We start from the raw sequence: 57,671 nt of genomic DNA, 5'->3' as shown, positions 1-57,671 counted from the left end.
TTCTGCGCAAATAATCATTATCATTGATAATGACCTTGGCTCCCTTGCACTGTGGACAAGAAACGCCATCATATTCGTTACCACATTTTGGACATTTCATCCCAATCTACTCCAATTCTATATTACTCTGGTAAATTTAAAGAAATGCTTGACTTATATCTATAATATATACGCCAAACATCTCTTATGCACATTAATTCAAGCTAAAATTCAAATTTATGATCAAAATAAGTTTTCAAATCTTGTATCTTAATTCTTTCCTGTTCCATAGTATCACGGTCACGTATCGTAACTGCGCCATCTACCTCAGAATCAAAATCATAAGTGATACAAAATGGTGTACCGATTTCATCCTGTCTTCTATATCTCTTTCCAATATTACCTCTATCATCAAATTCACAATTATATTTTTTAGATAATTCAGTAAATATCTTTTCAGCGCCTTCATTTAACTTCTTAGAAAGTGGAAATATACCGATTTTAACAGGTGCAATAGCAGGGTGGAAATGAAGCACTGTACGTACATCGCCTTCACCAATTACCTCTTCGTCATAGGCTGAGCAAAGAAATGCAAGTGTTACTCTGTCTGCACCAAGTGATGGTTCAATTACATAAGGAATATATTTTTCTTTGGCTTCATCATCAAAATATGTCATATCTTGACCAGATACAGTCTGATGCTGATTCAAGTCATAATCTGTTCTGTTAGCGATGCCCCAAAGTTCACCCCAACCAAATGGGAATAAGAATTCAATATCTGTCGTACCATTGCTGTAAAAACTAAGTTCTTCTGCTGAATGATCTCTTGCTCTCATCTCATCTTCTTTAATTCCGAGAGTTTGAAGCCAGTTAATACAGTAACTTCTCCAAAAATCAAACCATTCCATATCTGTTCCTGGCTTACAGAAGAATTCAAGTTCCATTTGTTCGAATTCTCTTGTTCTAAATGTAAAGTTACCAGGTGTAATCTCATTTCTAAATGACTTACCAATCTGTCCAATACCAAATGGTATTTTCTTTCTTGAAGTTCTTTGAACATTCTTAAAGTTAACAAAAATACCCTGTGCTGTTTCAGGTCTTAAGTAAACTGTATTCTTCGCATCTTCCGTTACTCCCTGAAATGTCTTAAACATAAGATTAAATTGTCTAATATCAGTAAAGTTATGCTTTCCACAGGTAGGACATGCGATTTGTTTTTCTTCTACAAAATTCTTCATCTCATCCTGTGACCAAGAGTCCACTGAACCTGAAAGCTCGTAATTGTTTTCTGCACACCAATCTTCTATGATTTTGTCTGCTCTAAATCTTTCATGACATTCTCTGCAATCCATAAGGGGATCTGCAAATCCACCAATATGACCTGACGCAACCCAAGTTTGTGGGTTCATAAGAATTGCACAATCAACACCAACATTGTATGGGCTTTCCATTATAAATTTCTGCCACCAAGCTTTTTTTACATTATTCTTAAGTTCAACACCAAGATTACCATAATCCCAAGTGTTGGCAAGACCTCCGTAAATCTCTGAACCTGGATATACGAATCCTCTTGATTTGGCTAATGCCACTATTTTTTCCATTGTTTTTTCCATTGTATATAACCTCACTTATTTAAACTTCTCATTTTATTGATACTATAACTTCGTATAAATTTTAACAATTATATTATATTGTACCTTATATTTATTATCATTACAATAAAATATTATAATATAAGCAATTATTTTCTACATGATTTTATATCAATTATATTAATATTCATTTTGCTAATGATTTCTTATTTTGCTACCAATAAAAGCATTTCAAGGGACTTCATCGGGCGGTCAAATACAATGCTTCTCAATCGTCCCAAAACCATCCTTAATTCAGCCAATACATCTTCACTAACCGTAAATGTAAATAGCTTATCGATTTTTGATGATATTATATATTGCAACGTATACAGGCTTGACTGAGAAATAGCAATCCCATCCTTCGGCGTATTTTTACAGTTTTTACAGTACATACCAAAAGTACTAATTGAAAAAATCATTAAATCTTCCTTGCTTCCACAATTTGCACATTGAAAAACCTTGGGATATTCACCATTTAACACCATTGCCTTTAATTCGTATACATATCGAATCAATTCATTCGGTATATTATCATTACTAAGTGCCTTCAGTGCTGCATACAGCAGGTTAATCATGCCACTTGCATCTAAGTTCTCTTTTGAAAAGTAATCCGCTATTTCAGCAAAATAGCATCCATAGTATACCGCCTCCAGATTGCTTGTAACCTCGCTGAAGTAATTCGAAATACTTGCCTGCTTAATATTATATGTAGCCCTGCCTTCATATAGTTCAAATGTCCCAAAGGAAAATGGTTGCGTAACACCCATCAGATGACTGTTCATCCGTCTAGATCCTTTTGCAAATGCAGCAATTTTCCCACGTTCCTTCGTAATCAGAACTACCCTCTTGTCATAATCGCTAATTGGCATGGACGATAGCACCATACCCGTAACAGTAGCAACATCCCCCAAGCCAACCACCTCCTAGTCTCTTTTGGTTTTATTCATCCTTCTTATTATAACCAAAGTTCTTGATCAAGAAATCGCTATCTCTCCACTCTTTCTTAACTTTTACCCATAAATTAAGGTTAATCTGATGTCCAAGCATTTTTTCTATTTCATAACGAGCATTTGTGCCGATTTTCTTAAGCATAGCGCCATTTTTACCTATGACAATTCCCTTATGAGAATCTCTTTCGCAAATAATCGTTGCTTCAATATCTGTCATCTTTCCATTTGGTCTGTCTTTCATGCTCTCAATTACAACAGCAATTCCATGAGGAATTTCTTCATCAAGTACTTGAAGTGCCTTTTCTCTAATAAGTTCTGCTACAATCTGTCTCATTGGCTGATCTGTAATCGTATCTTCGTCATAAAACATTGGACCATAAGGAAGATATTTGAAAACAAGTTCAACTAACAAGTCGACATTATCACCCTTTTCTGCAGAGATAGGAACGATTTCCACAAAATCCACAACGCTCTTATATTTCTCAATTACTGGTAACAAATCTTCTCTTTTAACCGTATCAATTTTGTTGATTACAAGTATTACCGGTGACTTTGTTCTGACAAGTTTTTCAATAATATGCTTCTCACCTGCTCCTATAAATGTAGCAGGCTCAACAAGCCAAAGCACAACATCAACTTCGTTAATTGTTTTTTCAGCTGCATTTACCATATAATCACCTAACTTATTTTTAGCCTTATGAATACCCGGTGTATCCACAAATATAATTTGGCCTCTTTCATCCGTCAAAACAGTCTGAATTCTATTACGAGTAGTCTGTGGCTTATTCGAAGTAATCGCAATCTTTTGTCCAATTATTCTATTCATAAGTGTTGATTTCCCAACATTAGGTCTACCAATCAAGGTCGCAAATCCTGTTTTATTCTTCTTATCCCCATCACCCTGAGAAATCCCACTACTTTTTAACATTTCACTTAAATCCATTCACTCACCATATCCTTATCATTTTTTTACTTTTTTCTTTTGTTATAATTTTATCTTTAGTTTTTTGTAATCTTTTTAATTCTTTGCATTTTGGCTTTTCGCTTTGGCTTTTCTCTCTGGCTTTTCAAAACCAGGCAAATCATTATGCATTTTGCCGTAATCCGGCTGAACGCAGTGCTAATGTTTTGTCAAGACTCAGATGAAAAATGAGCGCAAGCGAGTCTTTTCATCATCCCTGAGGCTTGTAAAAAACATACTGCGAGAAGGAAAGGTAGGCAAAATGCATAATGATTTGCCCCTTAAAATAGGTTTTGAATCATATCAAACATCTTTTTCTCATCATTAATCTGCTTTGCATTACCAACGACGCAGAAATAATTTTGTTTAATGACACTTTCAATTAAATCTGCTAATTTTCGAATATCTTCTTGTTTTGCATTGATAACTTCGTCACGTTCTTTTTGCATATCCTCATAAGAAACATTTGAAACATATGCTCCAAATGAACGCATACCTTTTGCTGATGGATTCATAGGTGTATCCATCTCACCAATTGTTCCAATAATATATTTTACCATATCACGGTCGCTGACAGTGAATTTTCTGATATAATTTGGCGCTTCTTCATATATCTTGTTTGTCTTAGCAAGATTAGGGTCACGGTATGATGCGAAATAACTATCGCCATTATGGTTAAAGCCACTCATACATCCATAGGCACCACCTTTAACACGTACATTTATCCAAAGATAATCATATGAGAATATGACCTTTAAAACCTTTAATGCACCCGAATAATGAAACCCTTCACTTACATAGTTACCACATCTTGCAACATATTGGACTTGTGAAGATGAAGTATAAGCGGTCTTTACATTCACTTGTTTGTACTGCCTAATGGCAACTTCAAGTATGTCCTTTTCAAGCTGTGAAACAAATTGTGTCATAGGTTGCGTTAATTTCTCATAGCCTTCTTCATTTGCCGTATAACTTACAAGCATATTATCTGCCCTAAATATCAATTTCACAAGTGATGATAGTTTATGAGATATATCCTCTTTTAAATTATCAAAATCAGATTCTAACATTTCCATCAGTTTATAGAATTTATAGCCGCGCATCAGATTAGAATAGTATCCCGTTTCCGAAAACTGCGCCATGGCTTCTAGCATAGCAACTGAATGTCCAGAATTTGTCATAGAACTTTCCAACCTTGATTTAACTGTGGATACAATTTCCTTTAGACGTTTATATTCTGTGAATTTAGAATCAAATAAAATTTCTTTTATTATATTAAACGCAAAATCAACCTTTTCATACATCGTTCTAGTTCTAACTTCATATTTAATTGCATATTTACTAAGATCATTACTATCCGTATATATCGATGCACTTGTTGAAATTCCACCACTATTTATATTAATCTCATTTGCTAATTCAGCATACGAGAAATTTTTAGTATCAATAAAACCTAGTACTGAACTTAATAATCCAACATAAGGGATAAGAACTTCAGGTACATTTTTACAATCAAATGAAAGTAACGTGTATGCTATCTTATTCGTAAACATATTGTGATGAATTACATCAATATCAGCAATTCGTTTTTTATCAATATATAGTGGCGCTGCTTCTTTCTTAATATCATCAATCGCTAGCATAGGAATTGTCTCAAGTGCTTCCTGGCTAGAAGCCTCATCTTGATATATTTCAAGATCTTTTGTATCTTTAATAATAGTCGAGATTTTCTCTTCCGTAAGAAGTGCTTTATATTTTTGCAATTCTTCTTCAACAGCCGTTTCCATCTTTTCAGTAAGGTTCTTCTTAGGCAATAGCACAATAAGAGAAGCATGATTATTTCCAAGTAACTGCTCTTTGATAATATTTTCAAATAAGCCATGTTTCGATTCTTCTTTAATCATATCAAATGTCTTACCTGCTTCTATATGAATAAATGGCTTTGACTCGTCATATAACCAGCTATCCATCATCTGAAGTCCATACATAAGACCTTTCGGATATGCGCCAAAATCAGCCTCACGATACTTAAATTCATAATAGTTTATTCCCGCTAAAATAGCTCTCTCTTCTATTCCATTTGTTGCAATATCTGAAAGAACCTCCTTGATTGTTTCAATAAATTCCTGCTGTTGAGCTTCATTTGCATTCTTCGCAATGATTGAATACACAGGTTGATAAACAGAGCTTTCATATGAACTATAAATATCCGTTCCAATCCCTTTATCAATCAGTGCCTGTTTTAACTTTGCTCCTGGTGCCATAACCAATGCATAATCAAGAATCTGCATTGCCAGATATAACTTCGGATTGAGCGACGTACCAACTACAACATTATAAGAAAGATATGAATTATTATCTAATGATTCATCTTCTGTAATCGCATATTCGGAAACCTTCGTCACCATCTTGTTAAATGGCTTTTGCAATCCAATCTGTGTATCCATACCGATTCTATCAAATTCCTTTAAATACTCCTCATCCAAGTAATCAAGGCGTTCTTGTATATCTATATTTCCATAGAGATAGATATAACTATTTTCAGGATGATAATAGTTCTTATGATAATTCAAAAATTCCTCATAAGTTAGCTGTGGAATCTTCTTAGGATCTCCGCCCGATTCTTTACTGTAGCAAGTATCAGGAAACAATGATATAAATGTATAATTAGATAGTACCTCATCCGGCGAAGAATACGCACCTTTCATCTCATTATATACGACGCCATTATATTCAAGCAATGAATCTGCATCCTCTAATTCATAATGCCATCCTTCCTGCTTAAATATTTCGGGCTTCGTATATATATTAGGATAAAAAACTGCATCCATATAGACATCCATAATGTTTTTAAAATCAACCTCATTACAGCTAGCTACAGGATAAACGGTTTTATCCGGATAAGTCATAGCATTTAAAAATGTATTCAAAGATCCCTTACATAGTTCAACAAATGGATCTTTTACAGGGTATTTTCTTGACCCACAAAGAACTGAATGTTCAATTATATGCTGTAATCCTGTATCATTATAAGGTGGTGTCTTAAAGCCAATTGAAAATACTTTGTTCTCATCATCATTTGATAATACAACTACTCTTGCTCCACTCTTTATATGTTTTAAAAGTAACCCAGTTGAATTCAAGTCCTCTAACTTTCTCTCTTCAAGTAACTCGTATTTGTCTAATCTCAAACTCATATATTATCTCTCTTTCTTTATAGATATTTTAGGGTTTTTGAGGTCGCGTTGCTCCTCACTAAGAATTAATTAAGAAACCAATTAAATGAAAGCACTTAATTGGTCTCTTAATTAATTCTTCGTTCGTTCTGCTTATCTCGTATATAGTATGCACTAAAATGGGTGTAATATCAACTATTAGTGATGATTTTAATGTTCCTATTAATTTTGAAAAATTTAAATAGTAAGTAAGTATCTTTTGAAGTATAATATTATTATGGAAATAATTAGTAGACAATACTTTCATTAGTCACTCACAAAGGAGAATTCAACATGTCTCAAACAACAAAAAAAGCGCTTGCAGCCTCTCTTAAAAATTTACTCGCTCACAAAACACTTGATAATATTACAGTAAAAGATATAGCGAACGACTGTGAAGTACAACGCCAGACTTTTTATTATCATTTTCAGGATATTTATGCCCTCATTGAGTGGATCTATTTAAGTGAAATTAAAAAAGCAATAAATGATAAGAAAACATATGCCACCTGGAACCAAGGTTTTTATCAACTATTTCAATATATTCTAGAAAACAAATCCTTTGTTATTAACACATATCGTTCTATTAAGCATGAGGATCTTGAGAAATATATATATGAAGGCTCCTATGCACTGCTTTTTGGTGTTGTTGAAGAACAATCTTTGGGATTACCAGTAAATGAACACGATAAGAAATTCATCGCTAATTTTTACAAATATTCTTTTGCCGGGATTTTACTTGAATGGATATGTAACGGAATGAAAGATGACCCCCAAAGAATTATCAATAATATTGATATCATGATTTGTGGTAACATAAAAAATGCCTTAATAAAATTTAGTGAGTAGTTTTCATACATATGATGCTATATGTCAAAAATTTTAACAATACATCCCATATGTCAAAAGTTTTGACTAGATATTTTTATTGTCTATGTCAGATTTTTATTAATTTATGTATAATTTATATATTGGATAATAAATTTATTCAATACATTTCAAATAAAATATTATATATAGAGGAGGGTTATTATGTTCTTTTTCGAGGCACAACCATTAAGCAACTGGCTTATGTGGCTAGTAGTATTTATTGCGCTAATTGCAATAAATGAAATAGGAAGGCGATATAAAATTGGAGGAATTATACTTTTCATGGTCTTACCAGTAATTCTTACTTTTTTTGTATGGCCACATACGACGAAAGGCACAAGTGTAAGTGACTGGTTCCATTTCGCCAAAGTATATTCATCGCTAGCAGGATGTATCGGTTTCTGGCTTCTTAGACATGTGAAAGGCGCAAGCAAAAAAAAGTGGGTTTTATGTTTCCCAGCATTAATCTTAGCCATCAATATCTGCGAAGCAGTAGCACGTGATTTTCAAATTGGTGGATTACATCTTAACAAAGAATTATTTGAAGGAATGGTAACTGTAAGTGGTTCTTGGAATTACATGAATGGTATTGCTGGAATCTTAAATATCATTACGATTACAGGCTTCCTAGGAATCTGCGTAGGCAAGTCAAAAAGCAAAGATATGTTATGGCCTGATATGGCTTGGTTCTGGATTATAGCATATGATCTTTGGAACTTTGCATATACTTACAATTGTATTCCTGATCATTCATGGTATGCAGGCGTTGCATTGCTTCTTGCACCTACACTCGCAGCTTTCTTCATCCAGAAAGGGGCATGGTTACAACATCGTGCACAGACACTTGCAATCTGGTGCATGTTTGCACAGACTTTCCCATGGTTCATCGATCAATCGCAATTTGCAGTTAAGTCAACACATAATACGACTTCACTTTTTGTCGCAAGCTTAGTAGCCTTAATCGCAAATATTGCAGTATTTATTTACATGATTTACAAAGTTGTAAAGACAAAACGTAATCCATATACTAGCGAACTCTACACAGATCTTAAATGTTATCAAGAAGTTAAAGAACTTGCAGAATAATACATAGCTATACACAAAAAAAACAGGCATTGATATGCCTGTTTTTTTGTATATAAAACTTTTTTGTACCTTTGAATCATATATAATGCTAAATAGTAATTAGATGAAAATTCCCCTATAGATATTCCAACAAACAGTACTATTTCCATTACATATCAAAACATTTAACGATCTATTCTATAACTATACACATATTCCCTCTATCGTTGTAGTTATCTATTACTTGGTCTCTTTGGCTGATATAAAAAGCCCATACAATATGGTGGCCATTGTTTATCATTAACGCCTGCCTTAGCTTCTACAACTTTACCTACTACCTTCAACAAATTACTCTTTACATATTCCTTCATCTTGTCTTACCTCCTGTTTTGCTATTTTTGCCACACTCAGTAACATTGCGCACATTATAATTGCTAACGATTCATATATAATGCATACTTTATTCATACTTAATGCAAACTCCGACATAATACATAACAATTCAACAATGACAATGATTCTTGCAGATTTTTTACAATCTCTAACTTCATCTGAATCTAAATTCAAATTAGGATGATTTACATTTCCAATAAACATTATTATTACTGCTGAAATACTCAATACCACGTACGTAGAGTACTCATGTGATAATAGGAATGTAATCAATACCGCATTCATAAAAATGTATATTATGATTGTGCTTATTAAACATTTTAAAAATGAATTGAAATGAAAACCTCCTGTCCTTTCTCTTAAGCTGAAAAAAAATAGCATAAAGAAAAGTGTTGGAATTGTAACATGCATAATTATTGATATCATAATTAGAATTGAATATGTAATAATCTTTTCTATCATTCCTTCTAAAATATATGCATAGTATTCTTTTTTTTCTGAAGTTAATATTTTTCTCTTGATCATTGCAGCTGTCATATTACTAGCAGTGTTATGTATCACAACTTCCCTCCTTCCAATTTTCTACTTAAGCTAATAATAATATATTATTATAAAAATTCAATACGCAAAGCAGAAAACGACTGTAAAAAGCAGAAATCGACTGTAGATTTTATAAACCAAGAATTTATCCACTAAAAAAAACCCTATAAAAACAGTTGTTTTTCAACTGTCCCTACTATAGGGTCTATTTTAACTTGAGCAACTTTCATATACTTATGCGATTATAGGTATAATAATACCGAAAAAGAAATATCCACCTTGCCCTTGCAATGTATAAGAGCCTTTATATTTTTCAACGCTTTCCTTTATATTCTTAACTCCTAATCCATGTTCCGTTTTGTTCTCTTTCGTTGTGATTAATGCACCGTCTATAATTTCAACGTCTTCTTCCGCTGTATTCTTAACCGAGATTATTGTCATATTTTCTTCAATTACAAACTTTAACCATATAATTCGTTTTTCTATGATTTTCTCACATGCTTCTATCGCATTATTTAGAAGATTAGAAAGAATGATAACTATATCTTCATCAACAATCACACACTCTGATAAATCATTCACCTTAATTACCATTACAATATTTTTATCTATTGCCTCTTTATATTTAGAATTAATAATCGCATTAATAATGACATTATTAGTATCAATCGCGTTTATCTCTTTTTTTAATCCACCTGTAATTTTCACTACATAATCCAACGCCTGTTCCACATTTTTATTTAAAAGCATACCTTCTATGCATCCAATTTGATTATTGTATTCATGAATACGTTTTCTTTGTATTTCGAAATCATCAGACATAGAGCGATACATATTTGTTTGATTCTTCATTCTTTCCTTGAAAATCTTATCACTCTGAATTAATTTTTCACGTCCAATAATATCTCTCATTAAATAAAACACCATTAAATTCATAATAACTAATCCAAATGCAATTATCAATAGCGTATTAGAAGCCGTTTCACTAATTTCCTTGTCAAAATTTATTAACATCGCACATAAAGCGATTATCGACATGATAGGGAAATATATAAATCTTAACCATTGGCTATCCGAAAGTAAACTCAAACTATTATTTATATCCCAATTTTTCTTAATAACCATAATTGCCACAAAGACTAATGTTTTACACAATAAAACGAATATTGTTCCATATATCGGATTATCCAAGTAGGTTATGGTCGCAGCGGGTATTATATATTTAATTGTAGTTAATGCTAAATAATCTATACCTAATAATATTCCGAAATATATAGATATTAAAAATAACATTTTCATTATTCTACTTTTATATATACCTAGCATTGTTGATGAAACAAATAATATCGTTATCAATTCTTTTAATGCAATATTTCCATTCAATTCAATTGATATAATAACCACTGCTAACGTCATAAAAATCAGACCGTATTGCTTTATGAACTTATATTTATTTATTCTTCTTTCCAAAAATATTTCCAAAAATAATGTACAATATAATATTTCTAAAAATACTATAAATATTGCTTGTATAATAGCCATTATTATAAATCTCCTTTGTACTCAATGAAAGCTTCTTTAATTGCCTTGAATTTAAGTTTTGGAATTGATAAATATTTGCTTGTTGTTAATAGTGCTCTATAATTGTTTACTTGAATAATATACTTAATATTCACTAGAAAGCTTTGATGAAGTCTTAAAAATCCATATGGTTCAAGTAAAATTTCTATTTCATCTAATTTTCCATAAAGGGTATATTTTTTTATCGTTTTTCCACTCATTTCAAATACTAATTTATGTAATCTACTTTCAATTAAGATAATATCATCTAACAGAATTTCCTTTTCTCCTTCAATGAAATCAAACTTCATCTTAATCCTATTAATCGCCATTTTTCCAAAGATTGTATCCAAACATTCTGTAATCGCAGCTTCAAAATTTTGACTGTCCTTTAAAATATATCTGATTGCATCAACTTTATAACCCTCCGGAGAAAAAGAAACAAACGCGGTGATAAATACGATAAATGCATTAGAATTTATCTTTCTAATTTGTTTTGCAGTTTCAATTCCATCCATTTCTTTCATATTAATATCAAGAAATACAATATCATATTCTGCTTTTTCCAATCCAACCATGCACAAATCCTTACCGGATTCAAATATCTCCAAATGATAATCTAATTGTAAAGCATCAAAGTATTTAATAACTAATTCCTTAATATAATCTCTATAATACTTTTCATCATCGCAAATCGCTATATTAAACATACCTATTCTCCTAGTCTTTATCTTATTAGGTAACATAAAAGAGTTTATTATCTAATATTTTAAAACGCAATCATAATAACAATAGAATTTTACCATATATTTTGTATATTTTAAACATAATTATGGAAATAATGTCATTTATTGTCATAATATTGCATTTTATGTATTTACCATTACACAAATCAACCCAATTATTATATCAAGGCACCTTTTTTGTCTTTTTTCCAGCCCCTATTTCAATACAACTTGTCCACGCACAGCAAAAACTCCTATAGTTCCTCAATTGTACGCATTTGCCGTTACTGACTTGCGGTATAGTATACAGGCGGTTGACACATTTTTTTGTGTCAAACCGAATGCATACTATACCACAAGTCTGTAGAGGCAATAGCGAACAAGAGGAACAATAGGAGTTTTTGCGTCCGTCCGTCCATCAAGTTCTATTTAAATATCCCTTTTTTCTTTTTTGTTTCTGGATGTTCCGGTGTCACTGGAGTTTCAGGATGTACTTCACCAATCATACTCTTATCGTATGTACGAAGTGCTTCCTTCTGTCCTTCTGTAAGCTTCTCAGGAACTTGAACAACCAATGTAATATAATGATCACCACGTACTGTTTTACTACGAAGTGAAGGGATTCCTTTTCCTTTGAGTCTTACTTTTGTATCAGTTTGAGTACCTGGTTTTACTTCATATAACACATCTCCGTCAACCGTCTTTACTTTGATTTCTCCACCAAGTACAGCTATTGGGAAGCTAATTGGAACAGTTGAGAATACATTATAATCCTGTCTTTGGAAAATCGGATGTCTAGACACTGTTACCTCAACGAGTAGATCGCCTCTAGGTCCACCATTTTTACCTGGCTCACCTTTTTCTCTAATTCTAATACTCTGGCCAGAATCAATTCCAGCTGGAACTGATACCTGAATTTTCTTTTTACTGCTGATGTATCCTGAACCGTAGCAATCAGGACATTTTTCTTTAATAATTTTACCTGTACCATTACAATCTGGACAAGTTGCCACATTACGTACCACGCCAAATAATGATTGTTGTGTATACATTACTTGACCTTTTCCACCACATTTTGGACAAGTCTGTGGGTCTGTCCCTGGTTTTGCACCAGTTCCATGACACTTCGCACAATCATCTTTTAACGTAAGTTCTATTTCTTTATCAACACCTGTTACAGACTCTTCAAATGTAATTCTTATACTAGTTCTAAGATTAGCGCCTTGTATAGGACCATTTCCACCGCCTCTTCTGCCTCTGCTACCGCCGCCTCCGAATAGATCGCCGAAAATATCGCCAAAGATGTCACCCATATTACCCATATCAAAATCAAATCCACCTGCTCCAGCTCCGCCACCTTGTTCAAATGCCGCATGACCAAGTTGATCATATTGTTGACGTTTCTGAGCATCACTTAGAACAGCATATGCCTCTGAAGCCTCTTTAAATTTTGCTTCTGACGCTGCATCTCCTGGATTCGTATCAGGATGATATTTCTTTGCTGATTTTCTATATGCACTCTTAAGTTCAGCATCATTAGCGGTTTTAGGAACGCCTAACACCTCATAATAATCTCTTTTATCTGCCATGATTTTTACCTTTCTAATATATACCATATGTCTAAATATTTTAATTTTAATATCTAAAAGATTAAATATTTAAATGTCTAAAATTTGAATAAGAATAATTTTCTCTATCCATATTCCCTATTATATACAAGAATAACAGTAAATCGAAAGTCTATTTCGATTTACTGTTCTCTTGTTTCATGAGTTTTTAAATGTTAGTAAACTTATACTTCTTTATATTCGCCATCAACAACATCATCATTTGGAGCTGCTCCTGCTTCTGGACCTGCATTCATATCTGGGCCAGCGCCTGTTGCTCCTGCTCCTGCTGCTCCTGCTTGTTCATAGAGTTTTTCAAAAAGTTTTTGAGCACTTTCCATTAATTTTTCTTTTGATGCTTTCATTTCATCGATCTGTACATCTGACATTTCTTCTGGATTCGCTTTTTCAATTAATGCCTTTAGTTCACTCAAGTTGGCTTCAACGATTGCTTTATCGCTAGGATCTAGCTTATCGCCTGCATCTGTAAGTGCTTTCTCTGTCTGAAATACCATTGAATCAGCATCATTACGAGTATCAATGCCATCTTTACGTTTTTTATCTTGAGATTCAAATTCAGCTGCTTCTTTCACTGCTTTCTCAATATCTGAATCTGACATATTAGAACCAGAAGTAATTGTAATACGTTGTTCTTTTCCTGTTCCCATATCTTTCGCTGAAACATTTACGATACCATTGGCATCAATATCAAATGTAACTTCAATCTGTGGAATTCCTCTTCTTGCTGTTGGAATACCATCAAGTCTAAATTGTCCAAGTGATTTGTTATCTTTTGCAAATTGTCTTTCACCTTGAACTACATTAATATCAACTGCTGTCTGATTATCTGCTGCTGTTGAGAATACCTGGCTTTTCTTTGTAGGAATAGTTGTATTTCTCTCTATTAATCTTGTTGCAACACCGCCCATTGTTTCAATTGAAAGTGAAAGTGGAGTAACATCAAGAAGTAAGATTTCGCCTGCACCGGCGTCTCCTGCTAATTTACCACCCTGAATTGAAGCACCAATTGCTACACATTCATCTGGGTTAAGTGTTTTACTAGCTTCTTTACCTGTTAATTGTTTTACTTTATCTTGTACAGCGGGAATTCGTGTTGAACCACCAACTAATAATACTTTTGTAAGTTCTGCATTCGTTAAACCAGCATCTTTCATTGCATTTAAAACTGGTGCAGCTGTTCTTTCAACTAAATCATGTGTTAACTCATCAAATTTTGCTCTTGTAAGGTTCATGTCAAAATGCTTTGGACCCTCAGCGGTAGCTGTAATGAAAGGTAAGTTGATGTTAGTTGTTGTAGCAGTTGATAATTCTTTCTTTGCTTTTTCAGCTGCTTCTTTTAATCTTTGAAGAGCCATCTTATCTTTTGATAAGTCAACGCCTTCCGCTTTTTTAAATTCAGCTAACATATAATCTGTAATCTTCTTATCAAAATCATCACCACCAAGAACTTTATCACCAGATGTTGCTAATACTTCAATAACACCATCACCGATTTCAATGATTGATACATCAAATGTACCACCACCTAAATCATAAACCATAATCTTTTGTTCATGTTCGTTATCAAGACCATATGCTAATGCTGCTGCTGTTGGCTCGTTGATAATTCTCTTAACATCAAGACCTGCAATTTTACCAGCATCTTTTGTCGCTTGTCTTTCAGCATCATTGAAGTAAGCAGGTACTGTAATAACAGCTTCTGTTACAGTTTCTCCCAAATAGCTTTCAGCATCTGCTTTTAACTTCTGAAGAATCATAGCTGAAATTTCCTGTGGTGAATATTTTCTATCATCAATAGCCACTTTATAGTCTGTACCTATATGTCTTTTAATTGAAGAAATTGTTTTTTCTGCATTTGTTACAGCTTGACGTTTTGCAGCCTCACCAACAAGTCTTTCTCCTGTCTTTGTAAATGCTACAATAGATGGTGTAGTTCTAATACCCTCTGTATTAGCGATAACAACTGGTTTACCACCTTCCATAACTGCAACACATGAATTTGTCGTTCCTAAATCAATTCCGATTATTTTACTCATAATTAAATCCTCCTATAGAATTTACAATCTATTTTTTTGTTTTTATCTACTACTTTATTGCTTTACTAACATTGTATGGAACCTTTATTTTTATTGCTTTCTTCCATATAATTAATTTGCTACCTTGACCATACTATGGCGTACTACAGATTCTCTGTAAATATAGCCCTTCTGGAACTCATCAGCTACAACATTTTCACCAAGCTCCTCATCTTCAATATGCATTACTGCATTATGAAAATTAGGATCAAAAGGCTGACCTACTGCCTCTATTGTCTTGACTCCTGCATCCTCTAAAGCCTTCGTTAGTTGTTTGAATACTTTCTCGATTCCTTCTGTAAATGGTGATGATTTTTCTTCATCTGAAATGGCATCAAATCCTCTTTCGAAATTATCCACGATTGGTAATATCTTTTCGATTATATCCTTCGCTCCAATTTCATACATTACTGACTTCTCTTTTTCAGTTCTTTTTCTGAAATTATCAAATTCTGCCATCTGACGTCTGTTCTTATCAATCAGTTCGTCTATAAGAATATCCTTAGGATCTTTCTTTTTTTCTTTTTTTCCAAACTTTTTAGCTTTCTCTGTAGATTCCTTGCCTTTTTCTGCTTTTTCATCCGCATCTACTTCTACTTCTGATTCCGCTTCTGCCTCTGTGAATTCATCTACAATATCTTGTTCGCCATCATTTATATTAGCAGTTTCAACTTCTTCTGGTTGAATTGCTTCATTGTTTTCATTTTCTGGCACTTTCACACCAACCTTTCTCAATTTTTCTTAAATACTGTATCCAACTGTGATTTTACAGTTTTTAATGCCTCAACCACTTTATCATAATCCATTCGTTTTGGTCCGATTATTCCTATTGTGCCTCTCAAGCCGTCTTCGAATTGATAAGTTGCTGTAACCACACTACAATCTTTCATTGTCTGTACCGGTGTTTCATTTCCTATATATACTTGAATACCTTGGTTCTGCGAACTATCTAAGGAATCCGAAATCAGATTTGTAAGAAGTTCTTTTTCTTCCAAAGTACATATAAGCTCACTTGCTTTGATTCTGTCACTTAATTCTGGATACTTAAATATGTTAGTTGCACCACTTGTATAAATATGCATCTGTTCAGCATTCCCTATTATATCTGTGATTGTATCCAAAACCATTTTGATTAAATCAACATATTCGCCTGCCTGATTCTGCATTCTAGAAATAATACTGAGATTAATTTCATCTAATGTCAAACCATTAAGACTGCTGTTTAACAAAATATTCAACTTTAGCAACATCTCTTGTGAAATATCTTCGCTAATATTAATCACCTTGTTCTTTACAAGATTACCATCCAATACGATAACTGTTAGAATCTTGTTTGGCTCAAGTTGTGACAATTGAATAAACTTCAACTTTACCTTATGACTTTGCGGCAAACTAATCATTGTTGCATAGTTCGTGTCATTCGCTAATGTCTTTGCTACGTTTTGTAGAAGTTCTTCCACTCTTTCTACTTTATCAGTTAAAAAGATTTTCAGTTCTGTAACTTCTTTTTCCCTTTTTAAAAGATGAGCTTCTTTTTCTAACATCATATTATCAACATATAATCGATATCCCTTATCAGAAGGAATACGTCCTGCAGAAGTATGTGGCTGAATTATATATCCCAACTCCTCCAAATCTGCCATCTCATTACGAATCGTAGCCGAGCTTAAATTCAAATCAGCGTCTTTTGAAATGGTTCTTGAACCGACCGGTTCTCCAGTTTCAAGATAATTCTGAATGACTGCTTTAAGAATCTTTATCTTTCTATCGTCAAGTTCCATAACAGCTGCTCCTTTGCAATGGATTATATTTAATATAAGTTTTTTTGTTAGCACTCTAATTGATAGAGTGCTAATACTGATATATTAAAAATATCACTAACGCATTTATTTGTCAACACCTGTTTTGTTTTTTTTTTATTATAATGTGATATTTTTTGCACAACAATCTAAAAACACCGTAGAACGTGTAATGTATATACTGTTCAAAAAACCATATATATATAGAAGAAAATAAATCAAGATCGGGTATTCAATATATGAATGATGACGATAGAAAAAGGATTATAAGCAATGACTACGCTGATTTAATAGTGGAATACAGTAAAAATCTATTGGAGTTATTTGATTTGCAAAACGAAACAATTAATTATATCGACTCTAAGTATGCTGTTGTATATATTCCAGAAAATAAAGTAACGCAGCAGTTTATTCATGAAAAAGATTACTCCGTCATCCCTAAATTGTTAGGATTACTTGATACTACAAATTTAGAAGCAATGGGCGTTAAAAAGATTCAGAATGTATCTTCCTTAGCTTTAAAAGGCCAAGGAGTTCTCTTGGGATTCGTTGACACAGGAATAGAGTATACCAATCCAATATTTAAAAATACTGATAATTCAACAAGAATCTTATCTATATGGGATCAATCAATAGAAAATAAGCAGGCTTCTGCAGATATATTTTACTATGGAACAGAATATAATGAGGACAACATTAATCTTGCTCTTAAAAACGATGTACCATTATCCATTGTCCCAAGTACAGATGAAATAGGACATGGCACAATGTTAGCAGGCCTTGCAGGAGGTTCTAATATCGTAGAAAGTGATTTTGTAGGTGTAGTACCATTATCGGAATATGTTGTTGTTAAACTCAAACCAGCCAAATCTAATATAAAACTACTGACTATGGTACCAGAAAATACAATATGCTATCAGGAAAATGACATTATGTTTGGCATTCAATATTTAACAAATGTAGCAAGACGACTTGGAAGACCTATTGCCATCTGCATTGGACTTGGTACCAATCAAGGCTCGCATGACGGCAGTTCTCCAATATCAGATATGATTTTAACTCATGCAAATAGAACGGGGATTGCAATCATAGTCGCAGCCGGTAATGAAGGCAATGCTGGTCACCATTACTATGGAACAGTTGATCCCAAACTCGGTTTTGATAAGGTTGAAATTGAAGTTGCAGAAGGTGAAAGCGGTTTTGCTATGGAATTATGGGGAAGTTTACCTGGCACCTATTCAATCGATATCACATCTCCAAACGGAGAATACATTCCACGTATACTACCTAAGTTACAAGCACGTAGAAAAATTAATTTTATATTTCAAAATACTATTATTTTAGTTGATTATTTTATAGTAGAAACACAAACGGGCGATCAGCTGATTTTAATTCGATTTATGAACCCTTCACCTGGCACCTGGATAATTAACGTATATGCGGGGAAAATCAGTTCGGGTTTTCATATTTGGTTGCCAATGCGAGGTTTTATTCTAGAAAACACTTTTTTTAAAAAGCCTAACCCATATACGACGGTTACCACTCCTGGAAATGCATTAATTATTATTACCGCCACTGCATACAACCATAGGGATCAAAGTATATATCTCAATGCCAGCAAAGGCTTTACTAGAACTGATTTTGTCAAACCCGATTTAGCAGCTCCTGGAGTAAATGTCTATAGTCCGTTACTTGCAAATGAATTTGGAGATAAATCGGGAACTAGTATTGCAGCTGCACTAACTACTGGTATTGCAGCAATGCTGCTTGAGTGGGGAATTGTAAAGGATAACTATCCCTCCATGGATTGTTTGCAGATTAAAAAGTTCTTATTCCGAGGTGTTAACAGAAATGAAAACATAATATATCCAAATAGAGAGTGGGGATATGGCACAATAGATATCAATGGAACGTATGAAAGTTTACAAGTTCAGTCTTAATTTTTTTTCAAAACATATATATATACAAGAAAAGTAAATTAGGCAGCGTATTCCGTATATATGAATGACTTGGATAGAAAAAAAATAATAAGCAATGAGTATGCCGATTTAATTGTGGAATATAATGAAAACCAAAAAAAATTATCTAACTTTCCAAATGATACAATTAATATTATCGATGAAAAGTATGCCGTTATTTATATACCAGTAGATAGCGTAAAGCAAGATTTCTTGCAAAGACAAGACTATTCCACTATCCCTAAATTATTCGGTTTGGTTGATACTACAAGTTTAGATGAAATGGGTGTTAAAAGAGTCCAAAATGTACCAAACTTAGCTTTAAATGGCCAAGGAGTCCTATTAGGGTTCGTTGATACCGGAATTGAATATACCAATCCCTTATTTAAAAATACCGATAATACAACAAGAATATTGTCTATATGGGATCAATCAATTGAAAATCTACAAGCCTCCTCCGAAATATTTTATTATGGAACTGAATATAATGAGAATCAGATTAATGAAGCACTTAAAAGTGAAGCACCTTTAGCGCTCGTTCCAAGCACTGATCAGATAGGGCATGGAACAATGTTGGCTGGACTTGCTGGCGGCTCTAATATCGAAGACAGTGACTTCATAGGCGTAGTGCCGCTATCACAATTTGTGGTTGTCAAACTCAAACCTGCCAAATCAAATCTAAAGCAATTGATTTTGGTTCCAGAGGATACAATATGCTATCAGGAAAATGATATTATGTTTGGAATTACCTATCTGATTAACATTGCTAATCGACTTGGGAAACCTATTGCAATCTGTATTGGACTTGGAACCAATCAAGGCTCACATGATGGTCGTACGCCCTTAGCCGACCTGATTTATACTAATTCTAACCGAATTGGTATAGCAACAGTTGTTGCAGCTGGAAATGAAGGCGACACCGGCCATCATTATTATGGAGAGGTTGATCCTAAACTTGGATATGATCTGGTCGAAATTAAAGTTGGAGAAGGTGAAAGTGGTTTTCTTATGGAATTATGGGGAAGTTTGCCTGGTACGTATTCCATTGATATTACGACTCCCGGTGGAGAATACGTTCCTCGTATACTTTCCAAATTACATGAAAGTAGAAAAATCAATTTTACCTTTGAAAAAACAACTATCTTAGTTGATTATTTTATTGTGGAAAATCAAACAGGAGATCAACTGATACTAATTCGATTTCAAAATCCTTCACCTGGTATATGGAAGCTCAAAGTATATGCTGGAAAAATCAGTTCAGGCTTTCACATCTGGCTACCAATGCGAGGATTCATTAATGAAAATACGACATTTGCAAACCCTAACCCGTATACAACAATAACTTGTCCCGGTTATTCACTAACAGCAATTACAGCCACGGCCTATAACCATAAAGTTCAAAGTATATATCTGAATGCAGGTAGAGGATTTTCAAGAATAAATTTAGTAAAACCTGATTTAGCGGCTCCTGGAGTTAATGTCTATAGCCCTTTACTTGGCAATGCATTTAGTGAGAAATCAGGAACAAGCATATCAGCCGCACTAACTACGGGTGTATCCGCTATGCTACTTGAATGGGGAATTGTAAAAAAGAACTACCCTACGATGAATAGTCAGCAAGTCAAAAAGTTCCTATTTCGCGGTGTTGAACGAAATCCGAATTTGATTTATCCAAATAGAGAGTGGGGCTATGGCACTTTAGATATATACAGAACTTTCGAAAGTTTACGAGGTGAACCATAATTCTATCAACTAGATATATTTCCAAATGCAAACAGAGAGGTCTGATTTCATGACTGAAATTAGTCTCTCTGTTTTTGTGTTATAATTTGTTTATGTTTTTTCTTTACATTTTTTATTTATATCTTTTTTCTACATCTTAAAATTTAAATAAATAAATTAACATTAGATTCTTCTGCATCACCCAAATAAGATGCCACTCCTGCTAATTCTACGCCTTCTATTAATTCATCTTTTGTAATTCCCATTACATCCATAGACATTGTACATGCAACTAATTTTATACCACTAGCCATCGCTTTTTTCATTAATTCTTCTATTGAATCTACATTTTTATCTTTCATAACTTTTCTCATCATTAAAGTGCCCATTCCACCCATATTCAAGTTGGAAAGTTTTAATTTTTTTGCTCCTCGTGGCATCATAGCCCCAAACATTCTATCTATAATTGGTTTTTTTACTGATACTTTTTCTTGCTTGCGCAATGCATTCAGTCCCCAAAATGTAAAGAACATCGTAACTGGCCTTCCCATAGAAGCAGCACCATTTGCTATAATAAATGCAGCAAGTACTTTATCTAAATCTCCACTAAATACAACCAAAGTCTTTCCTTGTGGCAATTGTGTTTTGACTGTTGAAGTTGAAGCAGCAGAAACATCACACACATCTACTCCTTTTTTAATATATACAATATTTTCTTTGTCTTTTCGTTCTGTTTTAATTAATGTATTTCCTGTTCTTTTACACCATGAATCGATATCTTTCGCGAATCCCATATCAGTGGCTGAAACTTTTAAAATCTGATTTTCTTCCATAGCGCAGATTGCTTCATACACTTTCATAATAGGCCCTGGGCATTGCAATCCACAACAATCTAAAACCTTTATTTCTTGATTGGTTTTTATGATATCTGTTTTCTCTTCTTCACTCATTTTTTCTCCATTCCCCGACTGTGGTTTTAAAACTGGTCTTGTTTCAATCTCATCCATGTGGTGCATTGACTTGTAAAATGCCGTTCCTCCCGATAATACTTTCACCTTTTGAAATCCATTTTGCATCAATACTCTGGCCGCATTATATGAGCGAACACCAATTGCACAATAAATTATAATGAGCTTTTCTCTATCTAGTTCATTTAATCTTTCATGGATTTGTCCAAGTGGAATATGATAGGAGTCGGGAATAGAAAACACCATTCGTTCCATTTCTTCAGTGACATCAAGAACAATATAATCCTCATTAGCACTTTGTAACTGTTTATCTAGCTCATCTGATTCAATAAATGATACCAAGCCATCTATTACATTTTCTGCAACAAAGCCTAACATATTAACTGGATCTTTTGCAGATGAAAATGGCGGTGCATATGCTAATTCTAGTTCTGCCAAGTCATAAATTGTACCATTTAGTCTCATAGTCGTTGCTATTGTATCAATTCTTTTATCTACGCCATCTTGGCCAATGATTTGACCTCCATATATTTTCCCAACTTTATCAAAAATCAATTTCAGAGTAATCGGCGTAGCTCCAGGATAATAACCAGCATGAGATTTTTGATTAATCACGACTGTATCGTAATCTCTTCCCTTTTCTTTCCCAAGTACCTTCAATGCTTTCTCATTCATTCCGACTGAAGCAACATTTAAATCAAATACCTTTGCAACTGCTGTTCCAAGTGTTCCCTTGTACTTTTTACTTCCGCCTACAATATTGTCTGCACATATTCTAGCTTGCTTATTGGCTGGTCCTGCTAGTGGTACCATCGTTTTATCCTTTAGGACAAAATTTTCCACTTCAATCACATCTCCAACCGCATAAATATTTGGTTCAGAGGTTTGTAAACAGTCATGAACGATTATTCCACCTTTTTCATTTAATGCAATTCCAGCATTTTTAGCCAATGTACTATTCGGCCTTACTCCAATTGACAAAATAACCATATCCGCTTCTATTATTTTACCACTAGAAAGATTAATAATTGTCTTTCCATTATTTAGATCAAATGATCGTACTCCATCCTCTAAAACCAGATTAATATGATTCATTCTCATATTTTCATGTAGAAGCTGTGCCATCTCATAATCTACGGGCGCCATTACTTGATTCTGCATTTCAATCAAGCTCACTTCTAATCCTGCTGTATGAAGATTTTCTGCCATCTCAAGTCCAATAAACCCTCCACCAATAACGGCCGCTGTTTTAGGCTTTTTTTCATTTATATAGGCTTTTATAACATCCGTATCTGGTACTGTCCATAATGTAAATATATTATCCCCGTCAATTCCTGGGATTGGTGGTTTTATAGGAGAAGAACCTGTTGCTATCACTAAAAAATCATAAGTTTCCTCGTATTCTTCACCGGTTTTCAAGTTCTTTACGCTAACTTTTTTATCATTTACATGAATCGCTGTAACTTCACTAGCGATTCGTACGTCAATGTTAAATTTATTCTTCATGGCCATTGGTGTCTGTAATAATAATGCATCTCTACTTTTAATTACATCTCCAATATAATAAGGTAGCCCACAATTTGCATAGGAAATATATTCGCCTTTTTCAAACATAATAATTTCCATAGATTCATCTCTTCTTCTCAAACGAGCTGCTGTTGTGGCGCCCCCGGCCACTCCACCTATAATAACTGTTTTACTTCGCATACACATTCTCTCCTTTTATAAACTATGTTATTTTTTTAACATTCCATTATTTATTTATAATTATAATAATCAAACAATATTGTAACCCCTATATGTTTTTTTATATGTAACTTAGTCACCAAACGCTATCTCAACTTTATTACAAACGAAAAAATTAATTAACATTTTACTGTAGTTTTGCATATGATAGTAACAGGTAGTACCTTAGAAACGGAGGAAAATATGCAAATTTATACAAATAATAAAGCCATTCTACTTCGTAAAGAATATCAAAAAGTATTTAATTTTATGTCAAGTGATTTATTAAAGCTGCACGTTTCTTATCTTCAAATAAATTTAAATTATAATCATCCAGCGCAAAATAAAATAAATGAATTTTATAAACGAGATGCTTGCCAATTTGTACAATACGCCGCCACTGAACTTAGAAAGACAGCAATTGAAACCTATCTATATGCGAAAAAAAACAGTTACCCTTTTTTCTCTTATGAAGCCTTTATGAATTATGCTGTCACATTAAATGCAGCTTGTAAACTTAGTACATATATAGATCGATATCAGTATACTGGAGGAGCACATGGCAACACGATTCGCTCTTCTAGCAACTGGAACCTAAACACGGGTGCAAATATAAATATGGAAGATATTTTCTATCAAAGTGAAGATTTTGTTCCACTTATAATTGACCAGATCATTAAACTTGCTGATGAACAGATGATTGAAAATCCTAATATCTATTTTCATAATTACAAGGAACTAATTGTTAAGCATTTCAACGTCAATAACTTTTATCTCACACCTATTGGTATAACAATATTTTATCAGCAGTATGAAGTTGCCCCATATTCAAGTGGAATTATAGAATTTCATATTCCATATGATAATTTGGGCTTATCTTATCCACGATGTTTGCCTATCTTATAAGATATTAAGACTTCAATGAAAGAATACATTATAATCACAAAGAAAAAAAAGAAGAGCCTACGCTCCTCTTATGCATTTTCATTATTCACTTTAGTTTTTGGATATACAATCTTATCAATAAATTTCTGTAAAATACAAAGAATAATTAACACTGCAAGAAGCAAAATATAATTGATATGAAATACTACTTGATTCAGAAATAACTTACCAATTACAAATAATATAATTGCCATGATGACAGATGCCAGCAATATAAACGTAGCAATCCCTTTTGTTTTAATGTTATCCCTTAGTTTCTTATAAGGCTTTGGAAATCCGTTAATTAAAAAATAAATAGCCATTACAGTTATAACTGTATCAATAATCATTGACTGCGTCACCCAAAGTATCCAAGTTACTTTACCATTAAAGATTTCTCCCAACAAGTTTCCCATACATATCTGATAAACTCCTACAACAATAAGCAAAGTGACTGGAATTATCGATAACTTTTTATATAATTTTATCATAAAATTTCCCACTATTTTTATCCCCCTCTATATTTATAACTCTAATTATGATTCTATTTTATTAAGAGCTATAAGTCAAGTTTATTTAACAATAAAAGGAATAAAAGATGGAATTAAATTACTATTTTAATATTAAAAAATAGGTGCCGATTTCTAATTTAAAATCAACACCTTTAAAAACAATTTCTATTTTATTTTCTGTATTATATCATTTGATTTTGAGAATTTCCTTAATTGTACTACACATTTCATTAACCTCACATACTGTGTTATGAAGTACAGGTGCAATCCGAATCTCTTCAATCGCATCAGGTACAATCACACCAGAAATCTTGCTTAATTCATCTACAAGCTCGAAATCACTCATAGATTCGTATTTTGAATTGATTGCAACCATAACACTTCTTGTAAACTTAAATGGGCTAGCTGTTGAAGCAATCACTGATTTCGTTGTATCACCAGTTTCTGCCTTATATTTCTTATAAACACAAGCTGCAACTGCTGTATGTGTATCAATAATATAATTCGTGTCTTCATAAAGTTGTTTGATAGTAGAAGCAGTTTCTTCTTCCTTTGCATAATTGCCATAGAAATCAGTAAGATGTTGCTTCATATCATCTGTAATATCATATTTTCCAGCGGTCTTAAGCGCATTCATCATTTCATTATTCTTATCAGCACTACTGCCCGCTATACGATATATAAGTCTTTCTAAGTTGCTTGAAATCAAAATATCCATAGATGGTGATGATGTAAGCATAAATTCTCTATTTCTATCATATGTTCCCGTTATAAAGAAATCATATAAAACTTTGTTATCATTAGAAGCACATATGAGCTTATCAATTGGAAGTCCCATGTTTTTAGCGTAAAATGCTGCAAGAATGTTACCAAAGTTACCCGTTGGCACTACTGCGTTAATCTTCTCTCCTGATTTGAGCTCTTCATGAGCTAGCAGTCTTGAATATGCATATACATAATATACGATTTGTGGAACAAGACGTCCTATATTGATTGAGTTTGCTGATGAAAACTGGTAGCCAGCTTGATCCATAACTATCTCAAGTTCTTTGTCTCCAAATATTTTCTTTACACCAGTCTGCGCGTCATCAAAATTGCCGTTAATTGCAACAACATATGTGTTGTCACCTTTTTGCGTAATCATCTGCTTCTCTTGGATTGGGCTAACACCATTCTTTGGATAGAATACAATAATCTTAGTGCCCTTTACATCTGCGAATCCAGCAAGTGCTGCTTTCCCTGTATCTCCTGATGTGGCTGTAAGAATTACGATATCATTCTTGACATTGTTCTTCTTCGCTGATGTTGTTAACAAATGTGGAAGTATCGATAATGCCATATCCTTAAATGCAATAGTTGAACCATGAAATAATTCTAAATAATAAGCGCCATCTGCTTTAACAAGTGTAGTAATTTCATCCGTGTCAAACTTTGAATCATACGCTTTCGTTATACAATCCTTTAATTCTTGTTCTGTAAAATCAGTAAGGAATAATTTCATAACTTCATAAGCGACTTCTGTATATGACATCTTTGAAAGCGCTTCTAAACTAATCTCTAATGTTGGAATAGATTCTGGAACAAATAAGCCTCCGTCTGCAGACAAACCCTTTAAGATTGCTTGTGAAGCTGTAACACTAACACTATCATCTCTTGTACTTCTATATAACAAATCCATTAAAATTTACCACCTAATCTTTCTTAATCTTAGATTGATTTCTCTAAGTTGGGTTAATTGTATTTAGTCTTCTTTGATCTTAACAACTACTTTTTTAACATGACATGGTTGCCCATTCATAGCCTTAGGTTTATGTCCATCCTGTGGTTGGAAAATTAAGTATTCACCAGCTCTTACTACTATGTCAATTCCTCTTATATCATTATTAAACTTTATTACGTCTTTTTCTTCATTATATTCTTCCGTTGGTTTCAAATTTACTGTTGGTTCAAAGCTCATCAATTCTTCGCCTACAAGGATACACTGAATATCTGTGTAATGCTTATGAGCTTCATATTTTGCATCGTCCCAAGAAATTGTATCATATTCCATTACATTCGCATATACATTTTTGCCATCAATTTCATATTTCCCGATTTCAAGTCCAGCAAGATTTTCTTTTGAAAGAAATTCAACTGCTTTTGCATAGCGATCATTTAAACCTTTGTAAAATCCAATATTCTTCAATGAATCAAAAATCATAATATTTCTCCTTTTATTAAAAAAAATTTATCCACCTATTATACAACAATATAGCTACCAAAAACAATAGCTAATTCTTTGAATGATTTATTTTGTTATGCTTCATTATTTGCTTTATTTTAATTTCTCTATGGTTCTTTTTCTTCATATTATACATATATCTATCTGCATTTTGAATCAACTCTACAATACTAGAACCATCTTCTGGGAAAATAGAATAACCGATGCTTAATGTATTCTGCAAAACAATATTTTTATATTCAAAGGGAATTTCCATTGCATCCAAAACTCTCTTCAAGATTAATTCTCCAATAAATTCATCATTGATATCATTCATATATATTACAAATTCATCTCCGCCAAGTCTTGCAACAAAATCATTTTTCCTAATGCATACCTGTAGTCGTTTGCCTATTTCAAGCAGAAGTTTATCACCAATTTCGTGACCATATTGATCATTTACTTGTTTAAAGTTGTCAACATCAATATAACATATTCCAAATCGCCTATTTCTTCCAATCTCTGCTTCTACGTAATCGAAAAAATATCTCCTTGAAAACACACCCGTTAGGGTATCAATATTAACAAATCTAGTAAGTGCTTTTCCAGTATCTTTCAATCTAAAATAATCTAAAATAATAATTGAACTTAAAATACTAATAATTAACATAACGATGGATTCTAAAATATATCGTTCTTTATTATACCATCCACTTTCAGGTTCAATCAAAATATTCCACGTCTGATTAAATACTTCTCTGTGTATAATAATTCCTTGTTTAATATTCTTTTGTTGAAAAGATAACATGATTCTCTCTATATTATTTATATCATTTCGATATAATTTGTAATTATATTTTTGCTCTATTAGGGAGTTAAATCCAGCGTTCATTAACGATTTCGGAAAATCGATGAATGCACATGCGTATCCCCACAACTGAGTTGTTGAATCCACATTTTCTAATAATACTGGTACCTTGACTATAAGATATGTTTTTCCATTTAGAAATAAATGTGGTCCACATATAGTTGTTATAATCTGATTATTATCATTTGCGAACGCTTCTATGTTATTCGTATCAATCGAACTGTCCTGAAAATCAAATCCTATCAAAGATTCATTTCCAGCATATGGATACGCATATTGAATGATACCATTTGGTGCTAGTGCAACACAACTTACATTATCATTTCCTATTATAGATGTAGCTGCTCTTTCAAAATCAGTAATATTGCCTTTTATATCAATTGAGAAACCAATTATTGTTTTAATTTTTGTCTCAATCATTTGCATATTAACTGAAATCTTGTCAAAGCTGATTGCTGCAATATATCCAGCTGTATCCTTTTTACTATTAATTTGGTTTTGCGATATCATATATATTGTTAAATCCAAGATTCCAAATATAATAATAAAGCACACAAATGATCGAACTATCATTCTTTTTGTGATTCGAGTCTTAGATATACTTTTATCTTTAATCTTAATCGACTTTTCTTTCATAGACTTACCCATATATTTCAGACCTAACTTTATTTTCTAGTTTCATTCCACCATTATAAAATAATATGATAAATATGGCTATTGAAATGATAACCTTATACTATCTAACCATATCATAGACAATAATAAAAGTCACTATGCATCTTCTAAATTAATATGTTATAATTTTATAAATGACATTATTTATTTTGAAGAGGATACTATATGGATATGCCAGAAGGTGTTTACAGAACGTTTAAAAAAGACAAAACTGAATACTTTAGAGTTTCAATTACATTCAAGAATAAGCATATTAGCCTTGGAAGTTTTTATGATGTTAGTTCTGCCTCTCTTGCATATAAATTTGCAAATGAAGTTCTACATAACACAAACGATAATAATATTGATACTGCGAAATACACTACTTCTTATAATTCTGACAAATGCGTACTTTCTTTTGAAAAATGGATTGTTTTGGTTAATTTCAGAGACACTGGCATCTATTTCAAAACTCCAATTTATCTTTGCCATAAATATTTCATATATTTCCTTGAGCCACACAGTTACTTGATTTTTGATGTTGATGATCTCTTTTATTATTCTAACCATAAAATCATGACTCGTAATGGCTACTTATTTGTAAATGATTATGGTATGCAGACTACTATTTTGTCTAGATACGGTATAAAAAATCACTCTGTATGTAATAGAGATTATACGTTTGCAAATGGTGATAATAAAGATTATCGTTATGGCAATATTAATGTTATTAATAAATATTTTGGTGTTCAACGTTTTACAAAGAACGGACGTATCTTGTACAAAGTGAAAATTCACATCAATGGCGATTATGTTATTGGCAACTATTTAACGGAAAAAGAAGCCGCGATTGCTTATAACAAAACCGCCGACCTCTTAAAAACCAAGGGCATTCTAATAAATTTCCCTTCCAATTATATTGAAGACATAAGTTCAATCGAATACGCCGCCATTTACAACTCCATAAAAATTTCAAAACGCCTCCGAAACCTGCAGCTCAAGTCCCCTACAGAAAACTAGTCTTATAGAAATAAGGCTTTTCAACCCAAATTATTGCATTGGCTTTGCTGTATATTTGACGAGTATGATAAGTTACTTATGCCTTCATTTTATGCGTTAAGAGCAAAAGTTCTACTGTCTGACGAACGCAGTGAGGAGTTTAGAACTTTTGCTCTTGCTTTTAGCATAAAATGAAGGCATTAGTAACTTACATACGAGGAAATAGGAAGCAAAGCCAATGCAATAATTCCCTGTCTGACGAACGAAGTGAGGAGTTTAGAACTTTTTATCTATGCTTTTAGCATAAAATGAAGACATTAGTAACTTACATACGAAGAAATAGGAAGCAAAGCCAATGCAATAATTTACATATTGATGTAATTTATCAGGCCTTCAGCCTTAATAATCTTCTGCATGAATTCTGGGAATGCCTGACCTTGGTATTGTATTCCCTTTGTCTTATTCGTAATTAACCCACTATCAAAATCAACTTCCAACTCATCATTCGCTTCTATTGACTTTGCAGCCTCAGGACATTCAATAATTGGAAGACCAATATTAATTGAATTACGATAGAATATCCTTGCAAATGTTTCTGCAATTACACAGCTTATGCCTGATTCCTTGATTGCGATTGGTGCATGCTCTCTTGATGAACCACATCCAAAATTCTTATTCGCAACAATGATGTCACCTTTTTTTACATTTTTAATAAAATCCTTATCTATATCTTCCATGCAATGTGATGCTAGCTCAGCTGGATCAGATGAATTTAAGTATCTTGCTGGTATTATTACGTCTGTATCTACATTATCTCCATATTTAAATACTTTTCCGAATGCTTTCATAATTAGTTATCTCCTTTTCAATCTTCTATCTATAGAAACACGTTTTATTTTCTCACTGTTGAAACGATTTTACATTCCTAATTCAGCTGGACCTGATATTTTGCCTGTAATTGCACTAGCTGCTGCTATTGCTGGACTTGCAAGATATACTTCAGATTTTGGATCTCCCATACGTCCTACAAAGTTACGGTTGGTTGTTGATATACAGCGTTCACCAGCTGCTAATACTCCCATATATCCTCCAAGGCAAGGTCCACAGGTTGGCGTACTTACAATTGCACCAGAATTAATAAATATCTGAATTAGTCCTTCTTCAATTGCTTGAAGATATATTTTTTGTGTTGCTGGAATTATGATTACTCGAAGTCTCTTATCTACCTGTCTTCCTTCAAATACTTTAGCAGTAATTCTTAAATCATCAATTCTACCATTTGTACAAGAACCGATTACAACTTGATCTATTATTACTTCGCCGACTTCATCAATCGTTCTAGTATTTTCTGGCAAATGTGGAAATGCAATTGTTGATTTCAATTCTGCAAGATCAATTGTGATGGTCTCATCATACTGTGCATCTTCATCTGCTTCATATATAACATAAGGTTTCTTCGAATGTTCTTTTATATATGTTTCGGCAAGCGCATCCACTGGAAAAATTCCGTTCTTTGCTCCCGCTTCAATTGCCATATTAGCAACTGTAAATCTGTCATCCATTGTCAGATTTGCAATGCCATCACCTACAAATTCCATTGATTTGTAAAGCGCGCCATCAACACCAATCATTCCGATGATATGAAGAATTAAATCCTTACCACTAACCCATTTTGATAATTTCCCTGTCAAAACAAATTTGATTGCTGAAGGTACTTTAAACCAAGCTTTTCCTGTTGCCATTCCGGCAGCCATATCAGTTGAACCAACACCAGTTGAAAATGCTCCAAGGGCACCATAGGTACAGGTATGAGAATCAGCACCGATAATAACATCACCAGCTACGGTTAATCCCTTTTCTGGGAGTAATGCATGTTCAATACCCATCTGTCCTACTTCGAAGTAGTTCGTAATATCATGTTTGCTAGCAAATTCACGAACGCATTTACAATGCTCTGCTGACTTAATATCTTTGTTAGGTACAAAATGATCTGGAACAAGAGCAATTTTATCCTTGTCAAATACAGTATTTATTTTCATTTTATCCATTTCATGAATAGCTACAGGTGCTGTAATATCATTTCCAAGTACAAGATCTAAATCAGCTTCAATCAGTTGACCAGCCTTAACTTCACTAAGACCTGCATGTGCTGCTAAGATTTTTTGCGTCATTGTCATTCCCATGTTATAATCCTCCTAATATATTGTTCTTCTATATATTGTTTTTCTAAATATGATAATTGTATTTTATAACAGTTATTGGTATAATGCAAATACATATTAGCTATATAAGTTATAACTTAAAGTTATAGATTAATTTTAATAATTATATATGCTTATTGTAATTATTATATGAATAACGATCCAAATGCGTCGTTAATGATTATTATTGATATATATATTTGATTTCTACACATTAATACAAAAAAAATGTGTTCTAAGCAGATTTTTCCACTTAGAACACATTTTTTTAATTATTTTATAAATCTTATTATTTGTACTACTTAACTACTAATCTTTTTCTTCTTACAGTTAAAACAACTCCTGCTGATAAAATAAACAAGCAGAATAGTCCCACAATTGGTGTACTATCTCCAGTTGCTACTTTTACGCTTGGGTCAGAAGTGTTTGAAACATTTGTATCAATAATTACTGGATTTGCTACAACTATTAATGTCTGTGGAAGTTCCTCTATTGTAAATACATAATCAGAACAATGTGTTAATGTCACTACAACATTTCCATCTGCATCAACAGTGCATGTCTGCAAACTTTCAAACAAACCTGTTTCAGCATTAAAGTAGTAGAAATGTAATGTAGTACCAACGTCATACTTCCCTTTTACATTCAATGTAACCTTAGCTTCTCCAGGTAATGCACCACTATGCTCAAAGCTTAGTTGTACAACTTTACTTGTATCAAATCCTGCTGCTGTAGCTAACTTATCTGTTACTGCTGCAATTTTTGCATCGATAGTAACAACAGGTGATTTCAAAGATACTGTTGTGTCTGCAGAAAGATTTGAAAATTCCCATGTGCAATCTTTTACCTTGATTACTACTGTCGAATTCATTTGCGCTGCTGCCTTAAATACATCACTGCTTATTTCATTAACTGATCCTTTCGTAACATCAATCAAAAGATCTTGGTCTTTCGTTAATGTTTTTATAACATCCAATATTTGACTAGATGTAATTATCTGATTGTTAGACGCTACGATTTCAGCCGGTAACACGACTACTTTATTTACCAAACCTGCAACTGCATCTGTGATAGCTTTTGCCATAGCATCGACTTTGGCCTGATCTGCTGTAAGCAAGCCTGTCTGAACTGCATTAACTGCAGTTGTTACTGCTGAAAAATCTTTGTAATCAGCTGCTATAAGCGCTTTTGCTGCTTCAAGCGCTGCTGTAACTGCTGAATAATCTGCAGCTACCTCTGTTCCAGGATTTGTTCCTGGATCTGTTGTTGCTACTACTTCGACTCCATCAACGATAAGTTTGATATCACTGAATGTAATGTCTGCATTTCTTGCAACGAACATACCAACATATACATAATTTGAATCAATACTTGTTAACTTGAAATCAAATCCTCCTGCTATTGTTGTCTCATTTCCAAGTGTGCAAGCATATCCATCAGAATTGCCTTCAATCTTAAGATTTAATGTGTCTCCAACCGCAATCGCGTTTGCACAAGTACCGCCCTGTGTAAGAACTCCGCTCTTTCTTGCAAAGCAATTCCATATACTGCCTGGTACAGTAGGCGTTGCAACCTTCGTTAATTTCAAAGGTCCTGCCACAACATAATCACCTATTGCTGTGGTTATTAATGAATCAATATACATCTCATCTCTAGCCATCAATCCAAATGAAACTTGATCATTTGATGCATAAGCGTTAATTTTAGCTTTTGCTGAAAGTGTAAATGTACTATTTGCTGGAACTTTATAGTAGTACATTGCAAAACCGTCAACTGCGCTAGCTATCTTTCCTTTATCGCCTGTAACTGCAATATGCATATTGCCATTGCTATCCGCTTCAAGTTTCTGATTTGTTGCTGACGGAAGACCGCCAACATTTCCAAATACAGTACCTTTCCAGATTCCAAGGTTAGGCCATAACAAACTGTCTGTAAGTTGACCTGTATAACCTGACTCAACAAATAAAGGATTTGAAACTAAATTACCTACTTTTGTAGGTGCAACTGCATCAATTACATGTGATGAAAGGCCACTAACATTCAAGCCTTTTAAAGCCTTTGTAATAAGGTATGCATTATACTTTGCACCCCAGATATTTGTATGTGTATTATCTACACTTGCTTCTTTTGAAGATGTCCATGCATGTAGATATAGTGTTTCGGCTGCACCAAGTGTGTCATATAATGACTTAGTGAGTGATGTCATATCAACAACTGGAATACTAAGTGCTGTTCCTAAATCTTTAATTGATTTTGAATAATCTCCACCTGGAAAAGTTCCAATTGTAGTTGTAATGTGAAGATTTGAGTCAGACCATATACCTGTTGCAGTTCTTCTTACGATTGGTGTACATAATACAACCGTAACGCCTGCCGCTTTTGCCTGTTTAATATAATTTTCATATAATGAATTAGCAAATGATCCGGCCTCTGTATATGATCCATTTGGATTCGTATATCTAGCTGCCTCTGCTTTTTCATCATTATGTCCAAATCCTATAAATAGGAAATCTCCACTCTTCATCCCAGTAAGCAATGTCTGATACTGTGGATCTAATGTGTAGCTTGTAGAGCTTCTTCCTGAAAGTGCAAGGTTTTGAATTGTAAATGAACCGTCAAGATAATTGCCTAATTGAGTACCCCATCCATATCTTGGATAATAATAATTATCAGTAAAACCACATACTGTTGAATCGCCAACCATCCAAATAGTTGAAGGTGCTGCTGGTACCACTTTTACTAATGCTGCAATTGCATCATTGATTGCTTTTGCCATTGCATCTACTTTAGTCTGGTCTGTAACCTTTAAACCAGTTTGTACTGCTGCAACTGCTGCTGTTACTGCTGAGAAATCTTTGTAATCAGCTGCTGTAAGAATATTCACTGCTGTTTTTGCTGCTGTCACTGCAGTATAGTCTGCATCGGCAATAACTGGAGCTGTATAATTTCCAATTGCAGTTATTAAGGTCTGGCCTAATGTCTGCCAGTACGTTGCTGAAACTGTAAAGTTGCCACTATCATCTGAGGCAAAAGCAGTTAACTGATTATTTCCATTGATTGAAAACACTTGCTTGCCATCTCCTGTTTCTCCTGCAATCTGACTTGGCTTCTGAATTGCTGATGAAATATTTAAATTCATTGACTGAATTGTAGTTGCCATATATGCAGCACTGATCAAACCACCAAGTTTATTACTATGTGTGCTGTCTCCTGGAGCCATAACTTGTTTGCCATATGTAGAAACGCCATTTGCTGCTGTAGAATCTGCTGTATAGGCTGCCTGGTACATATTCTTAGTAAGCTGGAATGCATCAATCAATAATACATTTTGCTCTACTGCAAGTTGTTTCATTGCTGTTACGTATGCATCATTAGAACTTACATAAGTGCCGGTTGTTGTATCTGTCGAATCATGATGAGGCTTAATTGTACCATCGGCGTTATAGTACTGTCTTGACACTGGTGTCACTAAAACAGGTGTTGCGCCTGCAGCTTTTACTGCATTGATGTACTGTAACAAATACCACTTATATGTTGCACCGCAATCATATGTATAAATATTATCAACTTTAGCTCCTGCTGTCACAGGAAAAATTCCATTTGCATCTGGTGTGCCAAGTGGAACATACCTGTCCGCTAAATATCCTGAACTATTTGCGCAATCATTATGTCCAAATTGAATCAGTAAATAATCGCCTGTTGTTATTTTAGCTGAAATTTTATCAAGAGAGCCTTCATTAATGAAGTTTCTTGTACTTCTTCCACCATTTGCATAATTTTGAATCTTTACTACCTTTGAGTCAAAGAATGACTGGAGATATTCGCCCCAAGATCCTTCTGACTGCGCTTTTCCTGACATATACATTCCTGCTGTTGAATAATCCTTAACTGTTGAATCCCCTGCAAGAAAAATATTCACACCATCCCCTAATACGATATCTCCTCCAGTTGCTGTAGGATCTTCATATCCAGTTCTAACAAATGCATCTGCCTGATATGATTTTGATGCTCCTACTGTTCCACTAATTGATTCAGGAATTACAACTACTTTAATCAAGAATCCTTGATCAGCAGTTGTAATTGTATATGAATTTCCAGCTGATGCTGAAGAAACTTTTGCAAGTGTTTCTACTCCTGTTGTTGCATTAACTCTATACCAACGAATTGTTGAAGCATCGCTCAAGTCATTTTTAGCACCTAGCGAATAATGTACGGTTAATGTATGTCCTGGATATGGAGCATTAATATCTCCATTATCAGTAAGTGATGGTGTTGCTGAAAGCGCAACAGCTGCATCCTCTGCTGTATAATGAGATGGTACCCATGTTCCAAAATAATTTGTTACATTTATTGCACTTGCAGCTGTTGCATCCATAACACCAGTTACTCGTTTTGAAGTGTCTTCTGTAGTTCCATCAAGTACAGTTGTATTGTATTCACCAAACTTTGCTCCAGTTGCAAGCGCTCCACTCATGTCAGCCCATCCTACATCTGAAATCAAGTCAGCACTTTCAAGCTTTGTATTGATAAATTTTACTTTTGCATTTGCACCCCAAGGTCTACCAAATGCACCACCAGCTACTTTCAATTTATCATTACCAGTTACTGTACAGTTTCTGAATAAATAACCATAAGTTGCAACATCTTTTGCAGCGGTAAGATATCCTGCATTCGCTGTGTCACTATAACCTTTCCACGAAATATTACATGCATCAAATACTGCATTGCCATCACCAAAGATAAAGTCTGTATTACCTTCGATAAAACAATCTTTATAATAGCTACTTGTATTCGTTCCACTGGTGTATAAAGTATCCTGTCCACCAAGGAATGAGCAGTTATAAAATTCTACTTTGTCGGCATCAACTGCCATTGCTGTGGCTCTTTCTGTTGCTGTTTTTGCAGTAACATCTGCTCCATATTTTCTGGCAAAATTAATTGATTCTCCTGATGCAGTTACACCATCAACGATTTCTTCATCTGTGATGTATCTATTAAATGATGCCTCAAATGTAATGTTTTCTGCTTTGAAACCGGTTGCAGTATTCTGTATATAAGTTGAACATCCCCATTTTGCAACAGTTTTTTCGTTATATTGATCATATGCACTTTCTGCATTGTAATATCCTGTAGAATCAGCGCTAAAATAAGTATATCCAATTCCATAATACCATGTTAATAAAACCTGTCCTTGTTCATCATTCACCAATGATATATAAGGCGTGGAAATAATAACCTGTTCTCTGTATGTTCCGGGAGCAATATGTACTGTAATTCTATCTGCTTCGATAGTAGGATTCATTGCCTTACAAGCTGCGATTGCTGCATTTACAGTTGCATAATTGTTCGCTTTGTTCGAATATCCAACATAAACATCAGATACACGTGTAATTGGAACTACCGTTTTATCAACAGCTACAAATAACAAGTCTTTGCTTACAGCTGCACCACTTACAACAATATGTGTATTCGTTGTATATCCATCCACTGTAGCTTTCACCGAATATGAGCCATCTCTTAAGTTCACTGAATATCCGGTTGCTGTCGTTGTTCCTGTGTATACATAGGAATCATCAACATTGGTAAAAGTTACTGCTGTAACTGACTTGCCAGATGGCAAATCTTTAAATCCTCCTGTTACTGCATATAATGCTTTTGTAGAAACATTAATATCAGCAGCAACATCTACATTGCTATTAACCGTTCCACCAGATACAACTTCATAATCATTCACACTGCCTAATTTTACTGTGTATGGAACATCAGGACTAAGTTGTGCCGTAAATGTTAAATCAGCATTTATTTTTAATGCAACATCTTCAAATAATGAATCTGTAGGAGTTTCTAATGTCACTACTAATTTTGATATATCATAGGAAGAATTAAAACCAGTGATTTTTCCTGTAAAATTATATATGGACTTTGATTCAACTTTTAAAGATACTCCATTCTTTCCTGAAATCACCTCTGACACATCTGGTGTAACTACTTTAGATGCATTCGTAAAGCCGAATCCAGTTGCACCGTTAAGTGATGCTGTGTATGTATCTCCAGGTGCTAATATTGCTGAAAAATTAGTTCCATTCAATGTTGCTTCAGTTTCAGCTCCTGTTTTATCATTTGTAAATTTAACAGTGTATCCCGAAATACTGCTTGAGCCTAAATTAATTGAACCAGACACTGCAACACCCGGTATTCTAACCACTCTGTTATAAATTGGTTTAACTGAATTTGTGTCAGTATAAATTTTATAAGTACCACTGTATTTTGCTACGAATTCATATTTCGTACCCGTATTTGTATATGATGTTGTATCATCTTGCATTAAAGCATCCGTATACGAAAAATGCATTACACAGTCTGCAGCCAATGACTGCGCAGCCATGTAAACAACTACTTTATCGCCTGCTACTACGTTAGCGATCGTGATTGTTCTCTTGTCAATACTTCCTTTACCATTGCAATAATACTGGCCATTTGCTGTATATCCATCTGCATAAGCTGTCGTGCACGATGACGTACGTGAAGCATTTGCATTCTTTATTCCTATTGCATATACTCGGTCATCTTTTTCATACTTCACTGCAAGATCGCCAAATGCTTTTGTACCTATTACCGTAAACTTCCCTGCGACTAAATCAGTGCAGCTCTCCCAAGCAGCAAGAGTAATGTTATTGGTATACAGATCTGTATTAGTTTCTTGGACCCCACCAAAATCCCATACATCAATCTTTCTATTATCTGCTGCCGAAACAAACGACAATGCCGAGTTTCCTAGGCAAAACACTGTCGTCATGACAATAACTAATAGAGAGCTCACGTACCTTCTTCCTTTTCTTCCCATTTTTTCATTAAACCTCCATAATAAAATTTGCGCTTATCCGCTACTTTTATTATAAAGTGTGACACTGTGTCATAGTCAATATTAGTTTTACATTTAAAGCCTAAAATGAAAAAGTAACGTTTAGCTTTAACGTTTACATTTCTGCAATTGGAATACTTATTAATAGATATTGCATCTCTTCATCATCTTCTATTACGATTGTAATCACAATTCCTATGATATCTCCATCTATTTTTAAGTTATGTTCATTCATATACTTCAATGGTTCTTTTAATAACATATCTTTTAATTGTTCATTATTACACTTATTGATTTTATCAGTATTTACAGGTAGTTTCGCTAATGTCAATAATGATTTTCGTTTATCATATCTTTCAGTATATTCATTTTCTTTAATGTTATATCTGTCCAAATCTACTATTTTGATTGCCCATCCCATATTTAATACTATATTATCATTTTCCGCATCTTCTTTTCTAATTAAATAAATTCGCTGCACCTCTGGTGATAAATACAAATAATCTTGTACAGTCATTATTCTTTTAGATTCCTTTAGTAGTTTCTCACCACTTTGATACAAAACATATGATAACGGCACGCAATCTTTTATGTAACCAGGCTGCTTAAATACATCAACCTTCTTCATTAATACTATATCGTCTTTTAGCCTATGTCTTAAATTGGAAAGATAGGCAATTTGCTCGTCCATTTTTTCCATTCTATTTTCATTTGAAGCGATTAATTCTGGCATATCATAGCTCTTCATTTTTGAGATCTCAGTATGTGTAAATCCGTACTTTCGAAGTAGCCTTGCGTTCATAAATTTAGTTATATCATCTTCACTGTAATAGCGATAGTTGCTATCTTGTGTTCTAGAAGATGTAATATAGCCCATTTGTTCATATCTTCTTACTGTATTTGTAGAAACATTTAAAAGGTTAGATAATTCGCTAATTTTATACTTCATAAGACACCCCGCTTATATATAATATTAGGTTTATTATATAACGAAATGAGGGGGGAATGATATAGGGAATATTTTAGGGTTTGTTAGTTTTTTTGGGGGGAATGGACCTGTGATTTCCAATTTTGGGGAAAGGGTATATGGGCGGCGCTTATTGCTTATAGGCGGAGATAGGTGGACCTAGCGGACGGGTTTGTGATATGGGATTTATGAGGGGAAAGGGAAAAGATTGTGAGGGGACGGGGACAACTAGTGCGAGCACTACAAGAAGGATAGTCGCTAGGCGGAGCCTAGCGACATGCGGCTGGCGCCGCATGCTGATATAAAGAGAAGTCCCCGAAAATGAGCGAGCTCATTTTCGGGGACTTCTTTTTATATCACTATTCTTCTTGTAGTGTTCGCACTAGTTGTTGATGAATTGGCTTTCTTCGTTGTTCCAGCTGTAGAGTTTACGTAGCTCTTTTCCTACTTTTTCTGATGGATGTTCGGCTGCTCTTTTTCTCATTGCGTTGAAGTTTGGAGCGTTTACTGAATTCTCTAATAACCAATTCTTTGCAAATGTTCCGTCTTGGATATCTGTTAGGATTTCTTTCATAACTTTCTTTGTATCTGCTGTTATGATCTTTGATCCGGTTATATAATCGCCGTATTCTGCTGTGTTTGAGATTGAATATCTCATTCCTGCGAAACCGCTTTGGTAGATTAGATCTACGATTAATTTCATTTCATGGATACATTCGAAGTAAGCACTTTCTGGTTCATATCCTGCTTCTACTAATGTTTCGAATCCTGCTTGCATAAGTGCTGAAACACCGCCGCAAAGTACTGCTTGTTCTCCGAAAAGATCTGTTTCTGTTTCTTGTCTGAATGTTGTTTCAAGAACGCCGGCTCTTGCTCCACCGATTGCGAGCGCATAAGCGAGTGCCAATTCATGTGCTTTGCCTGTAGCATCTTGATGTACTGCAACTAGGCAAGGAACGCCTTTACCTGCCTTGTATTCGCTTCTTACTGTATGTCCTGGTCCTTTAGGTGCGATCATTGTAACATCAACGCCTGCAGGAGCTACGATCTGTCCGAAATGTATTGCAAAACCGTGAGCGAACATAAGCATGTTTCCAGCTTCAATGTTTGGCTCGATTGAATCTTTGTACATTTTAGCTTGTTTCTCATCGTTGATAAGTATCATGATAATATCAGCTTTCTTTGCTGCTTCTGCTGCAGTATATACTTCAAATCCTTGCGCTTCTGCTTTCGCCCATGATTTGCTTCCTTCATATAAACCAACAATTACATTAGCACCTGACTCTTTTGCGTTAAGCGCATGTGCATGTCCTTGGCTGCCGTATCCGATAACGGCGATTGTCTTGCCTTCAAGTAATGATAAATTGCAATCCTGTTGATAATAAATCTTTGCCATTTTGTAATACCTCCATTTTATTATTATTTATTTTAAATTTGCAGCTCCTCTTGCTAAGCCAGTCAAGCCGGTTCTTGCAATCTCTGTAATTTTAAAACCATCAAGTAATTCTGTAAATGCATTCAATTTTATTTGATTACCAGTAAGTTCCATAATCATTGATTCTTTTGAAACATCCACAATCTTTGCTCTAAAAATATCTGCAATTGCTATAATTGTCTGTCTGTCTTTTTCAGATGCAAACACTTTTACTAAAATTAATTCTCTACAAACTGATGCATCACCCGGTAATTCAAATACCTCCCTAACATCCGTAAGTTTTAAAAGTTGTTTTTGAATTTGATCTAAAACATCGTCGTCACCAGACACTGCAACTGTCATTCGCGAATATTTAGGATCCTGTGTTATACCAACTGTAAGACTGTCTATATTATACCCTCTTCTACTAAACAATCCAGCAACGCGGCTTAAAACACCAGATGAATTATCCACAAGAATAGATAAAACTGCTTGTCTCATAAACACTTCCTGCCTTTCCAGTAATCACTAAAATAGCGACAACCTATAATTAATTTTTCACGAACTATTTATATAATATCTATAAAATCGCCACTTTTTTAATTGTAGCAATTAGTCACTGCTTTGTCAATATACAAATGGGTGCCTCAAGCATCGTAGCATCATCAATATTGTGCGTAACAACTAGCACCGTTCGGTCTCTCTGGTTTGCTTTAATATAGTCAATTACTACCTTCTTCGTATCTACATCCAACCCTTTAAATGGTTCATCCATCAATACAATATCAGAGCTCACAATCATCGCTCTAACGATAGCAACTCGTTGACGCATACCCCCACTTAGTAGTGAAACTTTCTTTAAAGCAACATTTTCTGGCAGTACCATTGATAGCTGTTTTTTAATCGTATCTTTTGATATTGTTTTATCGCATACCATTAAAATATTGCCTAAAGTAGTCAAATTATCGCAAAGTCTCTCTTCTTGAAATATCGCTGAAATATTTGTATCTTCATCAATTCCTCTAACAAAACCACTATCTTTTTTTTCAAGTCCCATCAGAACTTTCAGCAATGTTGTCTTTCCAATTCCCGACTCGCCCATTAAACAGCTTATTTTTCCTGCTTCAAATTCAAAACTAATTGAATTAAGCACATGATTATTACCATAACTTTTACATAATTTTTCAATTTCAATTTTATTTTTCAGCTTGTCTACCATCTTAATTTTCCAACCCCTTTCTAATACCATTTAATATTATTAAAAAGAGTTTTTCAAATATCACACTGACAATTATGATTGCAATACTCCATGCCAGCAAATCATCCGTCATTAAGTACAATTTCGACAGATACATCTGCTCACCAATCGATTTCGAGGGCAGTCCAATGACCTCTGCCGATATTCCCGCTTTCCAGCACATTCCCAAAGCTATTTTGCAATTTGAGATAATATATGGAAATATCTCAGGCGCATAGATATACCTAGCCTTTTTAAGCCATCCCATTCGAAATACTTTTGACATTTCTAGTAATTTAATGTCCAAATTATTGAAGCCTTCCAGCGTTCCTATATAGATCATCGGAAATACAACTATAAATGAAATTAAGACTGATAGATTTTTAGATCCAGCCCATATTAAAAGTAATATAATAAATGACACCACCGGCAATGCTTTCGTAAGATAAATAAGTGGAGACAGAAATTCTTTTATAAATTGGAACTGATGAGCTGCCGTAGCAAAAATAATACCTGTTACAAATGCAATCATAAATCCTAAAATTATCTTAACGAAACTATTTATCATACATTTATAAAACAGCTGTGTCTTTAATAATGAAAAGAAGCTTATAAATACTTTAACAGGACTTGCGATAATTAATTCAAGTCCTGTTAAATAACTTATAAACTGCCATATAGAAAGCCATATAAATACAACAAATATAATTTTCATTACTTTCTTAGTCATTCGTTCATTTCTCCATAAACACCTAGTAATTTTCGCATTTTACCTGGTAGAATCCCTGTGGGTATGCACATACCGGGCAAACTAGTGGTGCTTCTTTTCCAACGTAGACAAACCCACAATTTATACATTGCCATTTTACGCCACCCTCTTTTGTAAACACAGTTCCATCTTCAATATTATCAAGTAATTTTTGAAAACGCGCTTCGTGAATCGCTTCAATAGTGCCTACTTCATCAAATAATTTAGCAACTGAATCAAATCCATCTTTCTTAGCCTCGTCAGCAAATTTCTTGTACATATTCGTCCATTCGTACCGTTCTGCAGCAATTGCTAGTTTAAGATTATCCTCAGTATCACCAATTCTACCATTATTCAGTAATTTATACCAAATCCTACCGTGCTCTTGTTCGTTATGAGCTGTATCATCAAAAATATTACCCATCTGTTCATACCCATCAATTCTTGCACTTTCAGCGAAAAACGTATATTTAATAGCTGCCTGTGATTCAGCTGAAAATGCCTCACGTAAATTCTCTTCTGTTTTTGTTCCCTCAAATCGATTCATTAACATTAACTCCATTTATAATATAACTATAATTATATTATAGTAAACGAGCATAAAAATTATTACTATTTCAATATCTATATGTCACAAATAATTACTTTACCTAATGTTTTTGCAATCATATACAGAATTGAGATATCAACCTCACTCCATTTTCTTCTTATTTTACCTAAGATATCAAATGAAATCATCCCCTCATATCATTTTTGTCTTTTATTAAAATTTGCAAAGAAGAGCAAATCTCACTATTTTTCCATAACTTATAAGAATAAGTATAATCAACCGCTAATTTTTCAACATTATTAATCGTATTGATTCCATATTAATCGAATAATTCCAGATAATTTTGTTCATATATGTAACTTGAATTTGATATAATCTTACTGTTCGTTAACTACTAAATTTCTATTAACTGCAAAAGCGACACACCATCGATACACCCCATCCGATCTTTTGAAACGTATAATTATAGAATCCTTATTATCACGATTTTGAGACAAATTCAAAAAGGACACTCTATCCTCCTCATAAACAAGTTTATCAACAGGATAAAGTGATCCATTTCCGAAAAATTGGTATACGGCTTCGTCTGCAATTACAATGATATTATCTTTTCCAATCGTTAGTCTTCCACAGACTAAACCATTCGTGTCATATTCTAGATCAATTATTGCCATATGTTTCCCCTTTACATAATAGCTAAAACTTACGTGAATAGTACTTTTTATATTGCTTTTAATGCTTGTTCAATGTCTGCAATAATATCATTAACATTTTCAATCCCAACTGAAAATCTGATAAGATCAGGTTGAACCCCTGCTTCAATTAGTTGTTCATCTGTCATTTGTCTATGTGTATGACTTGCTGGATGAAGTACTGAAGTTCTAGCATCCGCAACATGCGTAACGATTGCTGCAAGTTTCAGCCCATCCATAAACTTAGTAGCTATATTTCTACCACCCTTAAGGCCAAATGAAATGACACCGCAGGTACCATTCGGCATATATTTCTTAGCTAATTCATGGTATTTATTTCCCTCTAGTCCAGCATAATTAACCCATGCAACTTTATCATTGGATTCGAGATATTTTGCAACCTCTTGAGCATTAAAACAATGTTGTTTTACTCTAAGATGTAGTGTTTCAAGTCCAAGATTTAATAAAAAAGCGTTATTAGGTGACTGCATTGAACCTAGATCTCTCATAAGTTGAACTGTCGCTTTTGTAATATATGCACCTTTTCCAAATTTTTCGGCATAGACAATTCCATGATAAGAATCATCTGGAGTAGTAAGTCCATGATATTTGTCACCGTATTTTGCCCAATCAAAATTACCACTGTCAACAATGCAGCCTCCAAGTGAAACTGCATGTCCATCCATATATTTTGTTGTAGAATGTGTGATAATATCAGCACCCCATTCAAATGGTCTGCAATTAATTGGAGTTGCAAATGTATTATCAACAATCAATGGAACGTTGTTTTTATGTGCAATATTAGCAAACTTCTCAATGTCAAGCACAACAAGTGCTGGATTTGCGACTGTCTCGCCAAAAAGGACTCTTGTATTTGGTCTAAAAGCTTTCTGGATTTCTTCTTCCGATGCATCCGGATCAACAAATGTACACTCAATTCCAAGCTTCTTCATTGTCACACTGAAAAGATTAAAAGTTCCGCCATAAATTGTTGAAGCGCTTACAATATGTTCTCCAGCTTCACAAATATTAAATACAGCATAAAAGGTTGCAGCCTGACCTGATGACAAAAGCATAGCTGCTACGCCACCTTCCAAGTCACAGATTTTACTGGCAACAATATCATTTGTTGGATTCTGCAATCTAGAATAAAAATATCCTGATTCCTCTAAATCAAATAATGCTCCCATCTGTTCACTTGTGTCATATTTAAATGTTGTACTTTGGTATATTGGAAGGACTCTAGGCTCGCCATTCTTTGGTTGCCAACCACTTTGTATACACTTTGTTTCAATACTATAGTTATTCATGTTTTTTTCTCCATTTCCGTAATATGTTTTTTCATTAATTTACAATTCTAATTTCTGTATAGATTTTCGCTAATTTTTGATCTGTATAATAGCTGTCAAAAAAATGTTCTACTGCATTAGCAGCCGGAATTCCATTTCTTCTATCTTTTTGTCTCACTGTTGCTCCAAGCGAGAAGATGCAATCAAATAACATAAAAACAACAATTGCGATTGCCAATATTTTTCCTATATCGCCTGAAATCTTTTCTATATATCTACTTAAAAAAGGATATGTATTCCTAATAAATATCATTCCTAATATACCCCAAATTATCATAAATTTGACACTAGTTCTTCCATTGAAATTAAAAGGCATATTACTATAATCCCACGATTTTGTACCTAGTATGTTCTCTTGAAGAATTGAACAAATATATTCAAAAACTCCTCCACTAATTCCGATCAAAAAAACAATATACAATGCATTAATATGTCTAATTCTATAAAATATCAAAGTCAATCCAACTACTGCTACTCCGTATATAGGGCTAAATGGACCAAGTACAAGGCCTTGTCTATTAACAAAATGGCCTCTAATCATATAGTACCATCCGGTTTCTATCAAGTAACCTGCAAATGATCCTATCGCAAATAACCATATAAGCTTGTAGGCACTTAGCGCATATGCATATGACTTAGGATTGTCGTTATATTTTTGTCTTTTAAAAAATCCAATAACTTTATTACCAATTTTATTCACCATATTTTATTTATTCCTATACAATATCGTTTTCTATTTTTTTCACATTAACCTTCTTAATCATTTTGCTTTCGACATTAATTATTGTAAACACATAACCACAGTACTCAATTTCAAAAGATTCTCCTTCTTCTGGAATTTTCCCAAGGTAAAATATCATAAATCCATTCAGTGTATCATAATCTTTATCTTCAAATTCAATGTCTAGAATATCTTCAATATCGTCAAGCATTGTTGAACCGTCCATTATATATGAACCATCCGCTTCATGTGTAATAAACTGTTCTTCTTCATCATGCTCATCCATAATGTTTCCAACGATTTCCTCTAATATGTCTTCCATTGTAACGATTCCAGACGTCTGTCCGTACTCATCTATTACAATCGCCATATGAATTTTTTTAGACTGCATCGCCTTAAACAAAGCATTAATATTACGAGTTTCGGGAATAAAGTGCGCGTCGTAAAGAAGCTCCTCTTTCAAATCAATCAGTGATTTTTCTCTCTTCGAACAATCCGCATAGATTTTCATTAAATCTCTAAAATGTAGAACTCCAACTATATTGTCAATATCTCTATCATACACAGGAAATCTAGAATTACTCTCATATATAATTATGCTGAATGTTTCATCTATAGTATTATTACCATCAATCGCAATAATATTTTTTCGAGTCATAATATCTTGGGCTTCCTTTTCTCCAAACTCAAAAATATTAGTTATCATCTCTGCTTCACTTGCAAGAATAACTCCTTGCTCATGACCTTCATTTACCATAGTAATAATCTCTTCTTCTGTAACATTATCGTCACCATCAAAGGGAGCAATACCATATAACTTTATTGTTGCATTACTAATCTTGGTTATAACATATGTAATTGGAAATACAATTGTAAGTATTAATATTACGATACCATAAAATGTATACACAAATCTTTCGGGATTTCTAGTAGCTGTCTTCTTGGGCACAAATATACCAAATACTGCAAGTGTAATAATTAATAATATTATGATAACCCAGTAAATCCATATGTAATTACCAATATCAAAAACATTCTCTACACCTTCTACAATCATTTGAATAAGATAAGCACCTGCTACCATATTCATAATAATTGTCGCAATGTGAATTGAATTAATTAATTTCATAGGGTTATCAATCCACTTGAGAAGTATTTGAGATTTTTTATCTCCTTCTCTCGCTCTTTCTTCTATTACATTTTCATTTACCGTTTGAATAGCTGCACCAAAGCCATATAAAATCGCATTAATAAGTATAAATACTAAAAAAATGCCTATCCCGAGAGTGGGATCCCCTTTATACATATTGTTCACCTTTCATAACTTTAAATTTAGTTAAAATATACCATATATCGCCTTACACAGTCAATATGTATTGAAGTTTCAAATCTCACTTAACATTCTACAAATTCATTTCCAGACTGATTTTCAAAGCTTTATTTACTTGACCAATTATTTCGTTGTCAAGATGGCATACTTTATCTTTTAACCTTTTTTTATCTATTGTACGTAATTGCTCAAGTAAAATAACGGAATCTTTTACTATATCATATTTCAAAGAATCTATTTCTACGTGAGTAGGTAATTTTGCCTTATTCATTTTGGACGTTATCGCTGCACAAATCACAGTTGGGCTGTGCTTATTTCCAGTATCATTTTGAATTATAAGTACCGGCCGGATGCCGCCTTGTTCTGAGCCAACTACGGGTCTTAAGTCAGCATAAAATATGTCCCCTCTTTTTATAACCAATTCAATCACACTCCATTAAATAGCTTTTGAAGTCTATTCACTTCAATATTATTATTTCCAGCTTACGGGTGTGTATTCAGTTATTTAATATAAATGTTTATTAAATTTTATTTACTCTAATTTTAAAGTCCATTGTTCATGGAAATAATCCCTGCTTCCAATAAACTTACCATTGTAATAATAATTTCTTGGAATTCTCTTCCCTAAATCACAGACAAACTCATAATTGAACGTTCCAGCTAAATCAGCTATTTCCTCAACCGAAATATAATTATCTCCATCTCTTCCAATCAATGTAACTGTATCATTTCTATGGACTTCACCAATATTTGTTACATCTAACATCATCTGATCCATGCAAACTCTACCTACGATCGGCGCTTTTTGCCCATTGATTAACGCATAACCTTTTGAAGAAAGAGCTCTTGGATATCCGTCACCATATCCTATTGAAACCGTAGCAAGTGTTGTAGGCCTTGTAGTTACAAATGTTCCTCCATAACTCACTTTTTGATTTTCCTCAACTACTTTTACCATTGTAACATGGCTTTTAAGTTCTAACGCTGGCAATAAATCTACATTATTCTTATTTACGAAATCGGATGGATACATTCCATACATTGAAATTCCGAGTCGAACCAAATCCATATTCGCTTCTGGCATATCAATGATACCTGCACTGTTAGAACAATGTTTCATTTCAAATGTAATCCCTTCCTTCTCAAGACAGTCAACAAATGTGTTAAACTTTTGTAACTGAATATGAGCAGATGTTTTATCCAATTCATCAGCAGCCGCAAAATGAGTGAAAATACCTCTGGCATCTAGCATTGGTAGTGATTTTATCTTTCTAAGAATCTCAATACCGGTTTGATCAGGCTCTAATCCAATCCTTCTCATTCCTGTATCTACTTTTATATGACATAATGATTTCTTTCCTGTTTTTACTGCAGCATCTGATAGCATCGTCGCTGTTTCTACATCAAATATTGTTGCATCTACATCATGCTCTATTAGCTTTGGATAGTCATCTGGATTTACAAATCCCAAAATAAGAATTGGTTTATCAATACCATTTTCTCTAAGATTAATAGCCTCGTCAATTGTTGCAACAGCGTAACCAAATACTTTATTATATACTGTCTTTGAAACAGCTACATCTCCATGACCATAGCCGTCAGCTTTAACAACTGCAATAGCCCTAGTTCCAGGTTTTGTAGTGCTCAATAGTGCTTCCACATTTTTTTCAATCGCATCTAGATTAATATCTGCATATACTCTATAATACTTTCCCATTTTTATCCTTTCGCAAATAAACTAATATTTATTTCATAGCAGCACAGATATTATCAATAATATCCCCTGCTTTCATTCCATATTGACCTTTTTTTATAGCACTTTCATCACCTGCAAGACCATGAACATATACGCCCATACAAGCAGCATCAAAACATGACATCTTATTTGAAATCAATCCTGCAATTACTCCTGTAAGGACATCGCCAGAACCACCTTTCGCCATGCCGCTGTTTCCTGATGTGTTAATATAGGCACATCCATTTGAATCAGTAACAATCGTTCTTGCATCCTTCATAACACAGATAATATTGAGATTTTCTGAATAAGTCTTTGAAAAATATTTTACAAACTCACTTGCATATTTAATTGGATCTGATTTAATTGTTCGCTTATCGAAACCAGATATTCGTTCCATTTCACCAATATGTGGAGTTAATATAAACGATACTCCATCCTCATTTGTAAATATATTTTTATTTATCTTAGTTTCTATCTTAGTTTCTGTCTTAGTCTCTGCATTAGCCTCTGTATTAGCCTCTGTATTAGCCTCTATATTAGCCTCTGTATTAGCCTCTATCTTCGCCGCTGTATTAGTCTCTATCTTTGCCTCTGTATTATCCTCTATCTTAGCTTCTATCTTAGCCTCTATATTAGCCTCTATATTAGTCTCTATCTTAGATTCTATCTTAGATTCTATCTTCGCCTCTGTATTAGTCTCTATCTTAGCCTCTGTATTAGCCCCTGTCTTAGCATCTGCAATTATATTTGCCATTATATTCAACGCATCCGCATCTATAATTGTAGGGACTTTGGTATTACCGATTACATATTTTGTCAACGTTACAGCAATCTCACTTTTTGAAATTCCCGGTCCAATAATGATACAGCTAGCCCATTCTAGTTCATTTGAAATAATACTCTCAATCTGCTCAACACCATAATTCGAATTATAAGTTGAAATCAACGCTTCCGGAACCGCTTTAAGGATCGCATCTCTATTATTTTGATGGGTTAAAACCTTAACAAGTCCTACGCCGCTTCTATATGCACTCATTCCGGCTAGACAAGCAGCACCACCAATATATTCTGATCCTGCAATTACAAGAACTTTACCGTACATACCTTTATTAGAATTTTTCATCCTCTTCGGTATTAAATTGATATCATCACCCGTAAAAGTAAATGCTTTTTTCGCTATTTTTCGAATTACAGTTTTCGGAAATCCAATGTCTACTACCTTGACTTTACCAGAGTAATCTGCACCTGGATATAACAACAAACCGATTTTTTTATATCCAAAAGTCACTGTGTAATCCGCTTTCACCGCAGTTCCCATAATCTGTCCAGTTGTAGAATTAATACCGGATGGAATATCCACCGATACCACTTTCGCTTTTGAATCATTCACGGCTGATACCAAATCAGCATAGTTACCTTCAATATTTCTTAAAAGTCCAATTCCAAATATAGCATCTATTATTAAATTATATTCATTAAGCTTTATTTTGTTTCGTGTATATTTTTTAATTTTAATGCCAGATTTTTTGGCTATTGATAACTGCGTCTCCCCTTCAGATGTTCCAACCACACCTGCTAAAATAGTAACATCATAACCCTTTTCAAATAAAATCCTAGCCACTGCAATCCCATCTGCCCCATTATTTCCACTACCGCAAACACAAACAATCTTACTTTTTTCAGAAAATTTGCTCTCTATCAAACCCGCCACACCCAAAGCAGCTCTTTCCATCAACACCAACGAGGGCATCCCAATCCTTTTAATAGAGAAATTATCCACTTGTTTCATCTGCTTAGAATCAAGAACATACTTCATACCCACTAGCCTCCATCTTCCATCCCTTACCCACATCAACCAACTATAATTTCACCAATGCCTCATGCCTTTATTATTGCCTTTATTATTGCCTATATTTTTATCTTTATTTAATCTTTGTCTTTGTCTTTGTGTTGTCTCTGTTTTTATCTTTGTTTTTATCTTTGTTTTTATCTTTGTCTTTATCTTTGTCTTTATCTTTGTTTTTATCTTTGTCTTTATCTGTGTCTTTGTCTTTGTCTTTGTCTTTGTCTTTGTTTTTATCTTCTAGCGCCACTCCGAGTGTAAATCGTGATATCAATTTATAATGATTGGTTTTGCCAAAGACCGGCTGAAAGCAGCGTTAATGTTATGTCAAGACTCAGATAAAAAATGAGCGTAAGCGAGTCTTTTTATCATCTCTGAGGCTTGTAAAGAACATGCTGCTTGAAGGAAAGGCTGGCAAAATTAATCATTATAAATTGATATCACCCGTTCGCCAGCCTTTTTATCATCTCTGAGGCTTGTAAAGAACATGCTGCTTGAAGGAAAGGCTGGCAAAATTAATCATTATAAATTGATATCACCCGTTCGCCAGCCTTTTTATCATCTCTGAGGCTTGTAAAGAACATGCTGCTTGAAGGAAAGGCTGGCAAAATTAATCATTATAAATTGATATCACCCGTTCGCCAGCCTTTTTATCATCTCTGAGGCTTGTAAAGAACATGCTGCTTGAAGGAAAGGCTGGCAAAATCAATCATTATAAATTGATATCACCCGTTCACACTACCCCTCAATCACCACCACCGCCGATGCCAACTCCTTCAAATTAGATATAGACACATGTATCTTTTTAATGCCAAGGCTAACAGCAACTTCTTCAGCCTTACCATACAGATTAACATATGGTTTGCCAAGTTCATCTCTAAGTACTTCAATATCAATCAATGAAAACTCTCTAAATCCCGTACCAAATGCCTTAGCAACAGATTCCTTTACACAAAAGTTTCCAGCTAAAGATACCGGTTTCTTCCCGAATGAATTTATCTCTTTTGTAGTAAAATAACGAGTCAGAAATGTAGCCTTACAACAGGCTTTTCTAACTCGTTCTATTTCAATCATATCATTGCCTATTCCAATAATCATAAAGCTCACCTTTATTGTTCGTTAATCTTATCCAAAAGTCCCATCATATCAGGGCCTAATGAATCATGCATAAATGAATATACCTGCTGATTCTTAATCTCTTTGTCTTGCTTAATTAGTAGATTTTTCTTCAGTTTAATTCTTGTCTCACTAATCCACTTTTCTAAAAGCAAAATATCATCTTTGTTAACATTTAGCTTCTTATAACAATAATTAACTGTAGCCACCATTAATTGCTGATTCGCTTCTTGTAAAAATATTGGTACATCAAGCGACTCATCTTCAAGTGAACCTATTTTTTCTTTTGCTTCTTGAATCAGTCGCTGGTTTTGACTCATCTTCTTTTGATGATTTGAATCTGGCACATTTTCGTCTTCCATATTATCAACAACATCTTGAATCAGTCTTGATTTTATTTTCTTAACTTCTTTAAGATCAGTATTTACTTGTCCTTGCTTCTTTAGTAAATCGTTTAAATTTTTCTCTAGACTTTTGATTTCATCTGACTTATCTTTATCCGGTATTAACTGATACCATCTTTCATCTAAAGTCAAAATTGGAATCTTTTTAAAGGCCACATTATCTTTAAGCCTATCTATCGTAATTTCAGCCATAAAAACCTCCAACTCTCTATATTATTTGGACTTATTTGCAATTGTGTATGATAATCTCATAAGACTTTCTGACAAATGAACATTTTCTACTATTACATCATCTGGCAAATTCAAATCGGTATGTGCAAAATTCCAAATAGCCTTTACTCCTGCATCTGCGACTATTTTGCCGATTTCTCTGGCACATTTTTTAGGAATTGTAAGTGCTACTATTTCTATATTATTCTCCATGATAAACTCTGTCATTTTATCCGTCATTCTAACCAATACTCCACTGATTGTTTTTCCTTCTAGTTTCATATCGTTATCAAAAACACCTTTTATGATAAAGCCTCTTTTTTCGAAGTCTTTGTAATTAATGATGGCTTGTCCCAAATTACCAGCGCCTATAATAATCATATTATGTGTGTGGTCAATTCCAAGAATTTTTCCGATTTCATCGTATAATGATTTTACATTATAACCATATCCTTGTTGTCCAAAACCGCCAAAATTATTAAGATCCTGTCTTATCTGTGATGCAGTAACTTTCATCTTAGTGCTCAATTCGTTTGATGAAATTCGTTGAATTCCACCCTCCATCAGTTCACCTAGATATCTATAATATCTAGGAAGTCTTCTAATTACAGCTGAAGATATTATTTTATTGTTGTCCATTTCATGTTCCTCCCTAAATATATATATATATATATTCTATTCGTTATATTTTTCTCAATTAAATATATTATAGCTTTTTAAAAAATAAATGTCAAAATTTTTAGTTATCCAAGTATTTTTTTTGCAATATCAACAGATTCTTTTGCGTCTTTTGCATAATAATCAGCTCCAATTGTCTTTGCATACTCACTTGTAAGAACAGCGCCTCCAACCATGATCTTACAATCAAGATTATGGCTATGAATAAGAGCAATTGTCTTTTCCATTGAAACAAGTGTAGTTGTCATAAGTGCTGATAATCCAACCAACTTTGCATTATGTTCTATTACTGCATCAACTACTGCCTGATATTCAACATCTTTACCCAAATCTATTACGTCATATCCATAATTTTGAAGAAGTACCTTAACGATATTTTTCCCAATATCATGAATATCACCTTTTACTGTTGCAATCACTATTTTTCCTTTGCTAATTGGTGCTAAATCATTTTTAATTATCTTTTTTCTAATCACTTCAAATGCCGCTTGCGCTACACCCGCTGACATTATAAGCTGAGGAAGAAAAATTGTTCCATTTTCAAATTGCATTCCGATTTTATCTAAAGCTGGAATTAATATTCCATTTACGATTTCCATTGAATCCTTTGTTTTTAGAAGTTCCTCAGTAATTTGAGCCCCTTCATTTTTCAAGCCATTTTCTACTGCATAGAATAAATCTCCATATTCTCGTATCTCTTCATGATTTTTTACATCATTTCCTATGTTGTCGTTTCTTATTTCTGCCTTTCCCGCTCTTATAGATAGCGGCTGCATTTTAGGAACTCTAGACATATCTGAATAAGCTCTAATAAATCCCATTGAGTTTTCATCAATATTTGCTAGCAACTTATACGCTCTTATCGCGCCTGTCATTGCCTCTATATTGGGATTAATAATTGCAAGATCTAAGCCATTTGTAAGCGCCATTGTAAGGAAAATGTGATTAATAAGCTCTCTATTGGGAAGTCCAAAGGAAATATTAGACACGCCCAGTACCGTTTTTAGCCCAAGTTGTGTCTTAACCATATTTACGGCTTTTAGCGTCTCCATCACGGCCGCTTGCTCAGCTGAGGCTGTAAGAGTAAGGCAATCTATATAAACATCTTCCTTAGGGATACCAATTGATACTGCTCTATCTAAAATCTTTTTAGCAATTGCTAATCGTTCTTCTGCTTTTGGCGGAATACCATTCTTATCCAATGTGAGTCCAACAACTGCTGCACCATATTTTTTTACAAGAGGCAGAACGTTATTTAATGACTCTTCCTCACCATTAACCGAATTAACAATCGGTTTACCATTATAAACTCTAAGTGCAGCTTCAAGAACTTCTGGAATTGTGGAATCTATCTGAAGTGGAACATCAACGACAGCCTGCAACGACTTAATTGTTCGAACCATTACTTCCTTTTCATCAATTCCTGGTAATCCAACATTGACGTCAAGAATATCTGCGCCCGCTTGAATCTGATCCAATGCTTGATTTAAAATGTAATCTATATCATTTCTTAACAATGCCTCTTTAAATAATTTCTTACCTGTTGGGTTGATTCTTTCACCAATAATCCTTGGCTCACTTATTGTAACTGTATTTGTAGCTGAACAAACCGCCGCTGGAATTTTAGCCAAATGTACTATATCTGCTTGTTTTACATTATTCATTCCAGTATTTTGAATTAGAGTGAGCATTTTAACAACTTCACTGATATATTCAGGATTCGTTCCACAACATCCACCTAGTACTTTGATTCCATAAGGAAGTAATTCTTTCATATATTCTGCAAATTGATATGCACTTACATTATAAGAGTTGGTTACTGGATCAGGGAGTCCTGCATTTGCCTTGACAACGATAGGTAGCTTCGTCCATTTTGATAATTCTGCCACAACCGGAACCAATTCTTTTGGTCCGAGTGAACAGTTAACGCCAAGTGCATCAACCCCAAGTCCAGAAAGTGTAAGTGCCATACTTGAGACACTGCATCCTGTAAATGTTCTCATATTCATCTCAAATGTCATTGTACATACAACTGGCAGCTCACTATTTTCCTTCGCTGCAAGAACCCCAGCCTTCGCTTCAAGTAAATCAGTCATTGTCTCAAACACAATTAAATCCGCATCCCTACCAGCAACTACTATCTCTTTAAATATTTCATACGCTTCCTCAAAACTAAGTGTCCCTGTAGGTTCAAGCATTTGCCCAATTGGACCAATATCAAGTGCAACCAGCGCTTTTTTTCCTGTTATATTTTCTACATTTTTACAAGCTTTCTTTGCATTTGCAATTGAAGCTTTTACTATTTCATCAACGCAATAACCACTATCTTCTAATTTATAGCTGTTTGCACCAAACGTATTCGCATATATAACCTGTGCACCCGCATTAATATATTGTGTATGAATATCGATTAGTAATTCTGGTTGCGTAATACTAAGAACTTCAGGTGTCTCACCCATTTTCATCCCTGCTGCTTGTAGCATTGTACCCATAGCACCATCAAATATCACATATTCATTTTTTAATAATTCTCTAAACATTGCAATGCCCACCCTTTTTCCTATATGTGCAACTGTCCTTCATATTACATGTCTGACAGCCTCTTTTTATTTTTACTATTTCTTTTTTTGAAAGTCCTATTATTGCCGTTACTGACTTAGTCGGAATCAGCATGTTAGTTTTGCTAGCAGATAATCCTATTTGCTTCGGAGCATTTATAACATCTAAAAAGTCACCTTGAATATTGAGTGGTAAATCGCCATATCCAACACCAAACCTCCAAGTTTGATTGTACTCAGCCAAATCTTTTTTTATAAATTCTTCTATTTTGTTGCAAACTTGCTCAACTGCAACGCTTGCAAGACTGTCAATAATTACAGCTCTTGTCATATCATTAACCTGAGTTTTCCTTAGCAGCCTGTCCACATCCATTGATATTGTAACTCCCATAAGCACTGCTTTTTCACAGCCGTTTAGATGTTCTTTAATTGAGTTACCTGGCATAACTAGGTTCGTGTTTAATACTGCCACGCCCTCTTGTACTAAATCTATATCAAATACCTTATATACAAATCTTGGCTTTGCAATACTGTGTAATAATTCTTCACACTCATCTAAAAGGTCCTGAACCTTTGTATCTGGCGCATTTCCACCATATCCCAAATATCTTAAAGCTTCATTTTGGTCTAATTTTTCCAATACAATCTCATTTGTCATCATTTATTTCCTTATTCTAGTATTAGAATATAAAATGTTATGTTTATATCATGTTATATTTGTAACATACTACATTTATTTCATATTTTATTCTATATAACTATTTTTGTCTATAAAATCATCAAAAATTCTCTATTACCACGTTTTAAATACACATATCGAATAGTTCTAACATATTCTAACATGTATATTAATAACTTCTCGGAGTTAGCATCTACTGGTGCAAATGTAAATTGACAATTGAATATTGGTTGTTTTGAAAAAAAAGAAGAGATTTTGTGTACGAGAAATAGACATAACGAAAGTTATGCCTTAAAATAGGAATTGTCCTTATGGATATTAAGCGCTCAGCTTAAATGTTTTTTGAAATGCCTCGACAGATGGCATTTCCCATGCATCAAGATGTTGGAGCATCATGATTGCGTAGAGGCGGCAGTACCACATCTTAGATGAACGGTGTCTGCCGCCTTC

At 33.9% G+C, this 57,671-nt stretch carries 46 protein-coding genes (1 of these 46 running past the window's edge); 6 read left to right on the top strand and 40 right to left on the bottom strand.

The genetic code is table 11. The features are described 5' to 3' along the window. From BMY18_RS17425 to BMY18_RS17405, 5 genes are all read right to left on the bottom strand, one after another. Window positions 1-100, bottom strand: the start of a protein-coding gene (locus BMY18_RS17425) for a hypothetical protein (RefSeq protein ID WP_092456697.1). 1,568 nt of this gene lie to the left of the window's left edge; 100 of the gene's 1,668 nt are visible here — the first part of the coding sequence; the start codon lies at window positions 98-100; its stop codon lies beyond the left edge, outside the window. 103 nt (window positions 101-203) lie between these two features. Next, window positions 204-1,592: a glycine--tRNA ligase gene (locus tag BMY18_RS17420; RefSeq protein WP_092456693.1), complete on the bottom strand. Its 1,389-nt coding sequence runs from the start codon at window positions 1,590-1,592 to the stop codon at window positions 204-206. Window positions 1,593-1,777: 185 nt separating this feature from the next. After that, window positions 1,778-2,524 carry a DNA repair protein RecO gene (recO, locus tag BMY18_RS17415; protein WP_330386009.1) on the bottom strand — a complete coding sequence of 249 codons (747 nt, stop codon included), beginning with the start codon at window positions 2,522-2,524 and terminating at the stop codon, window positions 1,778-1,780. A 28-nt stretch (window positions 2,525-2,552) separates the two neighbouring features. Next, window positions 2,553-3,491, bottom strand: coding sequence for a GTPase Era (gene era, locus BMY18_RS17410; RefSeq protein WP_334292372.1), 939 nt, complete (start codon window positions 3,489-3,491; stop codon window positions 2,553-2,555). A gap of 314 nt (window positions 3,492-3,805) precedes the next feature. Further along, window positions 3,806-6,721 (bottom strand): insulinase family protein, encoded by a 2,916-nt coding sequence (locus BMY18_RS17405; protein ID WP_092456687.1) that lies wholly within the window; start codon window positions 6,719-6,721, stop codon window positions 3,806-3,808. Window positions 6,722-7,033: 312 nt separating this feature from the next. Between BMY18_RS17405 and BMY18_RS17400 the strand changes: the two genes are divergently transcribed. Further along, window positions 7,034-7,588 (top strand): TetR/AcrR family transcriptional regulator, encoded by a 555-nt coding sequence (locus tag BMY18_RS17400; protein ID WP_092456685.1) that lies wholly within the window; start codon window positions 7,034-7,036, stop codon window positions 7,586-7,588. A 183-nt stretch (window positions 7,589-7,771) separates the two neighbouring features. Next, window positions 7,772-8,695 carry a DUF5692 family protein gene (locus BMY18_RS17395; protein WP_092456682.1) on the top strand — a complete coding sequence of 308 codons (924 nt, stop codon included), beginning with the start codon at window positions 7,772-7,774 and terminating at the stop codon, window positions 8,693-8,695. Window positions 8,696-8,907: 212 nt separating this feature from the next. On the opposite strand, the gene BMY18_RS17390 is transcribed toward BMY18_RS17395, so the two are convergent. The 8 genes from BMY18_RS17390 to hrcA all read right to left on the bottom strand — a co-directional run bounded on the left by BMY18_RS17390 (window position 8,908) and on the right by hrcA (window position 17,376). Next, window positions 8,908-9,045 carry an AgrD family cyclic lactone autoinducer peptide gene (locus tag BMY18_RS17390; protein WP_092456680.1) on the bottom strand — a complete coding sequence of 46 codons (138 nt, stop codon included), beginning with the start codon at window positions 9,043-9,045 and terminating at the stop codon, window positions 8,908-8,910. Next, entirely contained in the window at window positions 9,023-9,628 is a 606-nt protein-coding gene (locus tag BMY18_RS17385) for an accessory gene regulator B family protein (protein ID WP_092456677.1), read from the bottom strand. Before BMY18_RS17385 ends, BMY18_RS17390 begins: the two co-directional genes overlap by 23 nt. 213 nt (window positions 9,629-9,841) lie before the next feature. Next, a complete protein-coding gene (locus BMY18_RS17380; RefSeq protein ID WP_092456674.1) occupies window positions 9,842-11,149 on the bottom strand; it encodes a sensor histidine kinase in 1,308 nt (435 codons plus the stop codon). A gap of 2 nt (window positions 11,150-11,151) precedes the next feature. Then, a complete protein-coding gene (locus BMY18_RS17375) occupies window positions 11,152-11,877 on the bottom strand; it encodes a LytR/AlgR family response regulator transcription factor (protein ID WP_092456671.1) in 726 nt (241 codons plus the stop codon). Window positions 11,878-12,317: 440 nt separating this feature from the next. Further along, complete coding sequence (gene dnaJ, locus BMY18_RS17370; RefSeq protein WP_092456668.1) at window positions 12,318-13,481, bottom strand: molecular chaperone DnaJ; 1,164 nt, start codon at window positions 13,479-13,481, stop codon at window positions 12,318-12,320. 203 nt (window positions 13,482-13,684) lie between these two features. Continuing rightward, the gene (dnaK, locus tag BMY18_RS17365; protein WP_092456665.1) at window positions 13,685-15,556 is read right to left on the bottom strand and encodes a molecular chaperone DnaK; all 1,872 of its coding nucleotides are present in this window, start codon (window positions 15,554-15,556) and stop codon (window positions 13,685-13,687) included. A 111-nt stretch (window positions 15,557-15,667) separates the two neighbouring features. Then, on the bottom strand, window positions 15,668-16,315 hold the full coding sequence (gene grpE, locus BMY18_RS17360) for a nucleotide exchange factor GrpE (RefSeq protein ID WP_092456662.1): 648 nt from the start codon (window positions 16,313-16,315) through the stop codon (window positions 15,668-15,670). Between the two features lie 11 nt (window positions 16,316-16,326). Further along, window positions 16,327-17,376, bottom strand: coding sequence for a heat-inducible transcriptional repressor HrcA (gene hrcA / locus BMY18_RS17355; RefSeq protein ID WP_092456659.1), 1,050 nt, complete (start codon window positions 17,374-17,376; stop codon window positions 16,327-16,329). Window positions 17,377-17,633: 257 nt separating this feature from the next. Between hrcA and BMY18_RS17350 the strand changes: the two genes are divergently transcribed. Together BMY18_RS17350 and BMY18_RS17345 are read left to right on the top strand one after the other, a co-directional pair. Continuing rightward, the gene (locus tag BMY18_RS17350) at window positions 17,634-19,334 is read left to right on the top strand and encodes a S8 family peptidase (RefSeq protein ID WP_092456656.1); all 1,701 of its coding nucleotides are present in this window, start codon (window positions 17,634-17,636) and stop codon (window positions 19,332-19,334) included. 60 nt (window positions 19,335-19,394) lie between these two features. Next, window positions 19,395-21,095, top strand: coding sequence for a S8 family peptidase (locus tag BMY18_RS17345; RefSeq protein WP_092456653.1), 1,701 nt, complete (start codon window positions 19,395-19,397; stop codon window positions 21,093-21,095). Between the two features lie 143 nt (window positions 21,096-21,238). Here BMY18_RS17345 and BMY18_RS17340 read toward each other — a convergent pair whose 3' ends face one another. Continuing rightward, window positions 21,239-23,749 (bottom strand): DsrE/DsrF/DrsH-like family protein, encoded by a 2,511-nt coding sequence (locus tag BMY18_RS17340; protein ID WP_092456650.1) that lies wholly within the window; start codon window positions 23,747-23,749, stop codon window positions 21,239-21,241. A gap of 222 nt (window positions 23,750-23,971) precedes the next feature. Here BMY18_RS17340 and BMY18_RS17335 point away from each other — a divergent pair, with 222 nt between their 5' ends. Then, window positions 23,972-24,673, top strand: a complete 702-nt coding sequence (locus BMY18_RS17335) for a DUF3298 and DUF4163 domain-containing protein (RefSeq protein ID WP_170841470.1) — start codon at window positions 23,972-23,974, stop codon at window positions 24,671-24,673. 68 nt (window positions 24,674-24,741) lie between these two features. Here BMY18_RS17335 and BMY18_RS17330 read toward each other — a convergent pair whose 3' ends face one another. The 4 genes from BMY18_RS17330 to BMY18_RS17315 all read right to left on the bottom strand — a co-directional run bounded on the left by BMY18_RS17330 (window position 24,742) and on the right by BMY18_RS17315 (window position 28,907). After that, window positions 24,742-25,194: a hypothetical protein gene (locus BMY18_RS17330; RefSeq protein ID WP_092456645.1), complete on the bottom strand. Its 453-nt coding sequence runs from the start codon at window positions 25,192-25,194 to the stop codon at window positions 24,742-24,744. 196 nt (window positions 25,195-25,390) lie between these two features. Continuing rightward, window positions 25,391-26,881 carry a threonine synthase gene (gene thrC / locus BMY18_RS17325; protein WP_092456642.1) on the bottom strand — a complete coding sequence of 497 codons (1,491 nt, stop codon included), beginning with the start codon at window positions 26,879-26,881 and terminating at the stop codon, window positions 25,391-25,393. Between the two features lie 63 nt (window positions 26,882-26,944). Beyond that, the gene (locus BMY18_RS17320; protein ID WP_092456639.1) at window positions 26,945-27,403 is read right to left on the bottom strand and encodes a NanQ anomerase/TabA/YiaL family protein; all 459 of its coding nucleotides are present in this window, start codon (window positions 27,401-27,403) and stop codon (window positions 26,945-26,947) included. Window positions 27,404-27,473: 70 nt separating this feature from the next. Continuing rightward, window positions 27,474-28,907: a sensor domain-containing diguanylate cyclase gene (locus BMY18_RS17315; protein WP_170841469.1), complete on the bottom strand. Its 1,434-nt coding sequence runs from the start codon at window positions 28,905-28,907 to the stop codon at window positions 27,474-27,476. Window positions 28,908-29,111: 204 nt separating this feature from the next. Here BMY18_RS17315 and BMY18_RS17310 point away from each other — a divergent pair, with 204 nt between their 5' ends. Further along, entirely contained in the window at window positions 29,112-29,945 is an 834-nt protein-coding gene (locus BMY18_RS17310; RefSeq protein ID WP_330386008.1) for a hypothetical protein, read from the top strand. 344 nt (window positions 29,946-30,289) lie between these two features. On the opposite strand, the gene leuD is transcribed toward BMY18_RS17310, so the two are convergent. The 22 genes from leuD to BMY18_RS17200 all read right to left on the bottom strand — a co-directional run bounded on the left by leuD (window position 30,290) and on the right by BMY18_RS17200 (window position 57,203). Further along, complete coding sequence (gene leuD, locus BMY18_RS17305; RefSeq protein ID WP_092456633.1) at window positions 30,290-30,772, bottom strand: 3-isopropylmalate dehydratase small subunit; 483 nt, start codon at window positions 30,770-30,772, stop codon at window positions 30,290-30,292. Window positions 30,773-30,841: 69 nt separating this feature from the next. Further along, the gene (gene leuC / locus BMY18_RS17300) at window positions 30,842-32,107 is read right to left on the bottom strand and encodes a 3-isopropylmalate dehydratase large subunit (RefSeq protein ID WP_092456630.1); all 1,266 of its coding nucleotides are present in this window, start codon (window positions 32,105-32,107) and stop codon (window positions 30,842-30,844) included. Between the two features lie 316 nt (window positions 32,108-32,423). Further along, complete coding sequence (locus BMY18_RS17295) at window positions 32,424-38,969, bottom strand: pectinesterase family protein (RefSeq protein WP_092456627.1); 6,546 nt, start codon at window positions 38,967-38,969, stop codon at window positions 32,424-32,426. Between the two features lie 133 nt (window positions 38,970-39,102). Further along, the gene (locus BMY18_RS17290; protein WP_092456624.1) at window positions 39,103-39,936 is read right to left on the bottom strand and encodes a MerR family transcriptional regulator; all 834 of its coding nucleotides are present in this window, start codon (window positions 39,934-39,936) and stop codon (window positions 39,103-39,105) included. A 400-nt stretch (window positions 39,937-40,336) separates the two neighbouring features. Next, window positions 40,337-41,350 carry a ketol-acid reductoisomerase gene (gene ilvC, locus BMY18_RS17285; RefSeq protein WP_092456620.1) on the bottom strand — a complete coding sequence of 338 codons (1,014 nt, stop codon included), beginning with the start codon at window positions 41,348-41,350 and terminating at the stop codon, window positions 40,337-40,339. Between the two features lie 27 nt (window positions 41,351-41,377). Further along, on the bottom strand, window positions 41,378-41,869 hold the full coding sequence (gene ilvN / locus BMY18_RS17280) for an acetolactate synthase small subunit (protein ID WP_092456617.1): 492 nt from the start codon (window positions 41,867-41,869) through the stop codon (window positions 41,378-41,380). A 115-nt stretch (window positions 41,870-41,984) separates the two neighbouring features. After that, the gene (locus BMY18_RS17275) at window positions 41,985-42,587 is read right to left on the bottom strand and encodes an ATP-binding cassette domain-containing protein (protein ID WP_170841468.1); all 603 of its coding nucleotides are present in this window, start codon (window positions 42,585-42,587) and stop codon (window positions 41,985-41,987) included. 1 nt (window position 42,588) lies between these two features. Continuing rightward, window positions 42,589-43,335, bottom strand: a complete 747-nt coding sequence (locus BMY18_RS17270) for an ABC transporter permease (protein WP_092456612.1) — start codon at window positions 43,333-43,335, stop codon at window positions 42,589-42,591. 22 nt (window positions 43,336-43,357) lie between these two features. Next, window positions 43,358-43,900: a rubrerythrin gene (rbr, locus tag BMY18_RS17265; RefSeq protein WP_092456609.1), complete on the bottom strand. Its 543-nt coding sequence runs from the start codon at window positions 43,898-43,900 to the stop codon at window positions 43,358-43,360. Between the two features lie 380 nt (window positions 43,901-44,280). Next, window positions 44,281-44,577 carry a hypothetical protein gene (locus tag BMY18_RS17260; protein ID WP_092456606.1) on the bottom strand — a complete coding sequence of 99 codons (297 nt, stop codon included), beginning with the start codon at window positions 44,575-44,577 and terminating at the stop codon, window positions 44,281-44,283. A 47-nt stretch (window positions 44,578-44,624) separates the two neighbouring features. Then, complete coding sequence (locus tag BMY18_RS17255; protein WP_092456603.1) at window positions 44,625-45,905, bottom strand: O-acetylhomoserine aminocarboxypropyltransferase/cysteine synthase family protein; 1,281 nt, start codon at window positions 45,903-45,905, stop codon at window positions 44,625-44,627. 34 nt (window positions 45,906-45,939) lie between these two features. Further along, window positions 45,940-46,647, bottom strand: a complete 708-nt coding sequence (locus BMY18_RS17250) for a putative ABC transporter permease (RefSeq protein ID WP_092456600.1) — start codon at window positions 46,645-46,647, stop codon at window positions 45,940-45,942. Between the two features lie 13 nt (window positions 46,648-46,660). After that, window positions 46,661-47,971: a hemolysin family protein gene (locus BMY18_RS17245; RefSeq protein ID WP_092456597.1), complete on the bottom strand. Its 1,311-nt coding sequence runs from the start codon at window positions 47,969-47,971 to the stop codon at window positions 46,661-46,663. Between the two features lie 97 nt (window positions 47,972-48,068). Further along, window positions 48,069-48,416 carry a type II toxin-antitoxin system PemK/MazF family toxin gene (locus BMY18_RS17240; protein WP_092456594.1) on the bottom strand — a complete coding sequence of 116 codons (348 nt, stop codon included), beginning with the start codon at window positions 48,414-48,416 and terminating at the stop codon, window positions 48,069-48,071. A 111-nt stretch (window positions 48,417-48,527) separates the two neighbouring features. Next, entirely contained in the window at window positions 48,528-49,712 is a 1,185-nt protein-coding gene (gene alr / locus BMY18_RS17235) for an alanine racemase (protein ID WP_092456591.1), read from the bottom strand. A 28-nt stretch (window positions 49,713-49,740) separates the two neighbouring features. Beyond that, window positions 49,741-51,549, bottom strand: a complete 1,809-nt coding sequence (locus BMY18_RS17230) for an NAD(P)H-hydrate epimerase (RefSeq protein ID WP_170841467.1) — start codon at window positions 51,547-51,549, stop codon at window positions 49,741-49,743. Window positions 51,550-51,655: 106 nt separating this feature from the next. Then, window positions 51,656-51,826 (bottom strand): hypothetical protein, encoded by a 171-nt coding sequence (locus BMY18_RS17225; RefSeq protein WP_207647456.1) that lies wholly within the window; start codon window positions 51,824-51,826, stop codon window positions 51,656-51,658. Between the two features lie 488 nt (window positions 51,827-52,314). After that, window positions 52,315-52,674, bottom strand: a complete 360-nt coding sequence (acpS, locus tag BMY18_RS17220) for a holo-ACP synthase (protein ID WP_092456585.1) — start codon at window positions 52,672-52,674, stop codon at window positions 52,315-52,317. An 11-nt stretch (window positions 52,675-52,685) separates the two neighbouring features. Continuing rightward, window positions 52,686-53,288 carry a hypothetical protein gene (locus tag BMY18_RS17215; protein WP_092456581.1) on the bottom strand — a complete coding sequence of 201 codons (603 nt, stop codon included), beginning with the start codon at window positions 53,286-53,288 and terminating at the stop codon, window positions 52,686-52,688. Window positions 53,289-53,309: 21 nt separating this feature from the next. Next, window positions 53,310-53,945: a redox-sensing transcriptional repressor Rex gene (locus BMY18_RS17210; protein ID WP_092456578.1), complete on the bottom strand. Its 636-nt coding sequence runs from the start codon at window positions 53,943-53,945 to the stop codon at window positions 53,310-53,312. A 104-nt stretch (window positions 53,946-54,049) separates the two neighbouring features. Continuing rightward, entirely contained in the window at window positions 54,050-56,524 is a 2,475-nt protein-coding gene (locus BMY18_RS17205; RefSeq protein ID WP_092456575.1) for a homocysteine S-methyltransferase family protein, read from the bottom strand. Then, window positions 56,517-57,203 (bottom strand): methionine synthase, encoded by a 687-nt coding sequence (locus BMY18_RS17200; RefSeq protein WP_092456572.1) that lies wholly within the window; start codon window positions 57,201-57,203, stop codon window positions 56,517-56,519. Before BMY18_RS17200 ends, BMY18_RS17205 begins: the two co-directional genes overlap by 8 nt. Window positions 57,204-57,671: the final 468 nt, after the last annotated feature.

The organism is [Clostridium] fimetarium (assembly GCF_900111235.1).
In the GTDB taxonomy this organism is placed as follows: domain Bacteria; phylum Bacillota; class Clostridia; order Lachnospirales; family Lachnospiraceae; genus Clostridium_N; species Clostridium_N fimetarium.
The sequence above is the reverse complement of the archived record's forward strand: the minus strand, read 5'-3'. Positions and strand labels throughout refer to the sequence as shown.

What these genes read in the sequence shown, in the direction of transcription:
- BMY18_RS17215 (WP_092456581.1), bottom strand. Translation starts at nt 53,288, where the DNA reads ATGGCTGAAATTACGATAGATAGGCTTAAAGATAATGTGGCCTTTAAA.
- BMY18_RS17345 (WP_092456653.1), top strand. Translation starts at nt 19,395, where the DNA reads ATGAATGACTTGGATAGAAAAAAAATAATAAGCAATGAGTATGCCGAT.
- ilvN (WP_092456617.1), bottom strand. Translation starts at nt 41,869, where the DNA reads ATGAGACAAGCAGTTTTATCTATTCTTGTGGATAATTCATCTGGTGTT.
- acpS (WP_092456585.1), bottom strand. Translation starts at nt 52,674, where the DNA reads ATGATTATTGGAATAGGCAATGATATGATTGAAATAGAACGAGTTAGA.
- BMY18_RS17395 (WP_092456682.1), top strand. Translation starts at nt 7,772, where the DNA reads ATGTTCTTTTTCGAGGCACAACCATTAAGCAACTGGCTTATGTGGCTA.
- alr (WP_092456591.1), bottom strand. Translation starts at nt 49,712, where the DNA reads ATGGGAAAGTATTATAGAGTATATGCAGATATTAATCTAGATGCGATT.
- BMY18_RS17230 (WP_170841467.1), bottom strand. Translation starts at nt 51,549, where the DNA reads ATGAAGTATGTTCTTGATTCTAAGCAGATGAAACAAGTGGATAATTTC.
- BMY18_RS17255 (WP_092456603.1), bottom strand. Translation starts at nt 45,905, where the DNA reads ATGAATAACTATAGTATTGAAACAAAGTGTATACAAAGTGGTTGGCAA.
- BMY18_RS17315 (WP_170841469.1), bottom strand. Translation starts at nt 28,907, where the DNA reads ATGAAAGAAAAGTCGATTAAGATTAAAGATAAAAGTATATCTAAGACT.
- ilvC (WP_092456620.1), bottom strand. Translation starts at nt 41,350, where the DNA reads ATGGCAAAGATTTATTATCAACAGGATTGCAATTTATCATTACTTGAA.
- BMY18_RS17210 (WP_092456578.1), bottom strand. Translation starts at nt 53,945, where the DNA reads ATGGACAACAATAAAATAATATCTTCAGCTGTAATTAGAAGACTTCCT.
- BMY18_RS17290 (WP_092456624.1), bottom strand. Translation starts at nt 39,936, where the DNA reads ATGAAGTATAAAATTAGCGAATTATCTAACCTTTTAAATGTTTCTACA.
- dnaJ (WP_092456668.1), bottom strand. Translation starts at nt 13,481, where the DNA reads ATGGCAGATAAAAGAGATTATTATGAGGTGTTAGGCGTTCCTAAAACC.
- hrcA (WP_092456659.1), bottom strand. Translation starts at nt 17,376, where the DNA reads ATGGAACTTGACGATAGAAAGATAAAGATTCTTAAAGCAGTCATTCAG.
- leuD (WP_092456633.1), bottom strand. Translation starts at nt 30,772, where the DNA reads ATGAAAGCATTCGGAAAAGTATTTAAATATGGAGATAATGTAGATACA.
- BMY18_RS17205 (WP_092456575.1), bottom strand. Translation starts at nt 56,524, where the DNA reads ATGTTTAGAGAATTATTAAAAAATGAATATGTGATATTTGATGGTGCT.
- thrC (WP_092456642.1), bottom strand. Translation starts at nt 26,881, where the DNA reads ATGGATTTGTTATATAGAAGTACAAGAGATGATAGTGTTAGTGTTACA.
- BMY18_RS17275 (WP_170841468.1), bottom strand. Translation starts at nt 42,587, where the DNA reads ATGGTAGACAAGCTGAAAAATAAAATTGAAATTGAAAAATTATGTAAA.
- BMY18_RS17390 (WP_092456680.1), bottom strand. Translation starts at nt 9,045, where the DNA reads ATGAAGGAATATGTAAAGAGTAATTTGTTGAAGGTAGTAGGTAAAGTT.
- BMY18_RS17310 (WP_330386008.1), top strand. Translation starts at nt 29,112, where the DNA reads ATGGATATGCCAGAAGGTGTTTACAGAACGTTTAAAAAAGACAAAACT.
- BMY18_RS17340 (WP_092456650.1), bottom strand. Translation starts at nt 23,749, where the DNA reads ATGCGAAGTAAAACAGTTATTATAGGTGGAGTGGCCGGGGGCGCCACA.
- BMY18_RS17320 (WP_092456639.1), bottom strand. Translation starts at nt 27,403, where the DNA reads ATGATTTTTGATTCATTGAAGAATATTGGATTTTACAAAGGTTTAAAT.
- BMY18_RS17335 (WP_170841470.1), top strand. Translation starts at nt 23,972, where the DNA reads ATGCAAATTTATACAAATAATAAAGCCATTCTACTTCGTAAAGAATAT.
- BMY18_RS17295 (WP_092456627.1), bottom strand. Translation starts at nt 38,969, where the DNA reads ATGGGAAGAAAAGGAAGAAGGTACGTGAGCTCTCTATTAGTTATTGTC.
- dnaK (WP_092456665.1), bottom strand. Translation starts at nt 15,556, where the DNA reads ATGAGTAAAATAATCGGAATTGATTTAGGAACGACAAATTCATGTGTT.
- BMY18_RS17375 (WP_092456671.1), bottom strand. Translation starts at nt 11,877, where the DNA reads ATGTTTAATATAGCGATTTGCGATGATGAAAAGTATTATAGAGATTAT.
- era (WP_334292372.1), bottom strand. Translation starts at nt 3,491, where the DNA reads ATGTTAAAAAGTAGTGGGATTTCTCAGGGTGATGGGGATAAGAAGAAT.
- rbr (WP_092456609.1), bottom strand. Translation starts at nt 43,900, where the DNA reads ATGAATCGATTTGAGGGAACAAAAACAGAAGAGAATTTACGTGAGGCA.
- leuC (WP_092456630.1), bottom strand. Translation starts at nt 32,107, where the DNA reads ATGGGAATGACAATGACGCAAAAAATCTTAGCAGCACATGCAGGTCTT.
- BMY18_RS17270 (WP_092456612.1), bottom strand. Translation starts at nt 43,335, where the DNA reads ATGACTAAGAAAGTAATGAAAATTATATTTGTTGTATTTATATGGCTT.
- BMY18_RS17405 (WP_092456687.1), bottom strand. Translation starts at nt 6,721, where the DNA reads ATGAGTTTGAGATTAGACAAATACGAGTTACTTGAAGAGAGAAAGTTA.
- BMY18_RS17245 (WP_092456597.1), bottom strand. Translation starts at nt 47,971, where the DNA reads ATGTATAAAGGGGATCCCACTCTCGGGATAGGCATTTTTTTAGTATTT.
- BMY18_RS17260 (WP_092456606.1), bottom strand. Translation starts at nt 44,577, where the DNA reads ATGGCAATAATTGATCTAGAATATGACACGAATGGTTTAGTCTGTGGA.
- BMY18_RS17200 (WP_092456572.1), bottom strand. Translation starts at nt 57,203, where the DNA reads ATGATGACAAATGAGATTGTATTGGAAAAATTAGACCAAAATGAAGCT.
- BMY18_RS17420 (WP_092456693.1), bottom strand. Translation starts at nt 1,592, where the DNA reads ATGGAAAAAACAATGGAAAAAATAGTGGCATTAGCCAAATCAAGAGGA.
- BMY18_RS17400 (WP_092456685.1), top strand. Translation starts at nt 7,034, where the DNA reads ATGTCTCAAACAACAAAAAAAGCGCTTGCAGCCTCTCTTAAAAATTTA.
- BMY18_RS17250 (WP_092456600.1), bottom strand. Translation starts at nt 46,647, where the DNA reads ATGGTGAATAAAATTGGTAATAAAGTTATTGGATTTTTTAAAAGACAA.
- BMY18_RS17350 (WP_092456656.1), top strand. Translation starts at nt 17,634, where the DNA reads ATGAATGATGACGATAGAAAAAGGATTATAAGCAATGACTACGCTGAT.
- BMY18_RS17380 (WP_092456674.1), bottom strand. Translation starts at nt 11,149, where the DNA reads ATGGCTATTATACAAGCAATATTTATAGTATTTTTAGAAATATTATAT.